The sequence below is a fragment of the Shewanella sp. 433 genome (genome assembly GCF_059338565.1).
Genome location: NZ_CM181703.1, coordinates 692,056 through 749,726 on the forward strand (window position 1 = coordinate 692,056; position 57,671 = coordinate 749,726).

At 45.1% G+C, this 57,671-nt stretch carries 47 protein-coding genes and 1 pseudogene (2 of these 48 only partly in view); 28 read left to right on the forward strand and 20 right to left on the reverse strand.

The annotated features are described in order from the left end of the window. The 3 genes in view from spoT to gmk are tightly spaced (at most 59 nt apart) and all read right to left on the reverse strand, a layout consistent with a single transcriptional unit that may run on beyond the window. Nucleotides 1-1,958, reverse strand: the 5' portion of a protein-coding gene (gene spoT, locus AC5YB1_RS03245; RefSeq protein ID WP_494520705.1) for a bifunctional GTP diphosphokinase/guanosine-3',5'-bis pyrophosphate 3'-pyrophosphohydrolase. Its footprint begins 148 nt before the window's first position; the window shows 1,958 of its 2,106 coding nt (coding positions 1-1,958); its start codon is at nt 1,956-1,958; the stop codon falls past the left edge of the window. Nucleotides 1,959-1,972: 14 nt separating this feature from the next. Next, nucleotides 1,973-2,254: a DNA-directed RNA polymerase subunit omega gene (gene rpoZ / locus AC5YB1_RS03250; RefSeq protein WP_012275521.1), complete on the reverse strand. Its 282-nt coding sequence runs from the start codon at nt 2,252-2,254 to the stop codon at nt 1,973-1,975. A gap of 59 nt (nt 2,255-2,313) precedes the next feature. Continuing rightward, entirely contained in the window at nt 2,314-2,937 is a 624-nt protein-coding gene (gene gmk, locus AC5YB1_RS03255) for a guanylate kinase (RefSeq protein ID WP_475515091.1), read from the reverse strand. A 207-nt stretch (nt 2,938-3,144) separates the two neighbouring features. Between gmk and AC5YB1_RS03260 the strand changes: the two genes are divergently transcribed. The 4 genes from AC5YB1_RS03260 to AC5YB1_RS03275 all read left to right on the forward strand — a co-directional run bounded on the left by AC5YB1_RS03260 (nt 3,145) and on the right by AC5YB1_RS03275 (nt 7,952). Beyond that, nucleotides 3,145-4,287 (forward strand): hypothetical protein, encoded by a 1,143-nt coding sequence (locus tag AC5YB1_RS03260; RefSeq protein ID WP_494520706.1) that lies wholly within the window; start codon nt 3,145-3,147, stop codon nt 4,285-4,287. A 184-nt stretch (nt 4,288-4,471) separates the two neighbouring features. Continuing rightward, on the forward strand, nt 4,472-5,410 hold the full coding sequence (locus tag AC5YB1_RS03265) for an NTP transferase domain-containing protein (protein ID WP_475515089.1): 939 nt from the start codon (nt 4,472-4,474) through the stop codon (nt 5,408-5,410). Continuing rightward, nucleotides 5,403-6,467 carry a phosphotransferase enzyme family protein gene (locus tag AC5YB1_RS03270; RefSeq protein WP_494520707.1) on the forward strand — a complete coding sequence of 355 codons (1,065 nt, stop codon included), beginning with the start codon at nt 5,403-5,405 and terminating at the stop codon, nt 6,465-6,467. Before AC5YB1_RS03265 ends, AC5YB1_RS03270 begins: the two co-directional genes overlap by 8 nt. A gap of 198 nt (nt 6,468-6,665) precedes the next feature. Next, nucleotides 6,666-7,952: an acetyl-CoA hydrolase/transferase family protein gene (locus AC5YB1_RS03275; RefSeq protein WP_494520708.1), complete on the forward strand. Its 1,287-nt coding sequence runs from the start codon at nt 6,666-6,668 to the stop codon at nt 7,950-7,952. 274 nt (nt 7,953-8,226) lie between these two features. Here AC5YB1_RS03275 and AC5YB1_RS03280 read toward each other — a convergent pair whose 3' ends face one another. The 3 genes from AC5YB1_RS03280 to AC5YB1_RS03290 all read right to left on the reverse strand — a co-directional run bounded on the left by AC5YB1_RS03280 (nt 8,227) and on the right by AC5YB1_RS03290 (nt 11,983). Then, complete coding sequence (locus AC5YB1_RS03280; protein ID WP_475515086.1) at nt 8,227-8,838, reverse strand: paraquat-inducible protein A; 612 nt, start codon at nt 8,836-8,838, stop codon at nt 8,227-8,229. A gap of 812 nt (nt 8,839-9,650) precedes the next feature. After that, on the reverse strand, nt 9,651-9,914 hold the full coding sequence (locus AC5YB1_RS03285; protein WP_494520709.1) for a hypothetical protein: 264 nt from the start codon (nt 9,912-9,914) through the stop codon (nt 9,651-9,653). Nucleotides 9,915-10,880: 966 nt separating this feature from the next. Continuing rightward, a protein-coding gene (locus AC5YB1_RS03290; protein WP_494519615.1) for an IS3 family transposase occupies nt 10,881-11,983 on the reverse strand; the annotation gives its coding sequence in 2 pieces (ribosomal slippage) (nt 10,881-11,719 and nt 11,719-11,983; 1,104 coding nt in all). 181 nt (nt 11,984-12,164) lie between these two features. On the opposite strand from AC5YB1_RS03290, the gene AC5YB1_RS03295 reads away from it, so the two are divergent. From AC5YB1_RS03295 to AC5YB1_RS03315, 5 genes are all read left to right on the forward strand, one after another. Then, nucleotides 12,165-12,347: a hypothetical protein gene (locus AC5YB1_RS03295; RefSeq protein WP_494520710.1), complete on the forward strand. Its 183-nt coding sequence runs from the start codon at nt 12,165-12,167 to the stop codon at nt 12,345-12,347. 165 nt (nt 12,348-12,512) lie between these two features. Beyond that, nucleotides 12,513-14,618 (forward strand): hypothetical protein, encoded by a 2,106-nt coding sequence (locus tag AC5YB1_RS03300; protein WP_494520711.1) that lies wholly within the window; start codon nt 12,513-12,515, stop codon nt 14,616-14,618. Then, nucleotides 14,619-16,154: a hypothetical protein gene (locus AC5YB1_RS03305; RefSeq protein WP_494520712.1), complete on the forward strand. Its 1,536-nt coding sequence runs from the start codon at nt 14,619-14,621 to the stop codon at nt 16,152-16,154. A 1-nt stretch (nt 16,155) separates the two neighbouring features. After that, nucleotides 16,156-21,591: an ATP-binding protein gene (locus AC5YB1_RS03310; protein WP_494520713.1), complete on the forward strand. Its 5,436-nt coding sequence runs from the start codon at nt 16,156-16,158 to the stop codon at nt 21,589-21,591. Nucleotides 21,592-21,699: 108 nt separating this feature from the next. Next, nucleotides 21,700-22,953: a DNA cytosine methyltransferase gene (locus tag AC5YB1_RS03315; RefSeq protein WP_494520714.1), complete on the forward strand. Its 1,254-nt coding sequence runs from the start codon at nt 21,700-21,702 to the stop codon at nt 22,951-22,953. 310 nt (nt 22,954-23,263) lie between these two features. On the opposite strand, the gene AC5YB1_RS03320 is transcribed toward AC5YB1_RS03315, so the two are convergent. The 5 genes from AC5YB1_RS03320 to AC5YB1_RS03340 form a co-directional block, all read right to left on the reverse strand. Beyond that, the gene (locus AC5YB1_RS03320) at nt 23,264-23,608 is read right to left on the reverse strand and encodes a hypothetical protein (protein WP_494520715.1); all 345 of its coding nucleotides are present in this window, start codon (nt 23,606-23,608) and stop codon (nt 23,264-23,266) included. Nucleotides 23,609-23,645: 37 nt separating this feature from the next. Beyond that, entirely contained in the window at nt 23,646-25,898 is a 2,253-nt protein-coding gene (locus AC5YB1_RS03325; protein WP_494520716.1) for a VIT domain-containing protein, read from the reverse strand. Further along, the gene (locus AC5YB1_RS03330) at nt 25,895-26,323 is read right to left on the reverse strand and encodes a helix-turn-helix domain-containing protein (RefSeq protein WP_494520717.1); all 429 of its coding nucleotides are present in this window, start codon (nt 26,321-26,323) and stop codon (nt 25,895-25,897) included. Before AC5YB1_RS03330 ends, AC5YB1_RS03325 begins: the two co-directional genes overlap by 4 nt. Nucleotides 26,324-27,411: 1,088 nt before the next feature. Further along, nucleotides 27,412-28,635, reverse strand: a complete 1,224-nt coding sequence (locus AC5YB1_RS03335) for a tyrosine-type recombinase/integrase (protein WP_494520718.1) — start codon at nt 28,633-28,635, stop codon at nt 27,412-27,414. Nucleotides 28,636-28,833: 198 nt separating this feature from the next. Beyond that, on the reverse strand, nt 28,834-29,697 hold the full coding sequence (locus AC5YB1_RS03340) for a YicC/YloC family endoribonuclease (protein WP_475515072.1): 864 nt from the start codon (nt 29,695-29,697) through the stop codon (nt 28,834-28,836). Between the two features lie 179 nt (nt 29,698-29,876). On the opposite strand from AC5YB1_RS03340, the gene rph reads away from it, so the two are divergent. Together rph and pyrE are read left to right on the forward strand one after the other, a co-directional pair. Continuing rightward, nucleotides 29,877-30,590, forward strand: a complete 714-nt coding sequence (gene rph, locus AC5YB1_RS03345; RefSeq protein WP_494520719.1) for a ribonuclease PH — start codon at nt 29,877-29,879, stop codon at nt 30,588-30,590. A gap of 92 nt (nt 30,591-30,682) precedes the next feature. Beyond that, on the forward strand, nt 30,683-31,324 hold the full coding sequence (gene pyrE, locus AC5YB1_RS03350) for an orotate phosphoribosyltransferase (protein ID WP_475515071.1): 642 nt from the start codon (nt 30,683-30,685) through the stop codon (nt 31,322-31,324). Nucleotides 31,325-31,496: 172 nt separating this feature from the next. Here pyrE and AC5YB1_RS03355 read toward each other — a convergent pair whose 3' ends face one another. From AC5YB1_RS03355 to coaBC, 5 genes are all read right to left on the reverse strand, one after another. Beyond that, the gene (locus tag AC5YB1_RS03355) at nt 31,497-32,387 is read right to left on the reverse strand and encodes a hypothetical protein (RefSeq protein WP_494520720.1); all 891 of its coding nucleotides are present in this window, start codon (nt 32,385-32,387) and stop codon (nt 31,497-31,499) included. Between the two features lie 166 nt (nt 32,388-32,553). After that, on the reverse strand, nt 32,554-33,198 hold the full coding sequence (gene folE, locus AC5YB1_RS03360) for a GTP cyclohydrolase I FolE (RefSeq protein ID WP_110457582.1): 645 nt from the start codon (nt 33,196-33,198) through the stop codon (nt 32,554-32,556). 314 nt (nt 33,199-33,512) lie between these two features. Further along, complete coding sequence (gene slmA, locus AC5YB1_RS03365; RefSeq protein ID WP_110457581.1) at nt 33,513-34,106, reverse strand: nucleoid occlusion factor SlmA; 594 nt, start codon at nt 34,104-34,106, stop codon at nt 33,513-33,515. An 89-nt stretch (nt 34,107-34,195) separates the two neighbouring features. Then, nucleotides 34,196-34,654, reverse strand: a complete 459-nt coding sequence (gene dut / locus AC5YB1_RS03370) for a dUTP diphosphatase (RefSeq protein ID WP_494520721.1) — start codon at nt 34,652-34,654, stop codon at nt 34,196-34,198. Then, the gene (gene coaBC, locus AC5YB1_RS03375) at nt 34,651-35,847 is read right to left on the reverse strand and encodes a bifunctional phosphopantothenoylcysteine decarboxylase/phosphopantothenate--cysteine ligase CoaBC (protein WP_494520722.1); all 1,197 of its coding nucleotides are present in this window, start codon (nt 35,845-35,847) and stop codon (nt 34,651-34,653) included. The genes dut and coaBC overlap by 4 nt, the downstream gene beginning before the upstream one ends. A gap of 167 nt (nt 35,848-36,014) precedes the next feature. On the opposite strand from coaBC, the pseudogene radC reads away from it, so the two are divergent. The 5 genes and pseudogenes from radC to AC5YB1_RS03400 all read left to right on the forward strand — a co-directional run bounded on the left by radC (nt 36,015) and on the right by AC5YB1_RS03400 (nt 39,660). Continuing rightward, nucleotides 36,015-36,693, forward strand: a pseudogene (gene radC / locus AC5YB1_RS03380) (RadC family protein). A gap of 123 nt (nt 36,694-36,816) precedes the next feature. Beyond that, entirely contained in the window at nt 36,817-37,053 is a 237-nt protein-coding gene (rpmB, locus tag AC5YB1_RS03385) for a 50S ribosomal protein L28 (protein ID WP_110457577.1), read from the forward strand. Between the two features lie 6 nt (nt 37,054-37,059). Further along, nucleotides 37,060-37,233: a 50S ribosomal protein L33 gene (gene rpmG, locus AC5YB1_RS03390; RefSeq protein ID WP_028773492.1), complete on the forward strand. Its 174-nt coding sequence runs from the start codon at nt 37,060-37,062 to the stop codon at nt 37,231-37,233. 378 nt (nt 37,234-37,611) lie between these two features. Next, entirely contained in the window at nt 37,612-38,931 is a 1,320-nt protein-coding gene (gene argA / locus AC5YB1_RS03395; protein WP_494520723.1) for an amino-acid N-acetyltransferase, read from the forward strand. 189 nt (nt 38,932-39,120) lie between these two features. After that, a complete protein-coding gene (locus AC5YB1_RS03400) occupies nt 39,121-39,660 on the forward strand; it encodes a PH domain-containing protein (RefSeq protein ID WP_475515067.1) in 540 nt (179 codons plus the stop codon). On the opposite strand, the gene rarD is transcribed toward AC5YB1_RS03400, so the two are convergent. Together rarD and AC5YB1_RS03410 are read right to left on the reverse strand one after the other, a co-directional pair. Continuing rightward, the gene (rarD, locus tag AC5YB1_RS03405) at nt 39,631-40,524 is read right to left on the reverse strand and encodes an EamA family transporter RarD (RefSeq protein WP_494520724.1); all 894 of its coding nucleotides are present in this window, start codon (nt 40,522-40,524) and stop codon (nt 39,631-39,633) included. The two genes, AC5YB1_RS03400 and rarD, sit on opposite strands and share 30 nt — an antisense overlap. Before the next feature lie 157 nt (nt 40,525-40,681). After that, a complete protein-coding gene (locus AC5YB1_RS03410) occupies nt 40,682-41,146 on the reverse strand; it encodes a thioesterase family protein (RefSeq protein WP_494520725.1) in 465 nt (154 codons plus the stop codon). A gap of 213 nt (nt 41,147-41,359) precedes the next feature. Between AC5YB1_RS03410 and recQ the strand changes: the two genes are divergently transcribed. After that, nucleotides 41,360-43,192, forward strand: coding sequence for a DNA helicase RecQ (gene recQ / locus AC5YB1_RS03415; RefSeq protein WP_494520726.1), 1,833 nt, complete (start codon nt 41,360-41,362; stop codon nt 43,190-43,192). A 10-nt stretch (nt 43,193-43,202) separates the two neighbouring features. Here recQ and AC5YB1_RS03420 read toward each other — a convergent pair whose 3' ends face one another. Continuing rightward, nucleotides 43,203-44,939 (reverse strand): tetratricopeptide repeat protein, encoded by a 1,737-nt coding sequence (locus AC5YB1_RS03420; RefSeq protein ID WP_494520727.1) that lies wholly within the window; start codon nt 44,937-44,939, stop codon nt 43,203-43,205. Nucleotides 44,940-45,452: 513 nt separating this feature from the next. Between AC5YB1_RS03420 and leuA the strand changes: the two genes are divergently transcribed. The 7 genes from leuA (at nt 45,453) to glpK (ending at nt 54,231) form a co-directional block, all read left to right on the forward strand. Then, on the forward strand, nt 45,453-47,024 hold the full coding sequence (gene leuA, locus AC5YB1_RS03425) for a 2-isopropylmalate synthase (RefSeq protein ID WP_475515062.1): 1,572 nt from the start codon (nt 45,453-45,455) through the stop codon (nt 47,022-47,024). Nucleotides 47,025-47,085: 61 nt separating this feature from the next. After that, nucleotides 47,086-48,180, forward strand: a complete 1,095-nt coding sequence (leuB, locus tag AC5YB1_RS03430; RefSeq protein ID WP_494520728.1) for a 3-isopropylmalate dehydrogenase — start codon at nt 47,086-47,088, stop codon at nt 48,178-48,180. After that, nucleotides 48,180-49,580, forward strand: a complete 1,401-nt coding sequence (leuC, locus tag AC5YB1_RS03435) for a 3-isopropylmalate dehydratase large subunit (RefSeq protein WP_494520729.1) — start codon at nt 48,180-48,182, stop codon at nt 49,578-49,580. The genes leuB and leuC overlap by 1 nt, the downstream gene beginning before the upstream one ends. A 9-nt stretch (nt 49,581-49,589) precedes the next feature. Then, nucleotides 49,590-50,195, forward strand: coding sequence for a 3-isopropylmalate dehydratase small subunit (leuD, locus tag AC5YB1_RS03440; RefSeq protein ID WP_494520730.1), 606 nt, complete (start codon nt 49,590-49,592; stop codon nt 50,193-50,195). 503 nt (nt 50,196-50,698) lie between these two features. Then, nucleotides 50,699-52,012, forward strand: a complete 1,314-nt coding sequence (locus tag AC5YB1_RS03445; protein WP_494520731.1) for an outer membrane protein transport protein — start codon at nt 50,699-50,701, stop codon at nt 52,010-52,012. A 242-nt stretch (nt 52,013-52,254) separates the two neighbouring features. Then, nucleotides 52,255-52,713, forward strand: coding sequence for a nuclear transport factor 2 family protein (locus tag AC5YB1_RS03450; RefSeq protein WP_494520732.1), 459 nt, complete (start codon nt 52,255-52,257; stop codon nt 52,711-52,713). A gap of 30 nt (nt 52,714-52,743) precedes the next feature. Further along, nucleotides 52,744-54,231: a glycerol kinase GlpK gene (gene glpK / locus AC5YB1_RS03455; RefSeq protein ID WP_494520733.1), complete on the forward strand. Its 1,488-nt coding sequence runs from the start codon at nt 52,744-52,746 to the stop codon at nt 54,229-54,231. Between the two features lie 34 nt (nt 54,232-54,265). Here glpK and AC5YB1_RS03460 read toward each other — a convergent pair whose 3' ends face one another. Further along, the gene (locus tag AC5YB1_RS03460; RefSeq protein ID WP_494520734.1) at nt 54,266-54,553 is read right to left on the reverse strand and encodes a hypothetical protein; all 288 of its coding nucleotides are present in this window, start codon (nt 54,551-54,553) and stop codon (nt 54,266-54,268) included. Between the two features lie 580 nt (nt 54,554-55,133). On the opposite strand from AC5YB1_RS03460, the gene mraZ reads away from it, so the two are divergent. The 4 genes in view from mraZ to AC5YB1_RS03480 are tightly spaced (at most 33 nt apart) and all read left to right on the forward strand, a layout consistent with a single transcriptional unit that may run on beyond the window. Continuing rightward, nucleotides 55,134-55,592 carry a division/cell wall cluster transcriptional repressor MraZ gene (gene mraZ, locus AC5YB1_RS03465; RefSeq protein WP_494520735.1) on the forward strand — a complete coding sequence of 153 codons (459 nt, stop codon included), beginning with the start codon at nt 55,134-55,136 and terminating at the stop codon, nt 55,590-55,592. Between the two features lie 33 nt (nt 55,593-55,625). Continuing rightward, entirely contained in the window at nt 55,626-56,567 is a 942-nt protein-coding gene (rsmH, locus tag AC5YB1_RS03470; protein ID WP_494520736.1) for a 16S rRNA (cytosine(1402)-N(4))-methyltransferase RsmH, read from the forward strand. 32 nt (nt 56,568-56,599) lie between these two features. Continuing rightward, the gene (ftsL, locus tag AC5YB1_RS03475; protein ID WP_494520737.1) at nt 56,600-56,914 is read left to right on the forward strand and encodes a cell division protein FtsL; all 315 of its coding nucleotides are present in this window, start codon (nt 56,600-56,602) and stop codon (nt 56,912-56,914) included. After that, a protein-coding gene (locus AC5YB1_RS03480) for a peptidoglycan D,D-transpeptidase FtsI family protein (protein WP_494520738.1) crosses the window boundary here: on the forward strand, nt 56,911-57,671 show its 5' portion. Its footprint extends 976 nt past the window's final position; 761 of the gene's 1,737 nt are visible here — the first part of the coding sequence; the start codon lies at nt 56,911-56,913; its stop codon lies off the right edge, out of view. Before ftsL ends, AC5YB1_RS03480 begins: the two co-directional genes overlap by 4 nt.

The window sequence follows — 57,671 nt, forward strand, 5'->3', positions numbered from 1 at the left end:
TTGGAGCCTTCGGCGGCCACGATAGAGGTGATTTTTGCCAGTGCGCCTTGATGGTTGACAATTTCGATACGCAAATTAGCTTGAAATTCAACCCCTTCGGCGTTATCCCAATGCACGGGGATATATTTATCGGGCTCACCTTGGTAGCCACGAATATTGGCGCAGCTTTCCATGTGCACCACCAACCCTTTACCTGGGCTAACATGAGCAATAACAGCGTCGCCAGGAATGGGGCGACAACAGTTAGCAAAGGAAACCAGCATCCCTTCGGCGCCGCGAATGGGCATCATATTGGCTTCTTTATGTTCTTGCACCTCTATTCTGTCACCTTTAAGGCGCTGTGCAATAACAATGCTCATGGCATTGCCTAGACCGATATCGGCGAGTAATGACTCTAGACTCTTATGTTTGGTTTCACGCACCACTTTGTCAATCTGTTCAGGGGCAATGTCTTTAAGTTTGACATCACCTAATGCATGATTGAGTAGACGTTTACCTAAAACCACCGCCTCATCTTCCTTGAGACTCTTGAGTAGTTGTCTTATCTTGGCGCGTGCCTTACCTGTGACGACAAAGTTAAGCCAGGCTGCGTTGGGTCTGGCACCTTTAGCGGTAATGATTTCGACGGTTTGCCCCGAAATCAATGGCTGACTCAAGGGATACGCTTGGCGATTGACGCGCGCGCCGACACAAGTGTTACCCACATCGGTATGCACTTCATAGGCAAAATCCACCGGCGTCGCCCCCACAGGAAGCTCCAAGATACGCCCTTCTGGGGTGAAGACATAAATCTCTTCCGGGAACAGTTCAGTCTTAAAGTTTTCTACAAATTCAAAGGAGGTGCTGGCGCTTTGTTGCAGCTCCAATAGGCTTTGCATCCACTTGCGTGCACGCACTTGGGTGGTGGTGCCTTGCTGTTGCGTGCCGGCGCCTTTATAGAGCCAGTGAGCCGCGACCCCTTTGTCAGCCATCTGATCCATATCTTCGGTACGAATTTGTACTTCAACAGGGACCGCATGGGGGCCAAACAGCGAGGTGTGCAGCGATTGGTAGCCGTTCGCTTTAGGAATGGCAATATAATCTTTAAAACGCCCAGGACGTGGCTTGTATAAGCTATGCATCGCGCCCACCACTCGATAACAGGTATCTATGGTGTCGACTATGATGCGGAAGGCATAGATATCCATGACTTCTTGAAATTGGAGTTCTTTATTACGCATCTTGTTATAGATGGAATAAAGGTTTTTTTCTCGCCCCTTTACCGTGCCTTTGATGCCCGCATCTTCTAAGCGGGTTTTTATTGCCACTTCAATGCGCTGGATCAGCTCTTTACGGTTACCACGAGCCGCCTTAACGACCTCTTTGAGTACGCGATAGCGCATCGGGTAGTAAGCCTGAAAACCTAAATCTTCGAGCTCGGTCTTAATGTTGTGGATACCTAAGCGGTTGGCGATCGGCGCGTAAATCTCTAAGGTTTCACGGGCGATACGGCGACGTTTGTCGGGACGCAGTGCACCTAAGGTACGCATATTGTGGGTGCGGTCGGCAAGTTTGATTAAGATGACGCGAATATCTTGGGTCATCGCCATCATCATCTTGCGAAAGTTTTCTGCTTGGGCTTCTTTTTTATCGCGAAACTTGAGTTTGTCTAGCTTAGAGACGCCCTCGACCAGCTCACCAATGGCGGGGCCAAAAAGTTCGGACAGCTCTTCTTTGGTGACCGGGGTATCTTCGATAGTGTCGTGCAGCAGAGCGGCCATTAGCGTCTCATGATCGAGACGCATATCGGCCAGGATGCGAGCAACCGCAACCGGATGGGTAATATAAGGTTCGCCACTGGTACGCATTTGCCCTTCATGGGCATCGCGCGCAACCTGATAGGCCTGCTTGAGTAATTCTACTTGCGTCGGTTCTAAATAAGCTGACGCAGACTCCTTGAGACCTTCAAACAGATACAAGTGGCAGCACTCCCTTATATAGCGTTGCGGCCTTCAGCGATGGCAGCAACAGCAGCAATTTCTGCCGCTTCACGTTCGCGCACAGTTTGACGCTCATCGGCATCAAGTGTGTCAGCGGTGACTAAACCAAGTTCGATTTCGCGCAGGGCGATAACCGTTGGCTTGTCGTTCTCTTCTTCAACCATAGGGTCTTTACCCTGCACGGCGATTTGGCGAGCACGACGCGCTGCAACCAGGATCATATCAAAACGGTTGCCGATTTGGTTTACGGCGTCTTCTACAGTTACGCGAGCCATGTGTTGAAACTCCAGTGATTATGGGTGAAAAAATGACGCAAAATTATACATTATGACAGTTAGTCTGCCAACAGATCGTTAAGCATATCATTTAGAGTATGAATTTGACCAGCGCGAGTAAGGCGTTGGCTACGAATAATTGCTTTTAAATCGACCTGAGCTTGCTCAAAGTCGTCATTGACTATGATGAAGTCGTATTCACCATAGTGTGAAATCTCAGAAGTGGCTTGTGCCATGCGGCCAGCAATCACTTCGCTACTGTCTTGACCTCGGCCAGTAAGACGGCGCTCAAGTTCAGCTTTTGACGGCGGTAAGATGAATACCCCTATGGCCTCTGGCATCATCTGTTTCACCTGTTGCGCGCCTTGCCAGTCAATATCGAGAAACACGTCGATCCCTTGGGCGAGCATCACTTCAATCGCTTCGCGAGAGGTGCCGTAGTAGTTACCAAACACTTCAGCCCACTCAAAAAAAGCTTGTTTTTCAATAAGCGCTTTAAATTCATCAACCGAGACAAAGTGATAATGTTGGCCGTCGACTTCCCCCACACGTGGCTGGCGCGTAGTATGCGATACAGACACTTTCATATCGGCAGGATTATCCTGCAAAATAGCGCTAAGAAGAGAAGACTTACCGGCACCACTAGGCGCTGAAATAATAAACAGGTTTCCGCGAGCGGTCATGAGCGTGCTATCCAAAAGCTGATTGATTTAGGTAGCCAGACATTATACAGCCTAGCGGTAAAATTAGGCTAGTGATTTAGCCTATTAGTGTCACTGTTTGTCCGCCAAAGTGGGTAATTTATGGTAGTTTTTAAGTTCTAGCTCAGAGTCGATAGCGTAGACTCTTGGCTGAACCTGTGAACCGATAGCCAATGTAGTAGGATTTTTATGCAGTTTAATACCTTTTTTTGTCGTCAAGGCGTGGATAGCAGTGTGCGTTTTGCGCTGATCAATCTCGCCGCATTCTTTGCCGTATTGATTTTCTATGTGCTACTAAACGGCCATGTATCGCTATTGTTAGTTGGGCTGGCTGCGGCATTGTTTGCTAGCTTAAGTGCTAAGCGTCGGTTGCAAGGTCGGCCCATCATATGGGCTTTTTTGCCTGTGCCTGGGCTGATATTGTTGAGTGTTGGCCTGATTAATGAAGCTAATACCATAGTTATTGGTTGTGGTGTGTTACTGGAGTTGGCAGCCTGCGTGTTTGTGGTGCTGCAAGCGCCAGCTAAAAGCCAATTTACGGCAAGCTGTTACGGCTATCAGGGGCCATTATCACCGGCGAATCGCCGCGTAAGGCGTGTCGAGCCTGTGATTGCTGGCGATGCGCGCGACGCTGTTATGCCCCTTGAGCTTGATGATGACCCCAATGAGCGCCCCTATCGATATCAGGGGCATCAAGCTAATGACCAACAATCTTATGAGCATGCTATCGGCTCTAGTACTCACAGCGCGAGTACACATAATAGTGAAGCCCTCGCAAGTATCATAAAGGTGATAGGTCAAGGTGCTTTGCGTGCCATTAAGGTGATTAAAGCCCGGCCCCGAGCCAGTTTGCTTGGCGCTGGCAGCTTGATGTTAGTGAGCGCATTAGTGTTAATGTGGTCGGATGAACCTAGCTCTACCCAGAGTGTGCAGCAGAACAGCGCCGAAGCATCAGGTAGCATAAACCAAACGGCCTCTTATCAAGAGGCAATAATGCCCGACGGTTTTAGCATACTACTCGATGAAGATGTGCTGATGATCAGTTGGTTGGGTGAGCGCGGCGAGCCAGGATTATTGTGGTCATTAGCCACTGGTAAAGGGGATAGTAGCTGCCAAGAGTTAACCTTTAATAATGGTGCTCAATATCGCCCGATGGAGGTGAGTTTATTGCCTGACTCATCGACGTTAGCCCGATTTTCGCCGCTCGATACCCGAGCCATTCTTAACGATGTCGCCATGCGCGGCAGCCTTAAGTTGTGTGGGTATCAGTTTAGTCTCAAAGGCAGTCAGGCGGCATTGGCGAAACAAGCGGCGTTTCGTCCCTATCTTTAGGCTAATGTTCAACACTATGAACGGGTGATTAATCGGCGAGATCTATTACAGCTAGCTTTATACAATAGGGGGGAATGGCGGCTATTGGCGCTGGTGTTCATCGTCATAACTGATTAAACTCGTCGGTTACATTTTTAATGGTCGGTGGCCAGCGCGCCGCCCCTAGTCCAGTTGGTTGTAGACAATGGTTGCGACGCACTCTTCTAGTACACCCGATAATGAGTTCAATAATGTCACGCTGGTGATCATGGCAGCTGGTTTAGGTAGTCGTTTCGGCGGCGATAAACAACTGGCAAACTTAGGGCCGCATGGCGAAACCATGCTTGAGCTCTCGCTGGCGAGTGCGATAAAGGCAGGATGTTCGGCGGCGGTGATTATCACCCGCGCCGAGCTTATCGAACCGCTGCAGCAGCGGTTAACCGCCTTGCCAGACGGTTTTGCACTGCATTTTTGTGTGCAACAAACCGATGACTTACCAGCCGAGTGTTTGCCTTTGCAAGGTGAAGCTAAGCGGCGGGGCAAGCCCTGGGGGACTGCCCACGCACTTTGGTGCGCCAGGCATTGGGTTAATGGCCCTATGATAGTGATTAACGCCGATGATTATTATGGTGATAATGCCTTTAAATTGCTGGTCGATGGCTTTAAACACGCTAGCGAACGGTGGCAAATGGTGGCTTATTGCCTCAATGAAACCTTGTCACAACATGGTGGCGTTAATCGGGGGATTTGCCAAACACAAGGGGACTATTTAAGCAGTGTTCAGGAGTGGCTCGATATTGCATGGCAAGGTGATAAACTGCTGGGACACAATGGTCAGCACCAAGCTGAGCTCGATCCACAAAGCCTAGTGTCGATGACATGCTGGGGGTTTTCGGTCGATATTTTTAGGGTGTTAGAGCAGGCCTTGATTCACTTCATCAAAGATAGTGGTCATCTTGCTGGCAGTGAATGTTACTTGCCCGCTGTGGTGCAGACTTGCCTACCGTCACAGCATCAGCAAGACCATAATATCAGCGTCAAACCGGTTTACGTTAATATTAGCGCCGACACCTGGATGGGCGTGACATATCCGCAAGATGCCCTCTGGGTCAAACAAAAATTAATGGAGTTATTGGGTGATTGAGCTTATTCGGCAGCAGGTGCTGCCCCACTTTGGCATAACCGATTGCGCTAAAGTGTCGCCCCTTGGCAATGGTCATATCAATGACACATTTTTAGTGCGCTCAGCGCAGGGCGAGTTAGTCTTACAGCGGATTAACACTCAAGTCTTCAAGAGGCCAGAAGCCTTGGTGAACAACGCAAAAAAGATAGCCAGCCACTTGCAAGTGAAAGCGGCGTGCGGTGATTATCATTTAAGTGTGGTGGCACCTGTATTGACCATGGATAACGCCTTATATGTTGATTTAGCCGACAATGGTTTTTGGCGCGCGATTAATTACTTACCCCACAGTCATAGCATCGAAGTGGTATCTAATGAGCAAGAGGCTGAGTCAGCCGCTAAAGCCTTTGGCCATTTTTCACGCGCCTTGAGTGATCTAGATGCGACCGACTTGGAAGATGTGATCCCGCAATTTCATCATCTTCCCGGACGAATAGCGCTGCTTAACCAGGCCGCCACCCAAGACATGGTGGGTCGATTAGTACACTGCCAACACTGGGTTGATTTTGCACTGGCGCAGACTCATCTACTTGATGAATTGGCTCTGTTGGCTGAGACATTACCGCTGCGAACCTGCCATAACGACACAAAAATCAATAACATGCTTTACGATAAGCGCGACATGAGCAGTTTAGCCATCATAGACTTAGATACCTGCATGAAAGGGCATTTAATGTATGATTTTGGCGATATGGTGCGCACCTTTACCTCGCCCGAGGAGGAGGATTCCACCAACCTTGATAAGGTTGAGGTTCGCGAGTCGATATTTGCCGCTATCTGCCGTGGCTACTTAGCTGAGCTAGGTGATGTGTTAACTGTGGATGAAAAGCGTAGCCTATGGCTGGGCGCGCGAGTGATCTGCCTAATGATTGGGGTCCGCTTTTTGACCGACTATCTCAATGGCGATAGCTACTTCCATGTGCAGCATGACACCCATAATCTCGATCGAGCGGCCAATCAGTTTACCTTGTATCAAAGCCTATTGAACCAACAAGCGACGTTGAAAAAGTATTTTCAATAGCCTGTGCACAATAGCGATTAATCAAGTAAAAGAGCGCAAAATAATGCGCTCTTTTGGTTTATGCCCGTTGAGGCTCCCGGCAATATTTGGCCAGGTTGCTCAAGATCAACTAAGGTGCAACTCATCCTCGCAATCACTATTAAAGTGTTGCATAAGCCCTTACACTGCTTACAGATTAATAACATTGGATAACCATTGATGGCCCCCATTATCTGTAACTCTGCCCTAGAAGCTGTGTCTTTAATCGAAAGCGGTGAAACCCTGTGGACACACTCTATGGGGGCGACGCCTAAGGTGCTACTCGATGCGCTAGCGCAGCATGCGTTAACGATTCAAGACTTAACCCTATTACAGCTGCATACCGAATGTGCCGAGTCGCTTAGCTCACCCAATCTGAAAGGGCATTTGCGACACCGCTGTTTTTTTGGTGGCCTGCCAACGCGTCAATTGTTACAGCGTGGCGATGCCGACTATGTACCTATTTTCCTCTCGGAAGTCCCCAAACTGTTTCGCTCGGGCGAGCAACCCATCGACACCGCTATCATTCAAGTGTCGCCACCAGATAAACACGGTATCTGCTCTTTAGGTATCTCGGTAGAAGCCACCTTGGCCGCTTGCCAAGTAGCTAAAAAAATCATCGCTCACATCAACCCTATGATGCCGCGCACTCACGGTGATGGATTTATTCATTATCAAAAATTTGCCGCTGTGTATGAGCAGAGTATGCCTTTACCACAACACCCACTCGCTGCCAGCGATGTCACCAGTTTGGCGATAGGTCAAAATGTGGCAAAACTAGTGCGTGATGGTGATTGCTTACAAATGGGTATAGGCGCGATCCCCGACGCCGTGCTTGCCTGCTTAACCGAACATCAAGACTTAGGTGTGCACACTGAGCTATTTTCCGATGGCGTGCTTAATCTGGTCGAACTTGGGGTGATCAACAATAGCCGCAAAAAAGTGCATCCTGGTAAATTGGTCACGGGTTTTGCCCTCGGTAGCCAGCGACTCTATGACTATGTTGACGACAACCCATCGGTGATCTTTATGGATATTGAGCAGGTCAATGACACCTCGATTATCCGTAAAAATCCCAATGTGATGGCAATAAACTCGGCGCTGCAAGTGGATATTTCGGGACAAATTTGCGCCGACTCATTAGGCACGCGTATCTATTCTGGCGTAGGTGGGCAGATGGACTTTATTCGCGGTGCGGGCCTATCAGAAGGCGGCCGCTCGGTGATCGCACTGCCAAGCACTGCAGCGCATGGAAGTGTGTCACGTATCAGCACCGTACTCTCACCTGGTGCAGGCGTGGTCACCACCAGGGCTCATGTACATTACATCGTCACCGAATATGGCATCGCCAATTTGCGAGGTAAATCACTGCGAGAGCGAGCCCGCGCCTTAATCGACATCGCTCACCCAGATTTTAGAGAACAGCTTTGCCAAGAAACCTTCGATATGTGGGGACTCACGGTTTAGTTCCATCTTGTAATAAACATATAGCCTCTGCGAAGGGGCTTATTACCTCTTGAGTCGCACTACTTTGACTCGTTCTCTGGGAGCATTCTTTGCCAACCAGGCCGAAGCGTCAGCCCTAATAGACAAGCCAGGATACCGATAAGGTTATCCTGGTGTTTACTGTTATGTCATTGGTTATGTTGAGGTCTTTTGGCTGGTCGCGCATCAGCCCCTTTTCCTCAAACCTGTCACTCCTGTTTCGATGAGCTGGGACAGAAAGAAGCAAAGGGCAGCATTAGTATGACGTATATTTAGGTCTACTCATCAATAAGTTAGAAGCGATAGCAAATAGGCAATAGCCGGTGAAAAACCAGAAGCCGATTTCTAGTTGGGCGTGCATCACTATCAATTCGCCCATCTGATCTTTGGCGTTACCGGCGAGATAACTGACAATGATGGCGACCACAAATACATCGGCCATGCTCCATTTACCTATGGCGTCGATAACGCGTGTAAGTATTATCGCCGTGCTGCCCTGAGTGAAAAGCAGAACGGCTTGCGCCAGTAGTTTGAGGGTAGGAATAATTACCGAGAAGGTGACAATCAAGAGCCCGACCAACAGGTTACCACTTTGTATCAGGTCTTGTACCGTCCCCAGTATACTACGGTGCTTGCTATAAATTTCCACCTGGCCCTCCAGCTGGTTAAAACCGAGGAATGCTGATACCGAGCCGAGCAAACCGCGTGTTTCACTGTCTTGAGTCATTAACTCTATGGTGGTCTGGGCAAATTGGGATTTATCAGCGTGGCCATCTAGGCTTAACATTGGCAGGCTGAGACCGGGTATAAGTAGGGCTAGGGCGATGAGAATCACTAATAACTGTAGCCATTTACTCCGTTTTGACATGATTGCTCCATTTTTCTATGTTGCCTGTGGGTTGGCACCTGAGGATCGATTATACCCTATTTGGAGTGAACGCTAGCTGAATGTCGCCGCTCACGCTGGAGATATTTTTTATCATGCCAAGCGTCACCTTTAAAGTCTGGTTGCAGCCACAGGGTGATGCATTTTCATCATCTGGCTGAGACTCTTGTCGATATTGTCTATCTTAATTTTAGAGAGCAGCTCCGCCAAAAGACCTTCTATCATGTGAGGACGTACATTTTGGCTTTACAGCATCTCAAAACGAAAAAAGCCTCATATTGAGGCTTTTTGCTAAGAGCGAGGTATTTATTCTACGTTTTGGATCTGCTCGTTGAGCGGTTTTTAAAATTGTATTATTTCAATCGGTTACGATTTTTTTGCCATTTTGGTAATTTTCAGTATCCATTAAGTCACCACTTTTTAGTTTTGTGTTGCATTGGTCTTTCATCAGCTTTTTCGCCATTTTCGATGATTCTGATACTTAAAAAGATACTTCCCGCAACAAAGAGGATTAGAGGTATCAGCATGATCATAGGTTTTCCTCCTTTTAAATGAATCGCAGAGCGACATAGGATAGATGAGTCCACCTTGTAGGCTTTATCTGATTCGTTGCTTTTCGATATTCATAGAGATAACACCCACAAGTAGATTTTAGGCCAAAAAACACAGAGGCTATAAAGTTGGCTTTAGTCTCAAAGATAACTAAACACGCAAATAGACCTCCACCTACGACAACTATGTAGAGTAGTGGTGATATTTCGGCAAAATAATCAATGTCGAATTTTAGGCGCATACTAAAACGTATCCCCAAAGCCGGAATCGAAGCCTGAATCAAAGCTAGAATCACAGAAGCTGGAGTCAGCATCAAAGCCCGAGTCAAAGCAATCGTCATAGCCGCTATCGATTGTGTTGAGGCTCAAGTCATCCTGTATCGAATGAGAGGTTGAATCGTCATTTGTTACGCCAAATGGCTTACCCTGGGCATCGACATAGGTACCGTTTATCATGGGGGTGCCATCAACATTTACAGCAGGTGTAGTCGGTGATTCATTTTTCATATTAAGCTCCTGTTGCGTCGTTTATTGTTTGGTCTTTTTTCGACATTAATGAAAAAAAGTGCGATTGCAAGAGCATTTTTCATCATTTTTTATTCGATGCTTTTTGTTAGTTTAGTTTCTGTTTTTGCTAGTTTTTATTCGTTTATTTCACCGGGAATTGAGTATTGCTAAGCACAGAATGTATATCTTTAAAGCAAACAATCGGCACGATTTTTTGTAAATAAAAGCGCCTGTGAAACAGGCCAACTCAAGGCGTATTTGAATGGGGACGAAGTCCCGATTCAAAGGAGCAACGCGCATGTACAGCTGGTCTGTACTAACCGTATTTACGTTTTGCTTCAGCAAAATTTAGCCTCACATTTGGCACAAATTGATGGCTAAACCATTTGTCTTTTCGTCAGAAAAGCAGAGCGTCGAAAGAGGGGAGAGGAGTGGCACACTCACCCTCGTCGTAAGCGGCGAAAATGCGGTTAGTACAGAGCGTAGCTCGGTGCATGCGCGTTCAATGTCTTTGGAAGGCTAGAGCGTAGCTCGTAAGACAGGTCGATGACGAGTCATCAGAGCTGGCGTGCCTTTCAAGACATATGGCCGAACAACGAAGATGTTCTGCCATCAGGCGCAGCCTGGCTTGGTATCGACTTCTGTCGCTATTTTCATTCCGATAGGGATGAAACAGATCCTCGTGATGATTATCGAGACCTTTCTATCAATAGGGATTGTTTGCCTGGGGGGAATCTACCTGGTGATACCACTTAATCTGTTGTCTAAAAAGGTATCCCATGCAAACGCACATTTCTCAATCTCAGCAGCTCGTCAATCAGAGCATATTGCAGGCAGGAAGTTCTGCAGAAAAGTACCACCCGTATCTCTATATGGTCATGCAATATGCCCCTGGTTGTAACAATAACCAGACAGGTAAAATGAGAAGAATGTCAACCATCAAACTGTAACCCTCCCTTATATCGATCATATTTTGAGAGAGTTTTCCTCAATTAATCGCTCATATAATTTAGGCGGTAAATCATTCAGTGATTCATGTGGCCGATCATAATTATATTCTTCAATCCAACTATCTGTGATTTCCCTTACTTCAGTCAAGCTATTGAACAAGTAACAGTCTAATACTTCATTTCGATAAGTGCGGTTGAATCGCTCAATATACGCATTTTGCGTTGGTTTTCCTGGCTTAATAAAATCTAACTTGATGCCATGTTCTTCAGCCCATATCTCAAGTGCATGTGAGATAAATTCTGGCCCATTATCTTGCCTTAATCGCTTTGGGTAACCACGGTAGGCTGCGATTCTATCCAGCACGCGTATAACCCTCTGTGCAGGTAAGCTCGAGTCCACTTCGATGGCTAACGCTTCACGATGATAATCATCAATGACATTAAATGTTCTGAAAGACTTGCCTGAAAATAAGTTATCACTCATAAAATCCATAGACCAGCATTCATTAGCCTTTGCTGGAACGGCCAGTGGCTCAGGCTCTCGAGAAGGTAAGCGCTTTTTACCTTTACGCCGTAAGTTAAGCTTCAAACCACAATAAATACGGTACACACGTTTATGGTTCCATTTATGGCCTAGGAGCCGTAGCCGCTTAAATATCTTCCGAAACCCATAGGCCTTATGTTTTTCAGCAATGTCTGATACTGCCTCAATAATATCATTATCATCTATACGTTTAAGTTGATAATAATATGTGCAACGACTGATGTTTAACGCATCACAAGCCAGCACAACACCTAGGCCAAATTCATTAATGGCATAGTGGGCTAATACCTTTCGTTCTGCTGGCCTTATAGCTTTTTTTCAACAATATCTTTGAGTGCCATATTTTGTAAGCTGACATCAGCAAACATCTTTTTAAGTTTGGCGTTCTCGGCTTCTAATTCCCGCATACGGGTTAAGTCAGAGGCTTGCATCCCACCGTACTTAGATTTCCATTTGTAATAGGTACTTTGACCTACATTATGTTTGCGACATAACTCAGGCACAGTCTGTGCACCAGACTCGCCTTCTTTGAGGATGTTGATAATTTGGCTTTCAGTAAAACGTGTCTTTTTCATGTGATTCTCCATTTGGTTTAGTGTAAATGGAAAACTCTATTTAAAACATTCTGATTTTAAGGGAGGGTTACAATAGTATTTGGCTGTCGCTAAATCTTGATTTTTTCATTGAGAATCTCCTAGTTACAGATTACGAGAAAATTCTACTTATGAACACCGTGGTTTTTCGGGGGGATTACCTATGGAAGTTGCGAAATATGCTGAAGTAAAGAAGATACTTGTTCTCTATCGCTTGGCATTTGGACAGCCTAGGCAACAAGAGCTTTTAGAAAGTTTCACGGGCTGCGATATAGAAAGTGAAGAATTTAATCGAGTGAAGGACTCTTTGATTATCGACCTTGCTCCTTTGAACGCTCAGATCTAGTAAAATATTACGGTTCTAGAGCGGATTTGAAAGTAATGTATCTATATGAATGATTTTAGTAGTCAAAAATAATTCTAGCTCATAATTATCTAGTTTTCATAGAGATTTTGAATCCTATTTTAAGTTAGTATCTAGCTAATAATTATTTTAAGGTGGCAACTAAATATGGATTTTGAACGGTATCCTTTAGCTCTTGTAAACTGGTCTGGAGGTAAGAAAGGTGGATATAGACAGCCTTTTCAAGAAGCTTCAGGAAGACCTCTGGATGTACAGCTAACCACCCCATTGGTTAGAAAGTTATCTAATTGGGTTGAATCGTTATTATCGGGAAAACCTAATACTCCATTTGCCGTTTTACTCGTGGGTGGCCCAGGGAATGGGAAGACTGATGCTGTAGAAGGTGCAGTAGCAGATTTTGATCGACGATTAGGTGCTGAAGGAGAGCTTGTCGCCAAGTTTGCAACTCAATACCTTTGCTCCGAAGATGGACTACCTCCTCGAACAGCTGTTGCGTCTTTTAAAGAATTCATTAGTCAGGAATGTGAGTTTTCTCCAGAAATTCGACTGGTTCAAGATGCAACAGAGAAAGAAACATCTCGACCTAGTGAATCTGCTGAATCACTTTTACTTGAAGAGCTTTCTGAAATTTATCGTGGGGAGTATCAGGGTATATATTTAGGTTGTGTCAATCGAGGTATTTTGGCCAACACTTCAGCGTTAGCTATTCGTAGGGGGGAAACAGAGTTAGCACAATTCTTGAACGACATAGTTGCAGCAGCAAGTGGAGGTGTGGAGGCTTTGGAGTGCTGGCCTCTAATGGATACCCGCTTGGCATTATGGCCTATGGATGTAGAGTCTTTAGTTGCTCCACTGGATGGTAACGTCAAAAATACAGTTTTTCATCAGATACTTAAAAAAGCACTTGCTGATGAAAACTGGAACCCACCTTGTGATAATAAATCTGATTGTCCATTCTGTCAGAATAAAACATTACTAGATAAAGAAAGATCTCAGGATAATGTTGTTCGCTTTTTATACCATTACGAGTTGGCATCAGGCAAGCGTTGGACGTTTCGTGATCTGTACTCTTTAATTTCCTACTTATTTATTGGTGAAACCAACTCACTAGTTATTGATGGGAAGCCTTATTCTCCTTGTGACTGGACCGCTAAAATACTTCAGCTAGAAAAGAAAGGCCCTAGTACTCTATCGGGGGCCAAGGCCCGCTATCTCCTAATGAATAGGTTATACCATCATCGCTTATTTACAAATTGGCCACGATTAACAACGGGTGAACATAACAAAGCACAGAAGGCAATATTTAGTAACTCCAAAGCCAAAGAGTCTTTTGGGGAAGATGGCTTCAATTTGGCTAAGTTTCACTTCAGAGCTCTCAAATCTCTTGCTGAAAAGGAGCATAGTGCTATAAGTGAACTACTTTCTGGTGACTTTTCTAACTATATGGATCCAGCGTTGGCGAATGGGGATTCCGTACTATTCACCTCAAAAGCTACTGAAAAAGAAGTGTGTGTAGATCTACTTGAAGAACATTTTAGTCTCTCTGTAAATGAAGGTTTAGATTTAGTTTCAAGCCGAATCACACTTATTGAGAGAAAGTTATTAATACAGCTCGCTAGAGCGGATGAGGCACTATCAGAGCAAAACCATCCAACTAAATTTTCAAATCAGGCAAGAATGTTACAGGGATCTATTCGTCAATTTGCTGCACGTGTGGCAAAGAGAAGTTTAGGCCTTCGATGTGGTGTATCTAAAGATGACCAATTGTTTACTAATTTTGCTGAATTACATTTGAGGAATGACAATTATGATGATATTGAAGATCTTGTTGAGCAATTAGTAAATGAAGACACGCGCTTTTTCAAGATCCCCCTTTCTACGACATTTGGTCAACCTGTAGCGCGCCGAGACCGGGATGTATCACTGCGCGTTCGCAATGTGAAGACCTCGATGCAAATGTTTAGAGGAAATGATTCTAGACCGGCACATCGTTCTCCTTATATAAAAATTCATAAAAGGCATGTACCAGTTACATTTGCGCTCTATAAGGCTTTGAGCGAAATTGAGGAAGGGCTTGATGCAGCCTCTCTTCCACAAGAAGTTTTCGCATTGATTGATGAGGTAAAATCAGTCACTGCTGGTCAGGTCGCTAGAGATAAGGATTTCGTTGATGGAAATATAGATCTTACTATTGGTAAAGAGACATATCCATTAAAAGTTGGAAGCAAGATTCGTTTTAGAGGGCGAAATTAGATGACATTATCAAAGCATTACATAGAAAAACCTTGGGATAATAATCACTCTCTTTACAAAGAAAGCTTCCTTAATATGAAACCTGCGCCAGAAGTCACCACTGGTGAAATCTTATTAGCTTCTCTATATCGTAACGTAGGTTTTTACGACCATTCAGGTGTTAGTGAGCATGTCTGGAATTTGGGGACACCATTCAAAAAACAGTTAGAAAAAGAAAAGCGACCTTCAAAATTAAAAAGTCCAGTAGGCTTCGAAACACAATTATGGGGAAAGGTCGTAAATAGAGCAATTGCCACACCTAAACTGTCAGGGCAATCTCGACAGCGAGGAAACCAAGTCACTCCAATTGTCCCTGATGCGACTTTGTATTACATGTCTGCTCGTTTAACTGGAAACCCTTGGAACCCAGGCAAACTTATCGCAAAAATGATAGCACTAGGCACTGGTGACTATTCAACTGCTTTGGCTATTTGGCACAAACTATATGAAAAATTAAGTGTTACTGAAGAAGAGGATGATGTTTGGGCTCGAATGATACAAACAGAATTTGAATCTTGGCGAGTTGACTCAATTCGTGATGCTTGGCAGAAGCCCTCGGTGTTTCCATATGCTGAAAGCTCTTTTGTCAAAAATTTCAATTTAGATTTCCCAGCAAGACGCTTTGTTGAGGATCTAGATTTTGTTCTTAACTTAAAGCAAGGGCTCACTCGTCGTCAGTGGATAAGCATGCTTGAGTCCTTATGTAGAGTAGGCAGCAGCGCTCATGTAAATTGGTTGTGTCACTCTAATGATATTTGCAGGGAAATAATTGAGCAAACATTGAAAAATGGTACTGTTCTCAGTGAGTCTGAGATAGCTCTGAATTTTTCTAAAGGGCAAGATTTTTGGAGTGTGGGGCAATTAGCAACAAAGCCTATCAAGGAAGCCACTAGGCGTTATATTGAAGGTCGAGGTGCAATAAATCTAATATTGCACATGCTAGAAGATGCCAACATTAACATGTCTAAGATTAACTTGACTTCTCCTCGAGAAATCTCAGAGACGCTGGTTTACCTTGCCTCTGTTAGGCAGAAGTTTGATTTTGGTTATTACTTGTCTAGCTTCTCTTTGATGATGGAAAGTGACAGTAAAATTGCAGATTGCAAAAAAGGGACATCGAAAAATGTGTTGGAGTTTCTGGAGCATATAGCACGTCAGCGAATTACATCGGAAGCTGGTTTAGAAAGTTACGATCAGGGTTATTATATTGAAAAAAGGGGCAATTATGCTAGTGCTCCTTGGGTTGTTGGATTAGGTCCTTTGTCTATTCTGCTGATGGTACATTGTGCTGCTAGTAGAGTAACAGGCCCTTGTACTGTTCAACATTTGTGTGAACAGTTAGCAAGGTATGGAATTAATGCCGAATTAGCACTTGGTTCTGGCGAAGTTCTAAATAAGAAATTAAGAGATATGTCCATTGCTGTAGATAGTCCAGATGCGGAAGGCGGCATGGTAATTGTCAGCCCACTGACAGAGCTTGGACTCAAAGGAAATTAAAATGCCCCATAGTTTCATTGACCATTTAGTTTTAGTAATTTTGAATCAGGCAAGCCAATTTATTGCTTCAGAAAAAGATGATTTGCGAGTCGTGTTTTCTGCTGTGCCTGGAAGCATGCTTGATGAAGTTTTCTTGCGATTTGAGGCTCTAGGACCTCGAGTGAATATTGAACGAAATGGGCATGTTAAGTCAGTTCCAGTTCTTTTAGTTCAGGAAGGTGTGGAAGATCCATCTCATTCTGACAGTGCTAGATGTTCAAGTAATCATGTAGTTAAGATTAGGACGTCTTATGCTTCATATCTGGCTCTTGCCGCTATTAATGATCCTCCTCTATTATCCAATGGGACAACAGTAGACAAAATAGGATTGGATAAAGTGAACCATGTGAGTTTTTCTACATGGAGGGAAGAGCATTTTGTTCAGGATATATTCCAAGCTGTAATGAAACGTTTTGAGCTGACTAAGGACACTGACCAAGTTTTAGCTTGGTCAGCTTTGGCAGAAGCTTTCGAACACGCAGGTCAGAGCGATGATATAGAAGAGCCTTGGGAGCTGTTGCGCAGTTTGTACGATACTGGAGGTGAAGGAAAAGGGCTACGAGATATGTGTCATGCCTTAGGCCTGCCTTTTCTCGGGAACGGAGAAATCCCTAATTCTGATATCAATTCTGATTTAGCTAGTTTTTTCCAAGAAAATGGATTCAACTCTGGCGTTGACCAATTGAAAAGTGAAACAGAGTCGCAAGACATAAAAGAAGCTTTAGATTCATTTAAGCAAACAGTAGTGTCTATTTATAGAACACCTCAAGAGTTTATCACTAGACCGTTGGGCAATTATGCCAAAGCGCGAAGAGAGAGCAATCAAGATTGGTGGAAAGTACTAACCCAGCAGGTTTGGTTGGAGTTGCTCAATCAGGGTGAGGCTCAGGAAACCGGTACTCTTAAGCTGAGCTGTTTGAACGAAGTTTTTCGTAGGAACTTAAATAGCCAGTTAGCCGTAGTCCAATCGATACCAAAATTTCAACTTGAAATTGATGACATACTCAAGGGAGAAGAAATTGTAGTCTCTCGGGCTTCGGGGCGGAAAAAATTAGATCCAGTCGATTCGTTTATAACGAATGACAATATACTAGAATGGGAAGATACATCTATACCTGATGAGCATGAGCAGTATGTTAGGTACATATTCGAAAGCCAGAAACTGGCAAAGCCTGTATTAATTAAAGTAATTTCATTAGAAGCGTATACGCCTTTAGTTGTTGTGAATAGTTTGTCAGCTCAGAAATTGAGCCCGTTTAAGAAGAAAGTTGGCCGCGGTGCATCGGCAAAGACACGCTATGACTGTGAACTAATTACCAACGGAGAAGGTACTCACACAGTTGAATTTTATCTGAGAAAATCAATATCTATGCCGAAGAGTATTACCGGTAAAGTAATTGAAAGTGATGACGATGATACGAACAGTCAGACTTGGCCCATAACTCAATCAGGGGACCTACCTGGATATGCAATGGCTGTCATTGAAGCTGCTGAAGCGTGCAATATTGAGTTTGAGATTGGTACCGACGATTTAGGCGAACCACTCAAGTATCAAATAGTTGTTAATCCCAATGAATTTGCCGCCAAAGGCGCTACTAGTGAATTTGATAAACTAGTACGGAATAATTGTGCTAGATCATCAAGTATTGCCAAGGTTGATGTCAGACCGAGCATGTTGACTCACCTCGAATCTTGGATTTTGGATGAAGAGGAGTCGTTTTACCCTTTACTTATAGGTCCTGGTTTCAAAGAGGCATGGCATCCCCCAACTTGGAGAGATTATCCTCGACTGTCAACACTCGAATTAACAGTAGACCCCCGGCCTAAGATAAATGAGCTCAGCCCACCTAATAGTTTTCTTATTGCTAGAAATAAAGTCAGAGTACTATTACAAAAGCTATGCCATGAAAAGGGCTGCACTATAGAAGCTCTCAGTCTTGGTCAGATGATGCAGACGCCAAGCGTTCGGACACTTGTCGAGGAATATATTAATGAATATGTTAATTGGCTAAAAAGTCCAGATTCGCTGGCTTGCTGGTCTGATCTTATTACAGTTCATCGAGCTCAATCGAATGGTCAATATTTGGAAGCTAAACCGATAGCACTGATTCTGTCTCCTATGAATCCAGTAAAACTAGCATGGCAGTGCAACGCTCAATATTTACTTCATGATGCCCTTCAGAAAGGCATTCCGTCACCTGTTGCCGGTATTATTGACCCTTCTAGTTTTCCTGATTGTTTAGCGTTAAGTTGTCGCGACGTTAATGGTCAATTTAATCCAATCGGTTTCGCCTCGGTTAAGAGCTCTTCAGAGTACTGGTCTGTGTTATGGCGTACTAATTCGATTTCTGAGGTTGAAAGAGGTAATGATATTGGTGTCTTTGGTTCTGAGTTAGGTCTTATGCTGGAAGGCATTATTAATGGCTTTAACAAGCAGCAAGTGAAGCGTTCATTTGATGAAATTCGTCAATTATATCCAGCAAAATCCCGGCTTAAAGTTTCTTTGCACAGTGACTCTTCTGGGTATAGTTCTTGTAATGAAGGTATTGATGAATGGTGTCTAGAAAATCTTGGTTCAGAAGTAGATGAGTGGTCTCCTGCTGGTGGTCTTACAATACAGATCATAGATAGGCGCCCCACTGATGAACAGCCAGAACCAGCAATACTTGCATCATTGACAGAGCGCTCTGATACCAGCGTACGATGGTATACAGGGCAGAAGAAGGCAATGAGCTTTTCTCGTGATCTTTCCATAGTGGATCATCTGCAAACTATGGATCAAGAGTTTCGTCAAGATGGGGTTCTATCGCCAGTCGATCCAAGTTGTTTATCGAGGCTTAGCATTAAGAAGAATGCATCTAATCATCGCCAGTATTTATCAATGTCTAGAGCGGGTCGATTTGTTCTTGAACATAAAGATAATAAGTTACAGGGGGGGTTGTGTGAAGCACTCGACATCCTAGAATCTTCTTTTGTTAGGGACTTAGGGGTTGATAGCTTAGGCTTTGCTCCAAACTTACAAACCTTGAATGCATCGTTAGAAAATACGCGATACAGTGCTATTTCTTCATCAGCAGTAGATGCAAGTTGTTTTCATAGCCCAGATGAAGATGCATTCCTTTGGGACTTTGAATTACCTAGATATGCTCCCGGTTCTGGACAGTCGAGTGGTTTTTATTTAGTAGCAAAACAGTCTCCAACGATGGTGACAGCTATGAAAACTGTTTTGAGTAAACTCTTAGGCGATAAAGCAGTAAGTGATGCTCAAGTAATAGTTCTTTTAGGCGAGATTTCACGTCGTGGTATTCCAACACTCAAACGTCTGACAAGTGGTGGCTCTGCTAGCCTCGGCGAAGTTGGAATGCTCGTTGCCTCTCGTTTATTACAATCCGATTTCCAACTTCAAGATAATGGAAAAGGTCTAATTCCTTCAATAGTTAATAGTACGGTTAACTTAGTCATTCCAGCAGATGTTTTTCAACCTCGATTTGATGAGTTGCGTAAGGCATTGGGATCTGATAATCGAGAGCGCCCGGATTTATTAATTATGAGTATTGGTTTCGCTGTGGATGCTGGAGATGGGTTGCTGGAACCTTATAAACTCAAAATTACACCCATCGAAGTTAAGGCTCGCTCAGGAGAAATGACTGATAAGCAACGTTCAGAAGCATTGTTACAAGCAAAGTCATTTTCAGATTTTCTTATAAATTTAAAGTCAAAAGTAGAAGACGCAGAGCTGTGGGGTATTGCATATCGTGATTTGCTTGCAAGCTGGTTGGATTATGGTTTCCGTGTTTATGGTGAAACTCATGCAGCTCAATTTAATAAATCCTGGGTCGATTACCATCAACAAACTATAGCTAAGCTTATGTCTGGTGAACTTGAGGTAGAAATAGAACCTCAAGGAAGACTTATTACTATAGAAGATACTTCAAGAAGCAGAGTTGTTTGTTCTGGTGATGGGGATTTTAAAAATACTACAATATTAGGGTATGAACTTGCAGCCTCGTTGTTGACTGGTAAGCAAGTCTCAACCGTAGATCTAATAATTGAACAAGTTGGTGAGTGGGGATTATTAGCCTCAACTGAAGTACCATTGAAAAATAATACAATAGAGCTTAGCGATGATTCTAATTCCGTCTCTCACAGGGAAAAGAAGCAAGGTTTTCCAACTATTGAAACTAAACCTTTAGCATTATCAAAGAAGACTGTTGAGCTTGAATCGACCACAAAACCAAAAGAGTTGGAAAGTTCTTCTCTGATAGAGCTTGAAGGTTTGAAGCTTAAAGTGGGAGAAAGTACGGATCTTATCGGGCGTAAAGATGTTTACTTTTACCCTGGTAATACTGCCTTGAATAATATAAATGTAGGAGTCGTTGGGGATCTTGGTACAGGAAAGACACAGTTGCTAAAATCTATGATATATCAGATGGTCAAAAAGCCAGAAGATAATCGTGGTAAATCACCTAAAGTTTTAATTCTTGATTACAAGAGAGATTTTAGTGACTTGACTGATAAAGGATGTAACTTTATTGACAAAGCCAAAGTTAAAGTTATTTCACCCTTTAAGCTACCGTTAAATTTGTTTTCAACAGGTGGGGACGATTCGAATAGAGCAATGCTAGATAAGATAGGTTCTTTTAGAGATATTTTAAGGAAGATTTTTGCTGTTAATGCACCTGTTCAAGATCGAAATTTAAAAGAAGCAATAAAATCAGCTTATAGGACGACAAGAGAAAATGAGAAAAGAGACCCTACTATTTACGATGTCTTTGAGCATTATGAACAACTTGCCGATGGTAAACCTGATTCAGTTTCTGGAATAATGAGTGACCTAGTCGATTACGAAATATTTGAAGATGACCCGGCTAAGATAGTTTCCTTTGATGAGTTTTTTGATGGTGTTGTGGCCATCGACTTGAAAGGGCTTAATGATGATAAATTGAAAAAAATGGTTATCGTTATCTTCCTTAACTTATATTGTGATTACATGCTTCGAGTTGAGAAAAAGCCATTTTTAGGTAAGGAGCCTCAGACACGTTTCATTGATTCCTATTTATTAGTAGATGAAGCACATAATATTTTGCCTTACGAATTCCCTGTGTTGTCAAAACTTTTGCTTCAGGGGCGAGCTTTTGGTGTAGGAGTAATCCTTGCCTCACAGTTTTTTGAACACTTTAAAACGCAAAGAGAGGACTATCTAAAACCAATGCAGAGTTGGTTTATTCATCAAGTTCCGGGTGTTACGGCTAAAGATCTCAATAGAATAGGACTTCCTTCGGCTTCTGACAGTACAGTAGATCGCATATCTGGACTGGAACCTTTCAACTCTCTTTGTAAAACCTTAGATTGGAATGGAGAGTTTGTAGTAGAAACTCCTTTTTACAAATTAGATTGAGTATTGTAATTTACAGCCTATTTCCTGGTAATAATTTTATAAATACTGTATAATAGCTGTATATATGTACAGCTATTAAGGCTGATTGTTGTGAACGTGGTATCTAAAGTGAAAAATGAAAATTCAGTAGGGACATATATCGACTTGTTCTCAGGTTGCGGAGGGTTCTCATTAGGGCTCGGTAATGCAGGTTGGACAGGTCTCTTTGCCGTTGAAAAAGACCCTATGGCATTTGAAACTTTTAGACATAATTTGATTGACGGCGGTAAATATAATCACTTTGATTGGCCTGAATGGCTGCCGAAAAGGGCCACAACAATTCAAACTTTGCTTGAAGATTATAGCGCAGAGCTTCAAGCCTTAAAGGGAAGCATAGATTTAATTGCTGGAGGACCACCTTGTCAGGGGTTCTCTCTAGCTGGTCGAAGAAATGCTTCTGACCCAAGAAATCAGCTCTCTGAGCAATACATAAAAATGGTTGAAATCGTAAGCCCTAAATATTTAGTGCTTGAGAATGTTCGCGGTTTTAACGCAAAATTTAAAGATTCAAACGGTATCGCTGCAAAGCAGCCATATTCAATGGTCGTAAAAGCTAAGCTAGAAAATCTTGGTTATACGGTTTTTACTGATTACGTCCATAGTGAAAATTATGGTGTGCCTCAAAAGCGTACTCGTTTTATTATGATTGGTATAAGAAATGATACCCTCAAAAGCGATGTGAATCCTTTTGAGATTCTTGAGTCATTAAGATCAGATTTTCTAAAGAAGAAAAAACTACCAATTGGCAAACCTGTCAGTGTCAAAGCAGCTATAAGTGATTTGGAACATAAAGGCGCAAATATTGTCCATCATTCTGGGAATACAAATACAGGCTTTAAAAAGTTAGATTATGTTGCTCCTGAAAGGCCGACAACATATCAGAAGGCTATGAGGAAAGGGCTTAATGGCTCTAAGCCAAATGGGTTGAGAATAGCTCGACATAAAAGCACGACAGTTGAAAAATTTAAATATATACAACAAGTATGTCGCCCTGGTTTAGGCCTAACTGATGAGCAAAAAGCAGCCATAGGAATGAAGAAACAAGTTATAAGTGTTTTGGACCCAGAACAGCCTTCAAGAACGTTGACTACGTTACCTGATGACTTGCTGCATTATTCAGAGCCCAGAATATTAACTGTTCGTGAAAATGCCAGAATACAGTCTTTCCCTGATGACTTTAAGTTTCGAGGGAAATATACGACTGGTGGAATGAGAAGAACTCAAGAGTGTCCAAGGTATACTCAAGTGGGTAATGCTGTGCCTCCTTTATTGGGAGAGGTTTTGGGGGATCTTATTTTGAGTATAGGGAAATATGATGACTGAGAAGAAGCACTCATTTAAAGCTAACGTTAGGTGTATTAGTCTCGACTAGATCTGATATATCAATTTGACTAGTTGAGAGTCCCCTGCTTTGATAGAATCTGTTACACCCTCGTTGAATGTTTAATCAAAATAGGAAGGGTAACTCTCATTTTGCATACTAAAAATCCAATTATTGAACACAAAGCTTGTTTACTTAATTTAGCTGAAGAGCTGGGTAATGTTTCTAGAGCTATAGCAAGATGACCTTCGCTTAGCTCTATGCGACGAAAAAAACGATCGCCGCAATGGCTTTCATTTGCATCAAACCTATCTAAATCAAATGGTTTGGAGCTTTTTTGCAAGTAAGAATTATTAGGAGATCACTTACCTCTTCGAACAATTCGCTTTCAAAAATGATGTCACCATTAGAGCTATAAATCTCAGGGTTCACTTCATCACCCTCGTTTTCCGCTTCTTGAACCAAGTAACGCTTGTTTACCTCTTCACGCTGAGCTGGATCTGAGTGATCAACCCATAGAACATAGTACTGTGAACCGACATTAAAATAAAAGCTAGGGCTGACGTCATTATGCCAACTTTTATCAATAAGGTATGGGTAATCCTCTAAGTTAAAGCCCAAATCAAAATTAGTCCCAAATTCATTCTTATATAGCATTAATTTTTCCTTTTGAAGAATTGTTCGGCCTTTATTTTTAGATTGTCTGGAGAGTCATTTCTTGTTTCATTGTTTCTCTAACGGTATTGATAAGCTCTGCACTGACATCAAGTTCTTTACATAACACTCGAATCAACCTTGTTACATGTCGGCTAAACTGATTATCAGGATTAAACTCGTTATAAAGGCTTAACCAAGCTGCCACCAGCTTCAGTTCGTTATAGCCTGCATGTTCCAGCTGATAGAGTATTTCAATTATTGTTTCTTTCTCACCTAACTCTTCAATATCGTAGATATCAAACTCACTCATACCCATGTCGTTATTGGGAGTGAACTCACTGTTGAGCGACTCAGCTAATGAGTGATGGTCTTCTGCTTGAGAAAGACGCAAGCTATCCCTTTTTATTGGTGTGTCATCAAATTGTTGTCGCAAGAATGCCGGAATAGCTAAGAAGTCCAAATCTGGCATAGGCTCTGAGGAATACGTGGGCACACCTTGACATACCACACCGCTACTTTCACCTATGACGCTGCCAAAACCGCTCTGGCCAGCGGGTATTTGGTGAGGAATTTGTTGAAGTTGTGGTATCGGAAGTTGGCTACTATTGTCATTCTCTTTTACCAGAATATAGCTGGTGTGGTTGGTGAGTAATTGATACTTTTCAGCTAATGCTGTTGCTTCATTCGTATTTAGGTCCATTAACCGTTCATGGGCTGCAAGCCTTGCGATTAAGCCGTTGTCATTTTGTTTATGAGTTAGAGTGATAGTGGCGCCATACATTTCATGCTCATTCTCGGCTTCATTAAACTCACCTTCAAAGTAGAAATCAGCCGTTGCTGGCGGATACCCTTCATAGTGACTTAACAGATTGACGGTATCGCCTAAAAAAATTGTATTTTTATGAGTAGGTAATGGATCAAAACAAAGTGGTGCAGCATACTTGTCACTAAGGCAGAGTTGAGGATTGTGAATTCTGGTCTGCTTGATACGTTTAAAATGTTGCAATATGCGCTTGTTCATCTGTTCGTTTGGTGTAACGAATTCACTCGCCCCTCCTGTTATTTTGGCAAGCTTGGATAAAAAGGCTTCACTCACAGCACTGCCAACCCCAACCACAAAGTGACGGTGTTCTGAACGTTCTGCATTAGCGATTAATGCATCTTCATCCCACGTCTGGCCATCTGTGATCAGTAGTAAATCAGTTGGTAAGTGAGGTAATGTTTTTGAATGATAAGCGGCACTTAATGCTGATTGCATTTCTGTACCACCAAGATTTGCAGCAAGTACATTTAGCTTCTGTTTAGCGATACTAATATTAGTTTTATCTGCGATGACCGACTCATTAAAGAGTTGCTGGTGGTTAGATCCAAATAAAATGATATTGAAGTAATCTTGGGCGTTTAACAAATTGATTATCTGAAGTAGTGCAATACGCGCTTGTTCTATTGAGTCGCCGGCCATCGAGCCCGAACAATCGACAACAATTTTAATGCAGTGAGGTTGGTACTTGATGGCTGGGTTTTGCGATGAGTCTAGCTCTGGAATAAATGAAGTTAACGCAACTGTGCTTTCACCATCGTTCGCCCAATAACCTTCTCCGATATATCCCTTTGGCTTATCAATTTCTAAAATGAAATCACGATCCATAGGCTGAGGATGTTTAAGGCTTATCCTCATTGTTTGATCTGTTACTTGATATGCCAAGTTATGTGTTGGGCTATTGATAGCCGCTCCTGCAAGCAAGCCTTCGACAGTGATCGAGAAATTTAAATTATACGATGCTGACAATGACTGTTGAGGAATTTGATGCTTAGCAATATTGCTCTTTTGTGGCTCACCATACTTAGGAGCGATAGTCGTAGGAAGGTAAAAACGAAGGCTATCACCTTGCCAGTGATGCAGCTGAGCGTAGCGGATTGAGATAACCGCTTCTTGCTCAGCTAGTAGATTACCCAAATTAATACAGTATAGGCCATCGGCTATTTTACTGAGTAGTACAGCTGTATCGCCACTAACAATCGCGTCTTCGTAATCTTCTTCTGCGGCCTTATTTGCTGTGACATGTCCTTGAAGCACCTCACCATTTAATTCGACTTCTAATGAGGTTAATACAGCGTCAATGGAAAGGGGGAACGTGTAAACAGTTTCAATATTGTTTGATGAGTTATTTTTATATTGTTGCTTAATCTCGACTTCAGAAAGCACACCAGTAAGTGTTGCCGTTATATCGACAGACTTAAGCGCTACTTGCTCACCTGACAACGACGTTAACCCTATTTCACTGTTCATTTATCTTCCTTATCGCTTAATGCAATGCGTTGGTACAACGAGATTATTTCGAGTGTTAATTGTTTAGCTTGTTCAGGTGTTAGGTCTGCCTTGCTTGGATTCAAGGTGAGTGATATGCCTTCATCAATATGTATATGGCTGCAAACTTCAATATCACCAGGTTGAGCGCGTTTAAGTGGCGGCAAAGGTTTTGTGCTGCTTTCATCAAATAGCAGCTCACTGATGCGCTCAAGTGACAACCCGGCATCTTGCCACTTCTTAATTTCTAGCAATCGCTCTATGTGTTCTTGAGTATAAAAAGCACCTCGACCACTGCCTTCTGGCGCAGGCATTAGAGACTTCTGTATGTAGAAGCGCACTGTGCGAGGTGTTAGCTCAACCAGCTGGCAAAGATCATTTAAGGAATAGCGATTAATTTTTTTCATGACATCAATACTAGACAGTGTTAGTGTTTAGATCAACTGTTAAGTTAAAACTAATCACCCACGTAGCAAATATTTGAGAAAAGGAGCTTGGTATTGGTTAATCATAAATTCGTTCATCTCCCGATATGGCGGTTACTGGAAGCAGTAACCACCTCACTAGAGGAGATAGAAAATGAAACGAAACAGATCACTCAGAAGGCACCACTACAACCGGAGAAAGTTAAAAGTAGTAAAGTGTAGTTATTTTGGTCACTCAAAGGCGCTATGGATTTCAGAACTGAATTTGAAATTAGGTCTCTATGCCAATACCCCAAAATCTTGGTCATGTAGTTGCTGCTCAAGTCCACGGAAAAACAAAAATCTTAAAAAGAAGGACAGGTTGTCTAAGCAGGAGAAAATAAGCGATATAGAGCTAAAAGAGTATATTTCGCAACTAGTCAATATAGTTACTTGAAGTGTTGGTTGAAATATAAATATGAAATGATGCGTATAAGTTTTATTCGGCGATAGTTAACCGAAGGCTTCGGAGCATAGCGCATATAGGTAACCAAATGAACTATTTTGAAGAGGACCCCTTCTAGGTAATGTAAACCAGGAGGGTAAATGAAAAGGTTAAAACGACAGTATCGATATGGCATTAAACGCAAGCGTCGTTATATTTTGGACGTGTATCCGAGTGTTCGTAGTGGTACTCATAAACAGTTTTCAACGAAGCAAGAAAAAAGCTATTTCTTTCTGCACAGTATTGAATGTAGAGGTTATCCAATAAAACTGCGAGGTGCACGAGGAAGATCGCTAGCGAACCCATGGGATGATTACCCAGCGTACGTGTACGACCTAGCAAAAAGTTGGAAGCATAACTCTAAGAGACGTCATCAGTATTACAAGTAAAAATTGCGACTATTAAGCTACGCAATAGCGTAGCTTTCACTTATCTTAAGCTAGACACGACAAGAGTCTCGGCAATTCCTACAAAACATAGTTCTATTATGTGTTTCCTGAGGGCACATTTGACCTGACCAGTGCATTGTATAGACATTTTTAGTATCGGCCGTTTAATATGCTTTATTAAGGTAAATAGTTATCCTTTAGGCTTTAAAGGGGTTAATAATATCTCTCAGATGTTGTGATAATTTTTCTGAGGCCTCTTTTCGTTCTTCAAAATAGTCATGCTGGTTATAAATCCCTTCAACGCCCTTAAGCTTATGATTCAGGCTGCGCTCTGCCACATGCCCAGGCGTACCTTGCCGAGCAAGTAAGGTGCGGCAGGTGCGGCGTAGGTCATGCACGGTGAAATGCGGCGTATCACCCATCAAGTTAGCTGGTTGTTTCTTTTTACCTGCTTCATGGCCGAAAAGTTTAGTGATAGCGCGGTTGAGGGTGTCTTTACCCATATGCGGATTCTTGCTTGAACGCCTGCTAGGAAATACATACTCAGAGCCACAAGCTCTTACTTCTAGTTCACGAATCCAATCCATCACAATTTCAGGTAATGGGATAACAATGCCAACACCGGATTTACTGCGCTCTTTCGGTAAGTTCCAAACCTGCTTCTCTAAATCAAATTCCTTCCATGGCGCTTCTGCCAATTCAGACTTTCTAATGCCCAATGTCACCAGTAATGCACAAGCGAGATAGTTTTCGCGACTAAAGCTGTCACTATTTTCACGTGCAACTTTAAAAAATTGAGTGAGCTCTTCGATGGTTAAGGCTCTGTCTTTGCTCTTTTCAACGCCACCAGCATCAGATACAGAAAATGCGCTCGCTGGGTTTGCGCTTAGCAGATCCAGCTTTATGCCGTGATTGAAAAGTTGCTTACTGTACATTAGAGCGTCATTGGCGATAGCTGGGCGGTTAGTGCCTGCGATGGCTTGTAAAACTGCTCTTATGTCTCTGGCGGTGACGCTATCGACGTTAAAGGTACCTATATGGGGAGCAATGTCTTTGCGATAGATACGTTCGGGGATCTCGTGATGTTTGAGTCTTTTTATATTGCCTAAATGCCAATCAGCAAAGAGATCATCGACGGATTTAATTTCGGCTTGTTCAGCGCGTTTCTTGGCAATAAGAGGATCTAAGCCATCACGAAACTGCTTCATTTTAATAGCGGCTTCGGCGCGAGCATCAGCAAGAGAAAGATCACTGTACTTAGCCAGTGTCATCTCTTTGCGTTTTTTGTTAGCTGTATAGCGGAGCATCCAGAATGGTTTGCCGGATTTTGGGACGACAAAATACAATCCTTCACCATCAGCAAAGCGGCCTGGCTCTCCCTTGGATTTTGCTGCTACTTCCTTTGCGGTTAACTTGCCCATAAGCCCTTAGTCTCCAGTCAAATCAAAGGTGGGTAATTTACCCACCACCATGCATTGACTATATACTAATGTACTCACCATATCACCCACCATTTATCGCAGGAAAGTGGTGGGTACCAATGAACTTGTACGGACTGGTGGTTTATATAATCTCTTTTAAATCAACGTTTAGGGCGTGTTTATGGACGCGTACGGATATCATTCAACATTTTGGATCTGCTCGCGCATCTGCTCGATGAGTACTTTGAGCTCGACGGCTGCGGCGGTGACCTCGCTACTGATAGATTTAGAGGCGAGGGTGTTAGATTCACGGTTGAATTCTTGCATCATGAAGTCGAGTCTGCGACCCTGAGCGCCGCCTTTTTTAAGGATGCGACGCGTTTCGGCCACGTGGGCGTCGAGTCGGTCCATCTCTTCGGCGACGTCCATTTTCTGGGCGAGGAGTACCATTTCTTGTTCTATACGAGCGGGATCGAGCTCGCCCTGAATTTCGCTTAAACGATTGGTGATTTTATCGCGCTGCCATTGCATAACGCTTGGCATGTGTTCACGCACGATAGCGACTTGTTCGACAATTTGATCAAGGCGAGTCTGTAGCATGGTGTTGATGGCATCGCCTTCACGACCGCGTGCTTCGATAAACTGTGCAACGGCATCATCGAATGCAACTAATAACTCTTTACTGATAGCGTCCATATCTTGCTCGCTACCCGACATCACGCCTGGCCAACGTAGTACGTCGACGACGTTGATTTCGCCTTGACCGGCCTCTTGCTTTACCCAGTTAGCGGCTTGAATAATTTGCGCTGCTAAGGCTTGGTTAAGTTGCAAGTCGCTGTCTTTATTTTCACCTAGGTCATAGCGTAGATTAACTTCGATTTTACCGCGATTTAAACGTTTGCGCAGACGGTCTCTTAGCACAGGCTCTAGGCTGCGAAGTTGCTCTGGTAGGCGTAGGTAGGTTTCTAGATAACGCTGATTAACCGAGCGGATCTCCCAAGAGGCGGTGCCCCATTGTGCTTTGTGCTCGATGCGAGCGTAGGCTGTCATGCTTTGGATCATGGTTATTCCAATAGTTTAAATCGATAAAGTTAGCCTCGATTATAGTCCGATGACCTCATGGGTTAAAGTAAACTCTGTCTGTTTCGGGTTTTGGTCGTGAATATCATGGCATCCGTCGTCTCAAGCCCCTATAATATGCAGCCAATTTAGCTTTTCATATTTCAAAACAGGAATTTCCTATGCGCCCAAGTGACAGAACGCCCGCTCAATCTCGTCCAGTAACTATTACTCGACAGTTTACCGCTCACGCAGAAGGTTCTGTTTTGGTTGAATTTGGTGAAACCAAAGTACTTTGTACAGCCAGCTTCACCGAAGGCGTGCCGCGTTTTCTAAAAGGCCAAGGCCAAGGTTGGGTAACGGCTGAATACGGTATGTTGCCACGTTCTACTCATAGCCGTATGGATCGTGAAGCGGCCCGTGGTAAGCAATCTGGTCGTACGCAGGAGATCCAGCGTCTTATTGGTCGCGCACTACGTGCTGCGGTTGATATGAAAGCACTTGGCGAGAACACCATAGTTATCGATTGTGACGTGATTCAGGCCGATGGTGGCACGCGTACCGCTGCTATCACTGGTGCATGTGTGGCATTGGTTGACGCGCTGAACTGGGCTCGTGGTAAAGGGATCATTAAGAGCAATCCGCTTAAGTTCCTTATCGCAGCGGTTAGCGTGGGCATCTATAAAGGTGAGCCAATTTGTGACCTTGAATATATCGAAGATAGTGCCGCTGAAACCGACATGAACGTGGTAATGACCGAAACGGGCAAGATCATTGAGATCCAAGGCACCGCAGAAGGCGAGCCGTTTAGCCACGAAGAGTTGCTCAATCTACTTGAACTGGCCAAGCACGGTATTCGTGAAATCGTCGATGTGCAGAAAGCCGCATTGAGCTAAATCATTCGTTTGTTATTAGGGCCCCGAAGGGGTCCTTTTTTTGAGTAAAATTTTACACATTATACGTTACCCTACATTTTTAAGGAGAGATTGTGAAAGCCTATCAACGTGAGTTTATTGAGTTTGCCCTTGAGCGTCAGGTATTACGATTTGGCGAATTTACGTTAAAGTCAGGCCGCACTAGCCCTTACTTTTTTAATGCGGGCCTTTTTAACACAGGCCGTGATTTAGCGCGTCTTGGACGTTTTTATGCATCGGCGCTGATGGATGCTGGCATCGAATATGATCTGCTGTTTGGCCCTGCATACAAAGGCATCCCGATTGCCACGACAACTGCGGTAGCACTTTGTGATCATCATAATGTCGATATGCCGTATTGCTTTAACCGCAAAGAGAAAAAAGATCACGGCGAAGGTGGGTCGTTAGTGGGCAGTGAGCTGACGGGCAAGGTGATGTTGGTCGATGATGTGATCACAGCAGGTACAGCGATCCGTGAGTCGATGGATATTATTCAGGCTCATGATGCTAGTTTAGCGGGCGTCTTGATTGCGCTCGATCGCCAAGAAAAAGGCAAGGGTGAGTTGTCGGCGATCCAAGAAGTGGAACGTGACTATGGCTGCGCGGTGATCGCGATTATTAAGCTTGCTGACTTAGTTGATTATTTAAGTGAAAAGCCAGGCATGGAAACCGAGTTGGCCGCGGTGAGTGCTTATCGCGCCCAGTACGGGATTTAAGCGATAACGTAAAGAGTTAGTGCGCTCGAGAGCTCAGGTTAAAGCTGTATGTTAGCTCTCGGTTAAAAAAGGCAAAATCTTAATATAAGATTTTGCTTTTTGTTTTTTTTACTCTCTAGTAAAAGGTTGCAGCATTTTGCTTTTCATCATTACCGCATTCTATGGATTAATCTTAATTGCAAACGGTGCTTACAGTGCAACGGATATTATCATCACAGACCATCTCGGTGGGTTCACAAGTTTGGCTACCTGAGAAACTAATGGGGACACCGAGGGACGCCCCAAGCTGGATCAATGATGGCAGATATATCTTGGTAGCTGATTGCATTAAGTTTTTAAACTGATGTGTACTTTGTGGAATAGGCGTCCCATCAGCAAAAACTGCAACGCCATCGTAAGTGATTTTAACCTCGAAATTAGTCCCTATTTTGACCAAAGAAATATTTACTCTAGATAATGTACCATCAGGAAATTTAACATAAAAAGTATTACTACTTGGCAGGATATGACTAAATGGGCCGATTGAAAGGTTTAAGTTTCTGGCTTGAATTTCGAGGAGAGATAAAGTTCTGTTAATCGTTGTTTGTCTGTTTAAATATTGATTGATGTAGTCAGCAATAGTTACAGTCACTGCGGGGTTCATTACTATATCTGCAGTGCTTGGGATAATAAAATCATCTGGTAACTCTTCTGCAGAGTTATAAAGGTTTTCCCCGTTGGGTCCTAGCTGGATTATTGCATTTTCATAGGCTCTTTCTAACTCTATAGTTGCGGCCGTTTTAGGTTGTAGCTCAGATACATTGAATATTCTCGGAATATTAGTATCTGGATGTTCTTCTCCTTCACGTTGAATAATTTTGAATTCATTAACCGTTCGGTTGATATAATTAAAAACAAATACCCTGTCATTATTATTAAGCATAGGAATTTGCGTTGCGGCTAACCCTTGTTGGGCGATACCACAATCATTACAGGTGGTATAGGTTATCCTTGCGTAAGCATTAGACATAGTAATAAAGCTAGTTAGTATTACGAAAACAAGTAACGTGAGAGTGTGTTTCATGTTTATATCTTCCTTGACTAGGGTATAAATCCTTAATTATAGATAACCCGCATTGCATGATATTTGAGCAGTAATTTTTGAAAAGTAAGATAGTCAATTAGTGAAGTCAAGATTTTGTTGCTTAAATGTTGCGGCCGAGGCCGCAGCATGAGTAGTTTGATAAGCTTTATTGATGTAGAAATTCGGCGCGGGTGGCTGGGTTAGATTTAAAAATACCGCCCAGTGCCGTAGTGGTGGTGGAGCTGGTGGAGTCCATTACACCACGTGACTTAACGCAGTAGTGCACCGCGTCCATCTTTACTGCCACATCTTGGGTCTCAAGTAGCGTTTGCAGTGCTACGAGTACCTGCTGGGTTAGGCGTTCTTGCACTTGGGGGCGCTGAGCAAAGAAGCGGACGATACGGTTGATTTTCGATAAGCCAATAATGTTTTTGCGTGGCAGGTAGGCCACGGTCGCGACGCCGTCTATGGTCACTAAGTGATGCTCGCAGGTACTGGTGAGGCTGATATCCTTCACCTTAACCATCTCATCAAACCCCATCTTATTTTCGATAACAGTGATCTTGGGGAAGTTAGCATAGTCGAGACCAGAGAAAATCTCGTCAACATACATCTTGGCAATGCGTTTTGGGGTGTCGACTAAGCTGTCGTCACGTAAATCCAGAGACATTAAGGTTAAGATCTCACGCATATGGTGTTCTATCTTTTCTTTGCGCTCATTGGCGCTGAGTCCACAAGGTACCATAGGGGTCTCTAACCCCCGCGCTAATAATGCGGTTTGCACCTGTTGTGCTGCTTCACTTAATGCCATTGGATCCTCCACCATATTGATAGTGGTTAGTTCAATTGCGGTAAATTATCAATAATATGAATGTTTTGCCGCTTCAAAGTAATGATTATAGATCGCCTATCTAGTTAAAGGCTAATAGGCGGGCAAGGAGAATACCCTGAATGACGGCCAATTTATACCCAGAAAACGTAAGGGAATAGCAAAAAAGCCGATGTTGATAATCGGCTTTTTAATTCGGAGCTGAAGGATGAAGCGGATTGAACCATCAAATGCTTAGGTGATAGACATGCTACAGCGGCATAGGATGTTGCTAACCGCCATCAGCTTTGTCTCGGTTAACTTTGTAGTAATTGCAGCTGAATAAAGTTCCACTGTTCGACAAAATGTGTGGTGGGTTTTTGCTTAAAGTCGCTGCGAACAAACTGGGCGATACGGCCTTCAGCAACGGCTAATAATAAGTTAGCCAAAATGGCTTCGTCTAACTGAAAGCCTTTGCCTTCGCGCAGGGTCTTTTCGCGTAAAATCTGTTTTAAGTGGGTTTCGACTTTTGAAAATATTTGGCTGGTGCGGCTGCGTAGACGCTCATTTTCGCCAAGCAGTGCATCGCCATTGAGTACGCGTGAGATGCCAGGGTTACGCTCGGCGAAGACCAGTAGCAGCTGCAGTAATAGCTGGCAGCGCTTCATGGTGTCTTTTTCATCGTCCATGATCAGGTTGATGCGCGACAATAATGACTCTTCAATAAAGTCTATAAGCCCTTCAAACATTCTGGCTTTACTGGGAAAGTGACGATACAGCGCCGCTTCTGACACGCCCACTTCTGCGGCGAGTTTAGCCGTGGTGATACGTTGGCCCGGGCTGGTTTCTAACATGGTGGCGAGGCATTGCAGAATGTGTTCACGACGATTGATTTTAGGGCTTGCAGCCATTTAAGTTTCCTTTACTCAATTACTACAGGAGCCGATGGTATTAAGTGAATCCCCATGGCTCTCTAATTATGCTTGTTTGGCGTGACAGATTATTGGGTGCCTGAGTGGCCGAAACCACCTTCACCTCTATCTGAACTATCAAACTCATCAACCAGCTTAAACTCAGCTTGCACCACAGGCACAAACACCAGTTGTGCCAGTCGGTCGCCAATTTCTAGGCTGAAAGGTTCATTGCTGCGATTCCAGCAGGAGACCATTAATGGCCCCTGATAATCTGAGTCGATAAGGCCGACTAAGTTGCCCAACACTATGCCGTGTTTATGGCCTAAACCTGAGCGCGGTAATATCACCGCTGCGAGACTTGGGTCAGCAACATGTACAGCAATGCCTGTTGGGATTAACTGGGTTTCACCTGGTGCAATCACTAAGGTGGTGTCAAGCATGGCACGAAGATCCATGCCAGCACTGCCAGGGGTGGCATAAGCGGGCAGTGGAAACTGTGAACCTATACGTGAATCTAAAATTTTTAGTTCAATTGGTGTCTTCATGCTGTTTTCATCTGCTGTGCAATTAAGGTGAGTAACTGTCTGGCTAAGGTCAGCTTATCGGTTGCGGGTAACTCATACTGACCATGAGACCAGAAGACGGTTAGCGCATTGGTCTCACTATTAAAACCCTGCGAGGGATCTGATACATCGTTAGCGGCAATCATATCCAAATTTTTACGCTTAAGCTTGTCTTTTGCATAATGCGCCACGTCTTGGGTTTCTGCGGCAAAACCGACAGTAAACGGCCGCTGTGGGTGGGCGGCAACGCTGGCTAAGATATCAGGATTACGCACTAGCGCAAGTGCCATCTCGTGTGCTGATTTTTTGATTTTATCGGTGGCAATATCGGCAACTCGGTAGTCACAAACGGCGGCGCAGCCGATAAATATATCGCTATGATGCACTTGCTGCATAACGGCGTCGAGCATCTCTTGGGTCGACTCTACGTTGATGCGATTGATGTTTAGTGGGGTTTCAATATTGACTGGCCCTGCCACTATGGTGACTTTAGCACCCATCTCGATGGCGGCTTTAGCAAGGGCAAAGCCCATCTTGCCTGAGCTATGATTGGAAATATATCGCACCGGATCGATGGCTTCGCGCGTGGGTCCTGCCGTGAGTAATAGCGATAGACCTTGTAAGATTTTAGGGGCAAAAAACTGTTCGACTCGCTCGGCAATCACCAGCGGTTCTTCCATGCGTCCTGGGCCCACTTCACCACAGGCTTGATTGCCCGAAGCGGGTCCCCAGATGGTGATATCTCTACCACGTAGCGAGTCTAAGTTGGCTTGGGTTGCAGCATTGCGATACATCTGTTGATTCATCGCGGGGCACAATACCACGGGAGCCTCGGTGGCTAAGCAAGTGGTGGTGATCAGCTCATCAGCCATGCCGGCATTTATACGAGCAATAAGATTGGCGGTTGCAGGAGCAATCAGCACCATATCGGCCCAGCGGGCTAGTTCAATATGCCCCATAGCCGCTTCGGCTGCGGGGTCAAGCAGATCGCTTGCAACAGGGTGACCAGATAAGGCCTGTAGTGTCAGCGGAGTTATAAATTCTTGAGCACTCTGGCTCATCACCACTCTTACATCGGCGCCACGCTCTTTGAGTCGGCGCACTAAATCAGCCGATTTATAGGCAGCAATACCACCACCAATGCCCAGTAATATCTTTTTATTTGTCAGACTCATATTGATCACTAATCGCGTTAATTTGCCTTGCTTCGCATCCGGCTAACCATACCACAATCAGAGTAAAGTAGAGCAAACAAGTTTGTAAAAACTGAGCCATACTCAATAACTCAAATAAAAATGTGGCAAACATAATTGCCAGCCTAGCGCTGCAACATGGAGGTTGTATGACCATCAAGGATTGGCCCAGCGGTGAGGGCCCAAGAGAAAAGTTATTGCATCAAGGCGCGGCGCAACTGTCAGATGCTGAGTTATTAGCCGTGTTGCTTAGAAATGGCTTGCCGGGCCAAAGTGCGGTGTCGTTAGCTCGCACCATGATAGGTCATTTTGGTGGATTACGAGCCTTGATGTCGGCGAAGCAGAGTGAAATGTGCGTGATTAACGGTATTGGACCGGTAAAATACGCCCAATTGCAGGCTGCAATCGAAATAAGTAAGCGAATTTCGAAAGAAAATCTACAAAGAGGCAAGATTTTAACAGATCCTGATTTAACTCGAGACTATTTAATGAGACAATTAGGGGATCGTGCCTATGAAGTGTTTGCCATCTTATTACTCGATAGCCAACATAGAGTGATTCAGTTCGTTGAATTGTTCCGTGGTACCATAGATTCAGCCTCGGTTTATCCACGTGAAGTGGTCAGCCTAGTGCTTGAGAAAAAAGCCGCGGCCGTCATTGTTTGCCACAATCATCCTTCGGGGGGTTGCGGAACCAAGTCATGCCGATCGGCGAATTACTGAGCGATTGAAATACGCGCTAGCAACTATCGATGTTTCGCTGTTAGACCATATGGTTATAGGCGATCATGAGATAGTGTCGTTCGCAGAGAGGGGATGGATAGATTGAATATCCCTTGATCTTTGATTTTAGATGCTGTATAAAATGCGCCCTCTTTGTGTGCCTCGGGCGACGGCCATATTCGAGGTACATTAATGCTCGAGCGTTAAATTGTTTTTGGAGAAGATTGACATGTCAAGAGTATGCCAAGTTACTGGCAAGAAGCCGATGGTTGGTAACAACCGTTCGCACGCTAAGAACGCGACTCGTCGTCGTTTTTTACCTAACCTACAGAACCACCGTTTCTGGTTAGAAGACGAAAAGCGTTTCGTTCAACTACGTGTATCTACTAAAGGTATGCGTATTATCGATAAGAAAGGTATCGAAGTTGTTGTTAAAGAACTTCGTGCCCGCGGCGAGAAGGTGTAATAAACCATGGCTAAAGCTAAAGGTAACCGTGAGAAGATCAAGCTAGTTTCTAGCGCTAAAACTGGTCATTTCTACACGACTGAGAAAAACAAACGTAACATGCCAGAAAAAATGGAAATCAAGAAATTTGATCCAGTTATTCGTCAGCACGTTATGTATAAAGAAGCGAAAATCAAGTAATTCTTGATAACGTTTTTTGAAAGCCCCTACTTGTAGGGGCTTTTTTTTTGCCCTTTTACCTTCCAGTATCCCGACTCGCCACTGTCGTTGTTTAGCTCTCCCTGCATACAAAACTCCCCAACATCATCTTCAAATTCATCGATTCGCTTAAGCTTTACCTCACCTTATTGATAGTCTGACTCCAATGCTTATATATTTTTGCTATTCCATTGAGCAGTTCAACAATGAGTCTACTATCTACTTAAAGGGGGGGAGATGAGCTAATTGTATAAAATGAAAACAAATGCTTTTAAAGTGAATTTAAATGCAATATTATCGGGTTGTTATTCTAATGTGGTCAAGATTGCTTACCCATTTATTGTTATTTAGAGGTCATACGTGCGCACTACTGAACTGGTCGATGGATTTCGTCATTCTGCATCTTATGTCAATGCACATAGGGGCAAAACATTTGTGGTGATGTTGGGTGGAGAAGCATTGGCGCAAAACCAATTTCGCTCCATCATCAATGATATCGCGTTACTGCATAGTCTTGGGATCAAGATCGTGTTGGTGCATGGCGCGCGACCACAAATTGATGCCGCCTTAAAGCAACAGCAGTTGATGCCCGAATACTATAACGGGGTACGTATTACCGATGAAGACTCGTTTAAAGTGATTAAACAGGTGGTCGGTGGTTTGCAGCTCGATATTACCGCGCGGCTGTCGATGAGTTTAAGTAATACCCCTATGCAAGGTGCGCAGATTAACGTGGTTAGCGGTAATTTTGTTATTGCTCAGCCGCTGGGCGTCGATAACGGTGTCGATTACTGCCTAAGTGGCAAAGTGAGAAGGATTGATGTTCAGGGCCTACGGCGTCAATTAGATAACCATGGCATCGTCCTATTAGGCCCTGTGGCAGCATCGGTGACGGGTGAGAGTTTTAACCTCACCGCCGAAGAGGTTGCCACCCAAATTGCCGTGAAGCTCAAAGCCGATAAGATGATTGGTTTTAGCGCCGAAAAAGGCATCTTAGATAGTGATGGCGAAGTGCTGGCGGAGTTAATGCCAACCGATGCACAGCGCATCTTATCTGAGCAGAGCGAAAACGATGAGTGGTGTGTGGCCACTCGGGCTTTTTTACAGGCGAGTATTGATGCCTGTCGTAACGGAGTGGCCCGTTGCCACTTTGTTAGTTATCTCGATGATGGTGCACTGTTGCAGGAGTTGTTTTCACGCGATGGCATCGGCACGCAAATCGTGACAGAGAGTGCAGAGCGTTTACGTCGTGCCACTATCTCCGATATTGGTGGCGTACTGGACTTAATTCGTCCACTGGAGCAAAGCGGTATTTTAGTGCGTCGCTCCCGTGAACAGCTTGAGATGGAGATTGAGCAGTTTATGCTGATTGAGCGTGACGGCTTAGTGATTGGTTGCGCCGCGCTGTACCCGTTTGAGGAAGATAATGCCGGAGAATTTGCGTGTTTGGTGGTGCATCCTGACTATCGTGATGCCGATAGAGGTAGCATACTGCTGAAGAACATTATTGGGCAAGCCAAGGTGCGAGGTTATTCTCGCTTGTTTGCACTGACAACGCGCAGTATCCACTGGTTTCTTGAGCATGGCTTTGAAATCGTTGACGTTGATGCATTACCTAATATGAAAAAGCAGTTGTATAACTACCAACGTAAATCAAAAATTCTCGCGTTAGATCTCTAGTAAAAGCTCACTTAGAAGACCACGTTAAGGCGTGGTCTTTTTGCTTGTGTTGGGCGTTATGCACTTTTTGACATAGTATGTCGTGCAGTGCATAGTGAGGCTATTCAATTTGAGGATGAGCCACCACTCAATCTTATATCGTGGGGCTCAACAGAGACCTCAATGACATTAAAAATAGGGTGCTTGAACATGGATACTCAAGTCTTTCAGCTAACGGCTTTCGATGCTGCAACGAGTGCGACATTTGTCTCTTTACTGGTCGGCATCGGCTTTATTTTAATTCTTCTAAAGATCAAACCATTACCCAAAGGCGCTAAATTTGCTGCGCTGGGTATGGTGATTACTGTATTGGGTCTATTATCTTGGGTGTTCTTTAAGGCCTATGATGCCAATATTCGTGTCACCCCCACATCAATGACGGTCGACATTCCTTTGTATCGCACTGAATTGCCTTTGGAGAGTCTTTTAATTTCGCAGGCACGCATTGTTAGCTTGGATGACGCTGATGCGCCACAGTTGAGTTATAGAAGTAATGGCGTGGGTTTGCCCGGCTATCGATTGGGCTGGTTTAAGTTAAAAGATACCATCGCCAATAGCGATAAAGCCCTATTGTCCGTTACCGGTAGTCATCATGTGCTGGTGTTGCCAACGACGGAGGGCTATCTGCTGATATTGAGTGTTGAGCGGGCAGAGCCGTTACTAGCCCTGTTGCTTGCGTCGACGCTTTAACGCCATATCAAGCGTAAATATCACCAATGCACTCCAGATGAAGGCGAAGGTGATGCCTTTTTCTAAATCGAACGGTTCATTAAATAGACTAACGGCCAAAACGAACATAATACTGGGGCCAATGTATTGGAAGAAACCTAATATTGACAACGGAATACGTGTTGCTGCTCCGGCAAAACACAGCAGTGGCACCGAGGTGATCACACCAGCTGCAATAAGCAATAAGTTCATATTGATGTCGTTGGTCAATATATTTGCAGTGGCCGAATCTAAAGTTGAAAATAGATAGATCACCGCGACAGGAAGCAATAGCGCGGTTTCAACCAATAACCCTGTTTTAGCATCGACATTGACCTTTTTACGCAGTAAACCATAAAAGCCAAATGAGGATGCCAGTGCCAATGACACCAGTGGGATCGAGCCAAAAGAGATCAGCTGGATCAGTACTCCTGTACAGGCGAGGCTCACCGCAAACCATTGCAGTTTACGTAACCGCTCACCAAGAAATATCATTCCAAGCAATACATTAAACAAGGGGTTGATAAAGTAGCCTAGGCTGGCATCGAGCATGTGATCATTATTCACCGCCCAAATAAACAATAACCAGTTGCCGGCAATTAATATCGAGGTGATGGCCAATACGCCCAGCTGTTTGGGGCGTCGAAATAGGGCTCTAAGCTTAGAAAAACCGCCGATAAATTGCATGAGGATGATCATAAAGACAAAAGACCAAATCACGCGGTGGGTCAGTATTTCTGTCGCAGAAACATTGTGTAATTGTTTGAAATATAAAGGGGCGAAGCCCCAAAGGCAGTATGCGCAAAGCGCCAACACCACCCCTTTACGATATTCAGTATCGGCCATAACCTGGGATTCTAGTCGTAACAAGGAGACGCATTGTAGGGCGCAAGCGGTTTGGACTCAAGCAGGTTATTTGCAGGCCTGAGCTAGTCGTAAGTCACGTATTATGGTCATCCTCACATCAGTTGCGTGGCGCCAATACGCCACGGTTTTATTAGGATCAACCCATCATGTAAGTGCCAGTACCAAAAGCGATGTGAGAGCCCTGCTCGTTATGCAGTTCCATGCGGCACACGGAAACACGGTTGCCAGCGCGAATCACCGTGCCTGTGCCGGTAAATATCTCCCCTCTGCCTGGGCGTAAGTAATCGACACGTAGATCGATAGTGCCAAGGGTGGTTAGACGTTGTTGCAAGGCATCTAGGCTCCAATCATCCCGGCTGGCTACAAGCCCAGAAAATGCCGTCAGCCCACCCACCACGTCGAGCACGGTGGCGGTTACGCCGCCATGTAAAATTTGTTGATGGATATTGCCAATTAATTGAGGCTTCATTTTTACTACTACTTCGACACCGTGGATATCGTAATGCTGAATATGCAGGTCGAGCAGATTATGAAACGGTACTTGTTGGTCAAATATCTCGGCGACGCTGGCTAAAACCTGTGCTTGAATTGCGGTTGTCATTAAGCGATTACTCCGTTAATCATCGGCTTGGTGTAGGGTAAATAACCTATATCTAAACAATACTCTGAAGCAAGCTTTTGCTTAAAACATCACCACCATGGCTAAGCTGGCGTGAGTGATGGCAATAAAAAATGGCGCAATTGTCAGCGTAACCGAGACAAGTGCGATGAGCTTGATTAGAATAGGCGGCCCGATTGATGACTATGATGCCCAATGGATTCTGCAGTAACCCAAGTTGAACCCCATAACACAGATCCGCTCGCCAGTAGTTTGCAGGCGGTATTTGGTTATCGCACCTTTAGGCTGGGTCAGAGAGAGGTTATCGATCAAGTCTTTCTCGGTCATGATGCGTTGGTGATTATGCCAACGGGTGGCGGTAAAAGTCTGTGTTATCAACTGCCAGCGTTGCTCTTTCCCGGGTTAACTGTGGTGGTGTCTCCCTTGATCTCTTTGATGAAAGATCAGGTTGATAGCCTCAAGCAGATGGGCGTGGCTGCGGCTTATTTAAACTCATCGCAATCCCGTGAAACATCGCAACAGATTTTCCAGCAGATGCACCGCGGCGAACTTAAGTTGCTCTATGTGTCGCCAGAGCGGCTGTTAATGGACAGTTTTGTTGATCGTATGCAAGCCTTGCATATTTCGCTATTTGCCATCGATGAGGCGCATTGTATTTCTCAATGGGGGCATGACTTTAGGCCGGAATACGCGGCATTAGGTCGTCTTAGGCAACTGTTTGCCCATGTGCCTATTATGGCATTGACCGCCACGGCGGATCAGGCGACCCGCCAAGATATTTGTCAGCGCCTTGGGATTAGTCCCTATGTGTTATTAACCAGTTTCGACCGGCCTAATATTCGTTATACCGTTGCCGAAAAGCTCAATGCCGCCAATCAGCTTCGGCAATTTATCCAGACGCAAAACGGTAATAGCGGTATTATCTATTGCGGCAGTCGTCGCCGCGTCGATGAAGTCGCAGAGCGGTTGCGTCTGCAAGGTTATAAAGCCGATGGTTATCATGCGGGTAAAACCCAAGAAGAGCGTGGCGATATTCAAGAGCGTTTCTTAAAAGATCAGTTAGATATTGTGGTGGCAACCGTGGCCTTTGGTATGGGGATCAACAAGTCTAATGTGCGTTTTGTGGTGCATTACGACATCCCTAAGAGTGTCGAGGCCTATTACCAAGAAACCGGCCGCGCCGGACGTGACGGCCTCGATGCCGAAGCATTAATGCTGTTTGATCCAGCCGATATTGGCCGGGTAAGGCATCTAATTGAACAGGCTGAACCTGGGCCACAACAACAGGTCGAATTTCATAAGCTTAATACCATGGCCGCGTTTGCCGAGGCGCAAACGTGTCGACGTCAGGTGTTACTGCATTATTTTGATGAGAGTGCGTCTGAACCCTGTGGTAACTGTGACATCTGTTTAGATCCCCCTAAACGCTACGATGGGGTTGAAGATGCACAAAAAGTATTGTCGTGCATTTTTAGACTGCAACAGAAATTTGGTATTAACCATTTGATCGAAGTGCTACGGGGCTCAAAGTCGGCTGGCGTGGTCGATAGAGGGCACGATAAACTCTCAACCTGGGGTATAGGTAAAGATAAGAGCCATGAATTTTGGCTTAGTATTATCAGGCAGATCATTCATTTAGGTTTTGCGAGCCAAGATATCACCCGTGGCTCATCGATTAAGCTCAACCCTCAAGCGCGGGCGGTGCTCAAAGGCGAATTGCCTTTGTTATTAGCCGAACCACGCATCACCTTAACCACAGATGTCAAACGTCGCGGCAACAGTCGGGCGCCGTTAAATTACGACCGAAAATTGTTTGCTCGCCTAAAGTTACTGCGTCGCAGTTTGGCCGAAGAGCTCGATGTGCCACCCTACCTGGTGTTTAACGATGCGACATTAGCCGAGATGGCGGCGATGTTACCCACAAGCCCAGGTGAGATGTTAGCGGTCAATGGCATAGGTGAAACTAAGCTCAAGCGTTTTGGCGATGAGTTTCTCGATGAGATCAGCGATTACCTAGCCGAAGGTTAGTAACCCGGAGTTAGCGCCCTAATTGATCGTTGTATCGACTGAGCTGATCGATGCCTGCACGCTTGGTCAGTGATAACAAGGTGTCGTAATATTGCATCTCTGCCATACCTATCCTAACTTTGTCACCGCCCGGCAATGACGCAATGACGGTGTTTAACTGTTTGACTATCTCTTTCGCCCCGGAAAGTGAGGTAAAGGGCAGCATGATAAGCAGTTGGTCGCTGGCTTTATCGAGCATAATATCTTGTTGGCGCAATTTCTGCCGTATCTCATCTAATAGCGTGGCCATATCGCGAGGCGCAAGATGGCTTGGATTAATCAATAAAATCGTTATTGGATACCCAATTTGTTTAGCGCTGGCAATTAATGCCTGCATCTTTTCATGGGCGGTTAATGGCACCTCTTGCATCTGGGGGGCGTTTTGTTGTTTGCGCAAGCGTGATATTAACATCAGTAATGGCAGCAATAGTGCCGACACGATAATGACAATCAGGCCATAGTTATCATCGATACGCGTGTCGAGTTCGATAGGTTTGGGCTTGTGGCCTTGGGCCAGTTTTTGATAGTGCCCAAGCTGGGCCTTCATTTGTAATAGGCGGGTATTTTTTAAGAACTCATAGCTGTTTTTAATGTTATCGACGCGCTGTAGTTGGTAGTTATAAGCTTGGCGATAGTCGCGCATCCCTGCGAAGTATTCACTTAATAATTGATAGCAGTACACCAATTCATCATATTGATTAGTGCGTTGGCCTATTGCGATGGCTTGTTGCATCAAGTCTAACCCTTGTTGCTCGTCGCCTTTGGTTAAGTAAATTTGCGCCAATAAACGACTAGCGCGCAAGCTATCGTTGATTTTTTTGTGTTTATCGAAGGTGTTAAGGGCGATGTTGAGTAGCTGAATGGCATTCTTGTCATTGTTTCTTAAAAACTCCACCTCGGCGAGCTCAGTATAGCTTTCGGCAAGTTCGGTAGCGGTGGCGAGTTCAGGCATTAAGATTTTTGCTTCTAAAATCATATCATCCCTAAACTTTACCTCTTGATTTTCATGCGCGATTCTAGCAATTGTTAGTAATGTGTTAAGCCTAACTTTACCTATGGTTTGCGGGTAAGTTAACGCCTGTTTTGCCATTGTAAAAGCCAGATTCAGCTGTCCCTTTTTTCTAAATAATTTGGCCCTTGCCAATTGCAGGTAAGCCTGTGGTGGGGTGATCCACTGGATGGGTTGGCGTAAGGCTGCTGGATAGATATCTTGTGCCAAACGAAAGTCTTCTAATGCACTGCTGTCACTTTCAATGTGGGTATCGATTTGTCCACGCAGCAATAGACCATTGACTAAGGATTGAGGCTGTTCAAATTCTCGAGATTGATAGATAGCCGTATCGAGTAAGGTGAGGGCTTGGCGTAGATCGCCGTAATCAATATAAGCTTCTGCCATGCAGTTTAAAAAATAGGGGCTGGCTTGTGGTATATCCAGTGATTTTGCTTGGGCATCGCCCATGCGTGCTAAGTTGATGGCGGCTTCATTGTCGCCTAACTGCACTAAGGCATGGCATTTAAGCAGTGACAATCTCAACGACTGCGGGGCACTTTTATCATTGAAGTGCTGTTCTATAGGCGTAATGTTCGATAGCGCCTCGCTGGGATATTGATAGACGGTGGCCGCGAGTTGATCTAGCTCTGTCATAGTGTCTGCCCAAACGGGCTGCAGCCATAGGCTGAGACTGAACACCATGAGACGAAAATACATTGTTTAACTCCGGAACTAAACCACTGAAAATACTTGAGTGAACGCATTATACTGAGTTTTTATATGCGATTGCATAAAAATTAACAGCTTGAATGATAAAGTGTCTGCTTGCTGGCTTTTTTCCTTTCGGGTGATTTGCTGCTGCGTTATTGAGCGAATTAAGGCCTGGATTGATTATAACTGTACAATGAATCGGCATTGTTGTAGTAATGTTTGCGAAAATGTGAAAAGAATGGGGTTGACTATTTAGGCTGTACACGTTAAAAAGTTAAGCGTTACCTTGATAATGTCGAATAAATACTTATTTTTTTTGAATAGATAAAAGATGATGACTAACCGTGCCCTACTCAACCTCATTATTCTCCTTCTCGCAGAACCTGCGCGGAGAATGTAGTGTTGCACGCTTAATAACAACAGCATTCATAAACCCCGCGCTCAACACCGCGGGGTTTTTTTGTATATGGATTGGATAAAAACGCAACATAGAACCTAGTCGTTCCACGGAGAAACGAGATGTCTAACCGAGTGATAATATTTGATACAACCTTACGTGACGGTGAGCAAGCGCTGGCGGCCAGTTTAACGGTGAAGGAAAAATTACAGATAGCACTATCACTGGAACGACTCGGTGTAGATGTGATGGAGGTGGGCTTTCCTGTCTCTTCTCCAGGAGATTTTGACTCGGTGCAAACCATTGCTCGCACGATTAAAAATAGTCGAGTCTGCGCCTTAGCCCGTGCGCTAGAGAAAGACATTGACGCCGCTGCTCAGTCGTTATCGGTCGCGGAGCAATTTCGTATTCACACCTTTATCTCTACCTCGACCATCCATGTAGAAAGTAAGTTAAAACGCTCTTTCGACCAAGTGCTTGAGATGGCGGTGGCGGCAGTCAAATACGCCCGTCGTTTTACCGATGATGTCGAGTTTTCCTGCGAAGATGCAGGGCGCACGCCAATCGATAATCTTTGCCGAATGGTGGAAGAAGCCATTAAGGCGGGCGCTAAGACCATCAATATTCCTGATACTGTGGGTTATACCATCCCCAGCGAGTTTGGCGGCATCATCGAAACCCTGTTCAACCGTGTCCCCAATATCGATCAAGCGGTGATCTCTGTACATTGCCACGATGACTTAGGGCTATCTGTGGCTAACTCAATTACCGCAGTGCAGCATGGTGCTAGGCAGATTGAATGTACCGTCAATGGTATCGGCGAGCGTGCCGGCAACTGCTCGCTAGAGGAGATCGCCATGATCTTAGCCACTCGAAAAGCGGCATTAGGGTTAGAAACGGGCATTAATGCCAAAGAGATCCACCGCACCTCTAACCTCGTCAGTCAGCTTTGTAATATGCCAGTGCAAGCCAATAAGGCGATTGTGGGGGCGAATGCGTTTACTCACTCTTCGGGTATCCATCAAGATGGCATGCTTAAGGCGCAAAATACCTATGAGATCATGACACCCGAGAGCATAGGGCTAAATCGTAATAATTTAAATATGACCTCGCGTTCAGGCCGTCATGTGATTAAGCATCGCATGCAAGAGATGGGTTATGCCGAGCACGATTATGATATGGATACCCTCTATGAGGCTTTCTTAAAGCTGGCGGACAAAAAAGGCCAAGTGTTCGATTATGATCTTGAAGCCTTGGTCTTTATAGAGGCGCAGGCCGATGATGAAAATCAATATAAATTGCAACAGTTAGTGGTGCATTCTGACTCCACCCAAGGACAGGCCACCGCGACGGTGACGTTAGAGGTGGGCGAGCAAGTGGTCACCGAAGCCGCTACGGGCAATGGTCCGGTCGATGCTGCGTACAACGCCATTACCCGCGCCAGTGACTGCCAAATCAATATCTCTAGCTATAAATTAAGCGCCAAAGGCGAAGGCCAAGATGCCCTAGGCCAAGTCGACATTACCGCTAAGTACCATGAGCAGAATTTCCATGGGGTGGGGCTGGCAACCGATGTGGTTGAGGCCTCTGTACAAGCCCTTATCCATGTGATGAACCTAACATGGCGTGCCGATAAGGTCGCTGAGAATAAAACTAAAATTCAACAAGGCCGGGCGGTATTGGGTGGTGTGTAACGCCAACATGAGCGGACCTTTTTGACCATAATTGAGTAAATAAGCAGGGAGTGGGTGATTAATGAGTTATCAAATAGCAGTGCTCGCCGGAGATGGTATTGGGCCAGAAGTTATGGCCGAAGCACGCAAGGTACTGAGCGCCGTTGAAGAGCGGTTTAACTTAGATATCGAATACAGCGAATACGATGTGGGCGGCGCGGCCATCGACAATCACGGTTGTCCATTACCTAAGGCGACACTCAAGGGGTGTGAAACTGCCGATGCCATATTATTTGGCTCTGTGGGAGGGCCAAAATGGGAACACTTGCCTCCTAATGAGCAACCCGAGCGCGGCGCGTTACTGCCACTTAGAGGCCACTTTGAGCTATTTTGTAATATCCGTCCAGCCAAATTACACCTAGGTTTAGAGCACATGTCGCCGCTGCGCAGCGACATATCAGCACAAGGTTTTGATGTGTTATGTGTACGAGAGCTCACTGGTGGTATTTACTTTGGTAAACCTAAAGGGCGCCAAGGTGAAGGCGAAAACGAAGAAGCCTTCGACACTATGCGTTACAGCCGCAAAGAGATCCGCCGCATTGCCAAAATCGCCTTCCAAGCCGCCCAAGGGCGCCGCAAAAAAGTGACCTCGGTCGATAAGGCCAATGTGTTAGCCTGCTCGGTGTTATGGCGTGAAGTGGTTGAAGAGGTGGCTGCCGATTTTCCCGATGTTGAGCTTGAACATATCTATATCGATAACGCCACCATGCAGCTGCTACGTCGTCCGTTCGATTTTGACGTGATGCTGTGTTCCAACCTATTTGGCGACATTATCTCCGATGAAATCGCCATGTTAACTGGCTCAATGGGCTTGCTATCATCGGTCAGCCTTAATAGTGATGGCTTTGGTTTGTATGAACCCGCTGGTGGCAGTGCACCGGATATTGCAGGCCAAGGCATTGCCAATCCCGTAGCTCAAATCCTTTCTGCCGCCTTATTATTGCGCCACAGTCTTAAGTTAGAACAGGCCGCAGAGGCTATCGAGGTCGCTGTGGCTAAGGCGCTTAGCGACGGTTATTTAACCGCAGAATTATTGCCCGCTAGCAAGCGCGGTAATGCCAAATCAACCCGTGAAATGGGCGACTACATCGCTCAAGCAGTCAGAGAGGCAAACTAATGGCGAAGACACTCTATGAAAAAGTATGGGACAGCCATATTGTTGCCGCACCCCAAGGCGAAGCGCCACTGATCTATGTTGATCGACATTTGGTGCACGAGGTGACATCACCTCAAGCGTTTAGTGGCTTAAAGGTGGCGGGTCGTAAATTGCGCGCCCCTGAAAAAACCTTTGCCACCATGGATCACAATACCTCCACCAAGAGTGCCAGCTTAGATGCCCTAAGCCCAATGGCTCGCATCCAAGTAGAAACCTTGGCGCAAAACTGCGAAGAGTTTGGTATTCGTCTTTATGACATTCACCATAAAAACCAAGGCATAGTGCATGTGATGGGCCCAGAGCTGGGGATCACCTTGCCCGGCACTGTCATTGTGTGTGGTGATTCCCATACCGCGACCCATGGCGCTTTTGGCGCACTGGCATTTGGTATTGGTACCTCTGAGGTTGAGCATGTGATGGCGACGCAGACTTTGCGCCAGCTTAAAGCCAAAACCATGAAGATTGAGGTGCGTGGTCACGTTGCCGATGGCATTACCGCTAAAGATATCGTGCTGGCCATTATCGGTAAAATCGGCATGGATGGCGGTACGGGTTATGTGGTTGAGTTCTGTGGTGAGGCGATTGAAGCCCTGTCGATGGAAGGCCGTATGACTGTGTGTAACATGGCGATTGAAATGGGCGCCAAGGCGGGGATGGTGGCGCCCGATGCGACGACTATCGATTATGTCAAAGGGCGTGAATTTGCGCCAAAAGGGGCCGATTGGGAGAGTGCCGTTGCCGCATGGCGTGAATTACGCAGCGATGATGATGCTGTTTTTGATGCTCATGTGGTGTTACAGGCTGCGGACATCGCACCGCAACTGACTTGGGGCACCAATCCTGGTCAAGTGGTGGCTATCGATCAGCCGGTACCTAATCCGCTGGATGAAACCAATCCTACCTCCCGCAGCAGTATCGAAAAAGCCCTTGAGTATGTAGCGCTTACAGCGGGGACCCGCATGACTGACGTCTCCATTAATAAAGTGTTTATCGGCTCGTGCACCAATTCGCGTATCGAAGATCTGCGCTCAGCGGCACATCAGGCCAAAGGGCGCAAGGTGGCTGCGGGCGTTACCGCCATAGTGGTGCCAGGCTCAGGCCTAGTGAAAGAACAGGCCGAGGCCGAAGGGTTAGATAAAATCTTTATTGATGCAGGTTTCGAGTGGCGCTTGCCCGGTTGCTCTATGTGTTTGGCGATGAATGACGACAGGTTAGCAGCGGGCGATCGCTGCGCCTCCACCAGTAACCGTAATTTTGAAGGGCGCCAAGGGCGCGGCAGTCGCACCCATTTGGTGAGTCCGGCGATGGCGGCTGCAGCAGCTGTTGCTGGTCGTTTCGTCGATATTCGCAAAGCCTATTAGGAGAGCATTATGCAAGCATTTACCACTCATACTGGCCTAGCAACCATGATTGATAGCGCTAATATCGATACCGATCAAATCATTCCTAAGCAGTTTCTATCTAAGGTGACTCGTGATGGTTTTGGAGTGCATCTTTTTCATGACTGGCGTTATCTCGATAACGCTGGGGATACACCTAACCCCGCATTTAGCTTAAACCAAGCGCGCTATGCCGGCGCGTCAGTGTTGCTCGCCAAAGAGAACTTTGGTTGTGGCTCAAGCCGCGAGCATGCGCCATGGGCCTTAGCCGATTTTGGCTTTAAGGTGATCATTGCTCCAAGCTTTGCCGATATCTTTTATGGCAATTCAATCAACAATGGCCTGTTGCCTGTCTGTTTGACTGAGGCGCAAGTACAACAGTTGATGGATGAGGTCAGCGCACAGCAAGGTGCCCTGGTGACGGTTGATCTGCAACGCCAGCAAGTTATTGCGCCCTCAGGTGCCGAGTTTGCCTTTACGATTGCCGAATCGGCGAGGCACAACCTACTCAATGGATTAGATGCCATCGGCATTAGCTTAACCTACAGCGAGGCTATTGCTGCTTATGAGGCGCAGAATCCCGCTTGGCGAGCTTAATATTACCTTAAATTTTTAGCGTACAGCTGTACTGCACCTGTTCAAAATTGGGCCAGTTCAACAATGTGTTGTGCTGGCTTTGTGCTATTAGTCGCTTGCAAATACAGTAATAACCTTTTTTTACAATAGCTTACTCTTTCTGAGTGATGGTTTTATATACTGCATAAGCAAGGGTAGTGATTTATGCTGCTATTTTTCAATGATTATAGTGAACACTTGTATTATTAATCTTATGACTTTAAGTTTCTGATTAATGTGTTCTTTTTGTTTTCATAGTGTGTTTTTAAGGTTGATTAAGTGAACATTGATCACACTTTTAGCCCGTTACGCACCCCTTTTATCGGCAACTTACTGTGTATTTAACTGCTATAGAGAGTCACTGTTAGCATAATTCACTAAAATGATTTCTTCGCTTGTAAAGATATTCTGTGTAAGTAGACTGCGGCTCACTAAAAGACTGGAGTGATAGCTCTAAGTCAGATGATAACAATAAGAGAGCCACGATGAATAAGCGTATTTTATCTTTAGCGGTACTTGCAGCCATGACTGCACCTTTAACTCAAGTTCAAGCAGCAGGTTTTCAGCTTGCAGAATATTCAGCCACAGGTTTAGGCCGCGCCTATGCCGGTGAAGCGGCGATAGCGGATAACGCGGCCGTGCAAAACCGCAACCCAGCCATGCTGACCTATTTAGCGGGCACGCAAATGACCGCTGGTGCGATTTTGGTGATGCCAAATATCGATATCAATGGCGAAGTCACTTATACCGATGGTATTAATGCCACTTCTGCACAAGATATTGCCGATGACGCGGTAGTGCCTAACTTCTATCTGTCGCATCAGTTGAGTGACCAATGGTTTTTAGGCCTAGGTATTGGCAGCAACTTTGGTATGGCGACCGAGTTAGATGATAGTTTCCGCGGCACCCAGTTTGGTAGCGAAGCCTCGGTGACCACTGTGGAAATCAACCCAAATGTGGCTTACCGTATTAATGACCAGTTCAGTGTTGGTGCTGGTGTGCGTTTAGTCTTAGGTGAAGGTAGCATTGGTGCTAAAAGTTCTGCTGACGTTACATTGCCGCCGCAAATGGGCAGTCTTACGGTGCCTAAAGGTACAACCCTTAAGTATATGGAAGGTGATGATGTCGCCTGGGGTTGGCAGTTAGGCGCGGCTTGGCAGTTAAACGATGCGCATCGTATCGGTGTTAACTACCGCTCGGCAGTCGATTTCAATCTTGAAGGTGAAGCCAATGGTTTTGCCTTCAACCCACTCGATCCAAACAAGCAGCTAGCTGGCTCTATGGAGTTGTCGTTGCCGGCAACGGCTGAGATCGCCTCTTTTCACCAGTTAAGTAATGATATTGCGGTGCACGCGAGCATCAATTGGACTGACTGGAGTTCATTTGAAAAGCTAGAAGCCGTGATCCCAGCGCTAACTAAGCCAACACAATTGGTGAAGCAAGAAAACTGGCAAGATAGCTATCGCTTCGCTTTAGGTGCGACCTATGACCTGTCGGCGTTATCGACACTGCGTGCTGGTATCGCTTATGACAAATCGGCAGTATCGGATGACAACCGTACCCTTACGATCCCTGAAATGGACCGTGTTTGGGTGAGCGCTGGTTACAGTTATAAGATGAGCAAGCAGTTGGATCTAGATGTCGGCGTTACCTACATCTTTGCCGACGAGTCAGCAGTGAACGAGCCGCGTCCGGGTATCGCATCTGATCTTGCTTCAGCTCCTTTTGGTGGCACATTTAGCGGCACAACCAGCGGTAACATCATGTTATTCGGTGTTCAGGCCAGCTATCGTTTTTAAGGGCTAACAGAATTTAAAAAGGGTTGAAGCGTTATGCTTCGACCCTTTTTTTATGCAAGTTATTGGGGCAATGGTGCTTTTGGTATGAGGTGGGGAGTAACTTTTATTCGCAAAATGGATCTTAGGCGATTATATTCTTCTCAATATCAAACTATTATTCACTATCCTTGATTGTTGCTGTATTACTGCGTCGGCCGTTATGGTGTTATTGGTTTGACTTTAATTCATATAAGAGGTGCAAAATGAAACCCTTACTCCTAGCCGCAAGCATAGCGCTACTGCCGATGTCGGCTATTGCCAACCCCCAGTCAACAGAAGTAGTTAAAGGCTTTATTGACGCCTATAACCAACACAGTGTCGAGCAGATGATGCAGTATGTGACCGATGATGTACGCTGGATGCACATTACGGGCAGCCAAGTCGATATTGAAACGGCTAATAAGAGTCAGTTTGGTGCGGCGATGACAGATTACTTCGAAACCTTAACCCATCCCAAGGCCACTATTTTACAGATGATCGATTCATCGCATTATGTCAGCACGGTCGAGCGAGTCAGTTGGACTCACGAAGGCGAAGAGCTGAGTCAATGCAGTATTGGCAATTTTAGAGTGCAAGAGGGCAAAATTGCCGAGTTTTGGTATTTGCCGGCTCATGCCTGTGATGATATCCCTGCTGTTAATCATGCCGATGAAGCGCGTTAACCTCTTAATTCATAGTATGGAGTTGTTATAGTGGATAAGCGTTATGTCATCGCACTGGATCAGGGCACGACCAGTTCACGGGCGATGATTTTTGATCATGATGCCAATATTGTTGCCGTTTCGCAGCGAGAATTTGCACAGATATACCCCAAGGCGGGATGGGTTGAACATGATCCGATGGAGATCTGGTCATCGCAAAGTTCGACCTTAATCGAAGCCTTAGCACGTGCGGGGATCCATGGCGATGAGGTCGCCGCAATTGGGATCACTAATCAGCGTGAAACCACCGTTGTGTGGGACAAAACCACGGGTAAGCCCATTTACAATGCGATTGTGTGGCAATGCCGTCGCAGTCAGCCTCTGTGTGAGGAACTTAAGCAGCGTGGCCTAACCGAATATATTCAGCAGACCACTGGCTTATTGCTCGATCCCTATTTTTCAGCCACTAAGATCCGCTGGATTTTAGACAATGTTGTAGGAGCGAGGGAGAAGGCCCAAGCAGGCGATTTGCTGTTTGGTACTATCGATACTTGGTTAGTCTGGAAACTGACGGAGGGCAAGGTCCATGTGACCGATCCCACTAATGCTTCGCGTACCATGTTGTTTGATATTCACAAGCAACAGTGGGATCCACTGTTGCTTGATGAGCTCGATATCCCCGCATCCATGTTACCCGAGGTTAAACCCTCATGTGCCATCTATGGTAATACTCGTATTGCCGGCGAGGGCGGTGAGATCCCTGTTGCAGGCATGGCGGGCGATCAGCAGTCGGCGCTTTTTGGTCAGTTATGTATAGATGAAGGTATGGCTAAAAATACCTATGGCACAGGTTGTTTCTTACTGATGAATACTGGCCTGCAGGCAGTGCAATCTCGTCATGGGCTATTGACCACTATTGCCATTGGTGCCGAATGTGAAGTGAATTACGCTTTAGAAGGCTCGGTATTTATGGGCGGGGCGACAATCCAATGGCTGCGTGATGAATTAGGGCTTATTCGTGATGCCCAAGATACCGAATATTTCGCCTCAAAAGTGAGTGACACTAATGGCGTCTATCTGGTGCCTGCGTTTGTGGGATTAGGCGCCCCTTATTGGGATGCCAATGCCCGTGGCGCGCTGGTGGGTCTGTCTCGTGGGGCTAATCGTAATCATATTATCCGTGCCGCGCTTGAGGCTATCGCCTACCAAAGTAAGGATCTACTCGATGCCATGCTTAAAGATAGTGGCGTGCAATTAAAGCAGATAAAAGTCGATGGCGGCGCGGTGGCAAATGATTTCTTGATGCAGTTTCAAGCTGATATAACCAATGTTGAAGTGCAGCGTCCGGCAGTGACTGAAACGACCGCCATGGGCGCGGCATTTCTGGCGGGGCTTGCTGTAGGGTTTTGGCTATCTACAGCAGAGTTAAAGCATAAGGCGGGAGTAGATAGGTGTTTTCGTCCGTCAATCAGTTGTGATACGCGCCAAGCGTTATATTTGGGGTGGAAGCAGGCGGTTGCACAAGTGACTGAACACTAGTTATTGTGGCTTGTCTGGTTACGCTAAGCTAAACCTATACTTCGATATCAATACGGGGTAAAGGGGATGACAGGGCCTCATCTTGAGCGCGCTGTTCTTGGGCTTTACGATGTGCACGGCCGCGCCTATCGCCGCGCGGGTTAGCGCGTCGCTCTTTTTGTTTCCGTCGCTCTAAATGCGGCGGCAATTGAGCTTGAGGCGCCTCATGGCTGTCGGCATGAATAGCCTCAATATGTTCAGTTTGCTCAACGATCCGCTTACGTTTGGAGACTTGAATCACAGGTCTTGCCAGCATGGCGTATACACTGTCTAAACTAATCATGTTGTTTCCCCCGGCCTAAGTATTCACTTTATCTTCCTTGTCCTAACCTATATCGGCTAAGTGTGGTTAATTTTTAGTCTATTTTGTTTTTATTATTTTTACCAATCTTGTTTGCTCAAGCCGTAAGGATACGAGAAGCTGCCAACTAACGAATGCAGTGCCAGTACAATCGTGTGGCTAGCTATATAAGTCGAAATAACGGCTAACGCGGGTATTGAGCCCTAAAGCTTGTGCTACTCGCCTAGTAGCGAGTTGTTGACTCTCGGACATGCTCCCGAGCGCTATAAACCAATACCTGATCGATCAATATAAGGGTGGCCGATCCACTTTATGGCTTATTCAGGTAGTTTTGATGATATTTTGTACTGTAACAATGGGATAGCAATCCCTCGATACTACTTTTAGGTAGTGAATTATCCCTGTTATTAAATATTTACAAACATGCCGCTAAGCCGCTTGAATACTGGCTTTATAAATAGTTTCATTCCTTGACAATACTTGCATAGTATCTCTAAACTTAGCATCTGTGGGAAATTGTGGATATTTGTGGATCTATTAATTTTAACAAGGATGAATTGACGTGTTTCGTGGTGCGAGCGCTATAAACCTTGATACTAAAGGACGGATCGCCATTCCAAAGCGATACCGGGAGACGTTGCACGCCGAATTTAATCGTCAGTTGGTCATTACTGTCGATTTTGACGACCCCTGTTTACTGCTATATCCGCTAGAAGCTTGGCAGAAGATCGAAGCCAAGTTATTGCGGTTATCAGACACCCAAAAGTCAGAGCGTTCGTTGAAACGAATGTTACTCGGCTATGCCCACGAATGTGAATTAGACACCAATGGGCGCCTGCTATTGCCCCCTCCTCTGCGTCAGTACGCCAACTTAGACAAGCGTGCGATGTTGGTGGGCCAATTGAATAAATTTGAGCTGTGGGATGAAGCGCAATGGCAGCAACAGATCCAACTTAGCCATGAAATGATTCAAAGCGAAGCGTTTGCGGATAGCGAACGTTTGGCTGACTTCTCTTTGTAATAAAGAGATTAACCTAATAGATAGAAGAGAGCGATGACTCAAGAATTTGCGCACTTATCAGTACTGTTAAACGAAACAGTAGCAGGCCTCAACATTAAGCCTGATGGCATCTATATTGATGGCACCTTTGGACGTGGTGGGCACTCTAGAGAAGTGCTCAAGCAGTTAGGCTCCACTGGTCGCCTCATCGCTATCGATCGCGATCCGCAGGCGATTGCCGCAGCGGAGCAGTTTGCTGATGATAAACGTTTTACTATCGTGCATGGTGGGTTTGGTCAGTTAGCGCAATATGTTAACGAGCTTAACCTCAAAGGTAAGATAGACGGCATCTTATTTGATTTTGGTGTTTCGTCTCCGCAACTTGATGATGCCGAACGTGGCTTTAGCTTTCTGCGCGATGGTCCGCTCGATATGCGCATGGATAACTCACAAGGCGAAACCGCAGCACAATGGCTAGCTCGCGCCGAAATTGAAGATATGGCTTGGGTATTTAAAACCTATGGCGAGGAGAAAAACGCCCGTCATATTGCCCGCTGCATCGCGGCCGATCGTGATAAAACCCCCTTTTTACGCACCAAAGAGTTAGCGGATTTGATCGCGCGTATCAGTAAGAGTAAAGAGCGTAACAAACACCCTGCAACTCGAGTGTTTCAAGCGATTCGTATCTACATTAACAGCGAATTAGAACAGATAGATCAAGCGCTTGAAGGCGCTTTAAGTGTGCTTGCACCACAAGGGCGCTTATCGGTCATCAGTTTTCATTCGTTAGAAGATCGTATGGTAAAGCGTTTTATTCGCCGCCACAGTCAGGGAGAGTCTGTGCCTCACGGTTTACCTATTACCGAAGCTGAAATCAATAAAACTAAATTACTCAAGCCGATAGGTAAGGCGATTAAGCCGTCAGCAGAAGAGATTGAGCGCAACGCCAGAGCCCGAAGTTCGGTATTACGCATCGCTGAGCGGCTCGATTATTAACTTCGCGTTGCGTTTTGAGATAAGGGGCGCTAGTGAGTAAAACACAGCTCAACTTGACCCGCATCGTGTTATTGGATTTATGGCATCACAAGTGGGTGCTGTTGCTCGCGGTGGCCGTGTTAGCTAATGCCGTGTTGGTGGTGTACACCAGCCATGCCAGTCGCAAATACACCAGTCAGTGGGAAGAGTTATTGCAAGAGCGTGACCGCCTCGATATTGAGTGGCGTAATTTGCTGTTAGAAGAGCAGTCGCAATCTGAGCACAGCCGTGTGACTCGTATAGCGACCAAAGAATTAGAGATGATTAGGCCCTTGCCTAACGAAGAAGTGGTGATAAGAATACCGTGAAAAAGCAGGCTAAACGTAAGCAAAAACCACAACTTATCCACTGGCGTCTATACGTCGTCGTGGCGTTTGTGTGTCTGTTGTTTACCAGCTTAGTGGGACGCGCGGCGTATATTCAGATTATTGAGCCCGAAAGACTGCGTCACGAGAGTGATATGCGCACGTTACGTACCACGAGCCGCGAAGTACATCGAGGCTTGATCACCGACCGCAACGGCGAAATGCTTGCCGTAAGTGTGCCGGTTAAGGCGGTTTATGCCGATCCTAAAGTGGTGCATGATAAAGAGGGTTTTGCTGATATGCGTCGCTGGCAAGCGTTGGCCGACGTATTGCACGAACCTAAAAGCGAGATTCTGGCGCGGGTGCAATCAAACCCTAAGCGACGCTTTACCTACCTTAAGCGCCAAGTCACGCCCGCCGTTGCCGATTACATTAAGCAGCTTAAGTTACCCGGCGTGTACCTAAAAGCCGAGTCACGGCGCTACTATCCAACCAGTGAAATTTCGGCGCAGCTGGTGGGGCTGACCAATATTGATGATATCGGTATTGAAGGCATTGAAAATACCTATAACGACTGGCTGACGGGCACGCCGACTAAGCAACAGGTACGTAAGTCTCGCGATGGTCATGTGGTTGAACGGTTAGACATGGTGCAAGCGGGTGAAAACTCTAATGATTTAGTGCTCAGTATCGATCAGCGCATTCAGCAGTTAGCCTACCGCGAGATTAAGCGTACCACGGAAATTAACCAAGCCACGTC

What these genes read in the sequence shown, in the direction of transcription:
- AC5YB1_RS03295 (WP_494520710.1), top strand. Translation starts at nt 12,165, where the DNA reads ATGGAAGTTGCGAAATATGCTGAAGTAAAGAAGATACTTGTTCTCTAT.
- AC5YB1_RS03320 (WP_494520715.1), bottom strand. Translation starts at nt 23,608, where the DNA reads ATGCTATATAAGAATGAATTTGGGACTAATTTTGATTTGGGCTTTAAC.
- dut (WP_494520721.1), bottom strand. Translation starts at nt 34,654, where the DNA reads ATGAAGACACCAATTGAACTAAAAATTTTAGATTCACGTATAGGTTCA.
- rpoZ (WP_012275521.1), bottom strand. Translation starts at nt 2,254, where the DNA reads ATGGCTCGCGTAACTGTAGAAGACGCCGTAAACCAAATCGGCAACCGT.
- leuC (WP_494520729.1), top strand. Translation starts at nt 48,180, where the DNA reads ATGGCGAAGACACTCTATGAAAAAGTATGGGACAGCCATATTGTTGCC.
- AC5YB1_RS03410 (WP_494520725.1), bottom strand. Translation starts at nt 41,146, where the DNA reads ATGACAACCGCAATTCAAGCACAGGTTTTAGCCAGCGTCGCCGAGATA.
- AC5YB1_RS03265 (WP_475515089.1), top strand. Translation starts at nt 4,472, where the DNA reads ATGGTTGCGACGCACTCTTCTAGTACACCCGATAATGAGTTCAATAAT.
- AC5YB1_RS03445 (WP_494520731.1), top strand. Translation starts at nt 50,699, where the DNA reads ATGAATAAGCGTATTTTATCTTTAGCGGTACTTGCAGCCATGACTGCA.
- AC5YB1_RS03305 (WP_494520712.1), top strand. Translation starts at nt 14,619, where the DNA reads ATGACATTATCAAAGCATTACATAGAAAAACCTTGGGATAATAATCAC.
- rpmG (WP_028773492.1), top strand. Translation starts at nt 37,060, where the DNA reads ATGGCTAAAGCTAAAGGTAACCGTGAGAAGATCAAGCTAGTTTCTAGC.
- AC5YB1_RS03420 (WP_494520727.1), bottom strand. Translation starts at nt 44,939, where the DNA reads ATGTATTTTCGTCTCATGGTGTTCAGTCTCAGCCTATGGCTGCAGCCC.
- AC5YB1_RS03355 (WP_494520720.1), bottom strand. Translation starts at nt 32,387, where the DNA reads ATGAAACACACTCTCACGTTACTTGTTTTCGTAATACTAACTAGCTTT.
- recQ (WP_494520726.1), top strand. Translation starts at nt 41,360, where the DNA reads ATGGATTCTGCAGTAACCCAAGTTGAACCCCATAACACAGATCCGCTC.
- rpmB (WP_110457577.1), top strand. Translation starts at nt 36,817, where the DNA reads ATGTCAAGAGTATGCCAAGTTACTGGCAAGAAGCCGATGGTTGGTAAC.
- gmk (WP_475515091.1), bottom strand. Translation starts at nt 2,937, where the DNA reads ATGACCGCTCGCGGAAACCTGTTTATTATTTCAGCGCCTAGTGGTGCC.
- leuD (WP_494520730.1), top strand. Translation starts at nt 49,590, where the DNA reads ATGCAAGCATTTACCACTCATACTGGCCTAGCAACCATGATTGATAGC.
- AC5YB1_RS03260 (WP_494520706.1), top strand. Translation starts at nt 3,145, where the DNA reads ATGCAGTTTAATACCTTTTTTTGTCGTCAAGGCGTGGATAGCAGTGTG.
- folE (WP_110457582.1), bottom strand. Translation starts at nt 33,198, where the DNA reads ATGGCATTAAGTGAAGCAGCACAACAGGTGCAAACCGCATTATTAGCG.
- AC5YB1_RS03400 (WP_475515067.1), top strand. Translation starts at nt 39,121, where the DNA reads ATGGATACTCAAGTCTTTCAGCTAACGGCTTTCGATGCTGCAACGAGT.
- AC5YB1_RS03300 (WP_494520711.1), top strand. Translation starts at nt 12,513, where the DNA reads ATGGATTTTGAACGGTATCCTTTAGCTCTTGTAAACTGGTCTGGAGGT.
- AC5YB1_RS03325 (WP_494520716.1), bottom strand. Translation starts at nt 25,898, where the DNA reads ATGAACAGTGAAATAGGGTTAACGTCGTTGTCAGGTGAGCAAGTAGCG.
- AC5YB1_RS03280 (WP_475515086.1), bottom strand. Translation starts at nt 8,838, where the DNA reads ATGTCAAAACGGAGTAAATGGCTACAGTTATTAGTGATTCTCATCGCC.
- AC5YB1_RS03310 (WP_494520713.1), top strand. Translation starts at nt 16,156, where the DNA reads ATGCCCCATAGTTTCATTGACCATTTAGTTTTAGTAATTTTGAATCAG.
- AC5YB1_RS03335 (WP_494520718.1), bottom strand. Translation starts at nt 28,635, where the DNA reads ATGGGCAAGTTAACCGCAAAGGAAGTAGCAGCAAAATCCAAGGGAGAG.
- AC5YB1_RS03460 (WP_494520734.1), bottom strand. Translation starts at nt 54,553, where the DNA reads ATGATTAGTTTAGACAGTGTATACGCCATGCTGGCAAGACCTGTGATT.
- AC5YB1_RS03340 (WP_475515072.1), bottom strand. Translation starts at nt 29,697, where the DNA reads ATGATCCAAAGCATGACAGCCTACGCTCGCATCGAGCACAAAGCACAA.
- leuA (WP_475515062.1), top strand. Translation starts at nt 45,453, where the DNA reads ATGTCTAACCGAGTGATAATATTTGATACAACCTTACGTGACGGTGAG.
- AC5YB1_RS03450 (WP_494520732.1), top strand. Translation starts at nt 52,255, where the DNA reads ATGAAACCCTTACTCCTAGCCGCAAGCATAGCGCTACTGCCGATGTCG.
- coaBC (WP_494520722.1), bottom strand. Translation starts at nt 35,847, where the DNA reads ATGAGTCTGACAAATAAAAAGATATTACTGGGCATTGGTGGTGGTATT.
- AC5YB1_RS03285 (WP_494520709.1), bottom strand. Translation starts at nt 9,914, where the DNA reads ATGAAAAATGAATCACCGACTACACCTGCTGTAAATGTTGATGGCACC.
- AC5YB1_RS03275 (WP_494520708.1), top strand. Translation starts at nt 6,666, where the DNA reads ATGGCCCCCATTATCTGTAACTCTGCCCTAGAAGCTGTGTCTTTAATC.
- rarD (WP_494520724.1), bottom strand. Translation starts at nt 40,524, where the DNA reads ATGGCCGATACTGAATATCGTAAAGGGGTGGTGTTGGCGCTTTGCGCA.
- AC5YB1_RS03330 (WP_494520717.1), bottom strand. Translation starts at nt 26,323, where the DNA reads ATGAAAAAAATTAATCGCTATTCCTTAAATGATCTTTGCCAGCTGGTT.
- rsmH (WP_494520736.1), top strand. Translation starts at nt 55,626, where the DNA reads ATGACTCAAGAATTTGCGCACTTATCAGTACTGTTAAACGAAACAGTA.
- slmA (WP_110457581.1), bottom strand. Translation starts at nt 34,106, where the DNA reads ATGGCTGCAAGCCCTAAAATCAATCGTCGTGAACACATTCTGCAATGC.
- leuB (WP_494520728.1), top strand. Translation starts at nt 47,086, where the DNA reads ATGAGTTATCAAATAGCAGTGCTCGCCGGAGATGGTATTGGGCCAGAA.
- rph (WP_494520719.1), top strand. Translation starts at nt 29,877, where the DNA reads ATGCGCCCAAGTGACAGAACGCCCGCTCAATCTCGTCCAGTAACTATT.